Source organism: Streptomyces sp. NPDC051569 (assembly GCF_044454085.1).
Taxonomy (GTDB): Bacteria; Actinomycetota; Actinomycetes; order Streptomycetales; family Streptomycetaceae; genus Streptomyces.
The window spans coordinates 1-51,049 of record NZ_JBITDJ010000030.1; the positions used below are offsets into that span (position 1 = coordinate 1).

Consider the following 51,049-nt stretch of genomic DNA (forward strand, 5'->3'; position numbering starts at 1 on the left):
GCTGGACACCTCCGGGATGGACGCCGGTTACTGGTTCCGCAACCTGCGGCAGCGGGTGCTGTTCGCCGACGCCGTCCGCGACCTGCTGGCCGCCGAGCACCGCGCGTTCATCGAGATCAGCTCCCACCCGGTGCTGACCATGTCCGTACAGGACATGATCGACGAGGCAGGCGTGCCGGGCGTCGCGTCCGGCACCCTGCGCCGTGACACCGGGGGACTGGGGCGGTTCCTGCTGTCGGCCGCCGAGGTCTTCGTCCGGGGGGTCGAGGTCGACTGGACCGGTCTCTTCACCGACACCGGTGCCCGCCGGGTGGACCTGCCCACCTACGCCTTCCAGCACGAACACCTCTGGGCCATCGCGCCGGAGATCGTGCGAGCGCTCGCCGCCGACCCGGCCGACGAGGAGTTCTGGGCGGCGGTGGAGCAGGAGGACCTCGCCGCGCTCTCCGCCACACTCCGTACCGACGAGAACTCCGTGGCGGCCCTGCTGCCGGCGCTCTCCTCCTGGCGCCGGTCCCGCAAGGAACGCTCCACCGTGGACTCCTGGCGCTACCGCGTCTCCTGGTCGCCGGCCGGCAACGTCCCGCAGAAGTCGCCGACCGGTCAGTGGCTGGTCGTCTCCCCCGATGGCGTCGACGACAGCGACGTCGTCGACGCGCTCACCGCCTCGGGCGCCGAGGCGGGCCGTCTCGTACTCGACGGGACATGCGTCGACCGGACGGTGCTCGCCGCACGCCTCACCGAAGCCGGCGGCGAGTACGCCGGAATCGTCTCCGTCCTGGCCGGTGCCGAGCAGCCGGGGGAACAGTACCCGGGCCTCTCCCTCGGGCTGGCGCTCTCCGTCTCGCTCGTCCAGGCGCTCGGCGACACGGAGACCGACGCACCGCTCTGGTTCCTCACCCGGGGCGCGGTCTCCACCGGCCGCTCCGACGAGATCACCTCCCCCGTCCAGGCCCAGGTCGCCGGGGTCGGCTGGACCACGGCCCTGGAGCACCCCGGCCGCTGGGGCGGTGTCATCGACCTGCCGGAGACGCTGGACCAGCGCGCCGGTCAGCGCCTGGTATCCGCACTGGCGGGCGCGCTCGGCGAGGAGGACCAGCTCGCCGTCCGCGCCTCGGGCCTCTTCACCCGCCGTGTCGTCCGCGCCGCCGCGAGCCCCCAGGGCCCCTCCCGCGAGTGGACCCCGCGCGGCACCACCCTCGTCACCGGCGGTTCCGGCACCCTCGCCCCGCACCTCGCCCGCTGGCTGGCGGGACAGGGCGCCGAGCACCTCGTCCTGACCAGCCGCCGGGGCATGGACGCGCCCGGCGCGGCCGAACTCGTCGCCGAACTCGCCGCGCTGGGTACCGAAGCGACCATCGCCGCGTGCGACGTCACCGACCGGGACGCCGTGGCCGCACTCCTCGCGGAGCTCACGGCCCAGGGACGGACCGTGGGCACCGTCGTGCACACCGCCGCGCTCATCGAGCTGTACTCGCTCGCCGAGACCAGCATGGAAGCCTTCTCCCGTGTCATGGACGCGAAGGTGACCGGCGCCCAGGTCCTCGACGAACTCCTCGACACCGACGAGACCGACCTCATCCTCTACTCGTCCACGGCCGGCATGTGGGGCACCGGCCAGCACGCCGCGTACGTCGCGGGCAACGCGTACCTCGCGGCCCTCGCCGCCCACCGCCGGTCCCGGGGCCTGCGCGCCCTGTCCCTGTCCTGGGGCATCTGGGCCGACGACATGAAGCTCGGTCGCGTCGACCCGGGGATGATCCGGCGCAGCGGCCTGGAGTTCATGGACCCGCAGCTCGCGCTGAGCGGCCTGAAGCGGGCGCTCGACGACGACGAGACCGCCATCGCCGTCGCCGATGTCGACTGGGACACGTACTACCCCGTCTTCACCTCCAGCCGCCCCACCACCCTCTTCGAGGAGGTGCCCGAGGTACGGCGGATCACCGAGGCCACCGAGCAGAACACCGGCACCGTCACCGAGGGCGCGTTCGCGGCGCGGCTGCGGTCCCTGTCGTCCGCCGAGCAGGAGCGGACGCTCCTCGACGTGGTCCGCAGCGAAGCGGTGGCCGTGCTGGGGCTCTCGTCCCCCGACGACCTGCCCGACCAGCGGGCCTTCCGCGACGTCGGCTTCGACTCGCTCACCGCCGTCGCCCTGCGCAACCGCCTGGCCTCCGTCACCGGCCTCACCCTGCCGACGACCATGGTCTTCGACTACCCGAACCCGGCCGCGCTCGCCGGATTCCTGGGGTCCGAGCTGGCCGGGGCCCGGACCGCCGCAGGCACCCCCGCCGTCACCGCGTCCGTCTCCTCGGCCGACGACGACCTCATCGCGATCGTCGGCATGAGCTGCCGCTACCCCGGCGGGGTCACCTCCGCCGAGGACCTGTGGAAGCTCGTCCTGGAGGGCGGCGACGCCATCTCCGGCTTCCCCGCCGACCGAGGCTGGGACGCCGACGGGCTCTACGACCCCGACCCCGACCGGTCGGGCAGGACGTACTCCGTCCAGGGCGGATTCCTGCGGGACGTCGCCGACTTCGACCCCGGCTTCTTCGGCATCTCACCGCGTGAGGCCGTGTCGATGGACCCGCAGCAGCGCCTCCTGCTGGAGACCGCCTGGGAGACCTTCGAGAACGCCGGGATCGACCCGGTGTCCCAGCGCGGCAGCCTCACCGGCACCTTCGTCGGCGCCAGTTACCAGGACTACGGCTCGATGCCCAACGCCTCCGAGGGCTCCGAAGGCCACATGATCACCGGCACGCTCTCCAGCGTGCTGTCCGGCCGGGTCTCCTACCTCTTCGGCTTCGAGGGACCGGCCGTCACCCTCGACACCGCCTGCTCCTCCTCGCTGGTCGCGATGCACCTGGCCTGCCAGTCGCTGCGCAACGGGGAGAGCTCCCTCGCCCTCGCCGGCGGCGTCAGCATCATGTCCACCCCGATGTCCTTCATCGGCTTCAGCCGGCAGCGCGCCCTCGCCGTCGACGGCCGCTGCAAGGCGTACGCGGAGGCCGCCGACGGCATGACCCTCGCCGAGGGCGTCGGCCTGGTCCTGCTGGAGCGCCTCTCCGACGCCCGCCGCAACGGGCACCAGGTCCTCGCCGTCGTCCGTGGCTCCGCCGTCAACCAGGACGGCGCGTCCAACGGCCTCACCGCCCCCAACGGCCCCTCCCAGCAGCGCGTCATCCGCCAGGCCCTCGCCAACGCCGGTCTGGCCTCCGCCGACGTCGACGTCATCGAGGGCCACGGCACCGGCACCGCGCTGGGTGACCCCATCGAGGCGCAGGCCCTGCTCACCACGTACGGACAGGACCGCGAGCGCCCGCTGCTGCTCGGCTCGGTCAAGTCCAACATCGGCCACACCCAGATGGCCTCCGGCGCCGCCAGCGTCATCAAGATGGTCATGGCGCTGCAGAGCGGCATCGTGCCCAAGACGCTGCACATCGACACGCCGTCCTCGCACGTCAACTGGGACTCCGGCGCCATCGACCTGCTCACCGAGCAGACCGACTGGCCGCAGACCGGCCGGCCGCGCCGTGGCGCCATCTCCTCCTTCGGCATCAGCGGCACCAATGTGCACACCATCCTCGAAGCGGCGCCCCCGGTGGAGCCCGCCGAGGACCGGGCCCCCGCCCCGTCCGCCCGGCCGGCCCCGCTGCCCGTGCTGGTCTCCGGCCGCGGCGAGGCCGCGCTGCGCGCCCAGGCGGGCCGGCTGCTCTCCCTGGTGGAGGAGCACCCGGACACCGACCTCACCGACCTCGCCTTCTCCCTGGCGACCTCCCGGGCGAGCCTGGAGCGCCGCGCCGCCGTCGTGGTGGAGGAGCCCGACGACCTGCTGCGCGGCCTGCTCGCCCTGCGCGACGGACTGCCCGGACCCGGGGTGGTCCAGGGCAGCGCCGGCCGGGGCAGGACCGCGTTCCTGTTCAGCGGGCAGGGCAGCCAGCGGCCCGGCATGGGCCGTGAGCTGTACGGGCGGTTCCCCGCGTTCGCCGACGCCCTCGACGCCGTCCTGGCGCGGATCGACGGCGAGCTGGACCGGCCGCTGCGCGAGCTGATGTTCAGCGAGGCGGGCTCGGCCGAGGCCGAACTGCTGAACCGGACCGGGTACGCGCAGCCCGCCCTCTTCGCCATCGAGGTCGCGCTGTTCCGCCTCGCCGAGTCCTGGGGCATCACCCCCGACTACCTGGCCGGGCACTCCATCGGCGAACTCGCCGCCGCGCATGTCGCGGGCGTGCTCTCCCTGGAGGACGCGTGCGCCCTGGTGGCCGCGCGCGGCCGGCTGATGCAGGCGCTGCCCGAGGGCGGCGCGATGATCGCCCTGCAGGCGGCCGAGGACGAGGTGATCCCGCGCCTCGCGGGCCTGGAGGACCAGGTCTCCGTCGCCGCCGTCAACGGCCCGGCCTCGGTGGTCGTCGCGGGCGCCGAGGACGCCGTCCTCGACATCGCCGCGTCCTTCGGCGCCGAGGGGCGCAAGACCAAGCGGCTGCGCGTCTCGCACGCCTTCCACTCACCGCTCATGGACGCCATGCTCGACGACTTCGCCCGGGTCGCGAGCGGCATCACCTACCACCCGCCGGTGATCCCCTTCGTCTCCAACGTGACGGGTGAACTCGCCACCGACGAGCAGGTGTGCACCCCGGAGTACTGGGTCCAGCACGTCCGCCGCGCGGTCCGCTTCGCCGACGGCGTCAGCTGGCTCGCCGAGCGCGGCGGAGTCCGCACCTTCCTCGAACTCGGCCCCGACGGGGTGCTCTGCGGCATGGCCCGCGAGACCCTCACCGACGCCTCGCGCGCCGCGCTCCTTCCCCTGCTGCGCGGCGACCGCCCCGAGGAGCGGGCCGTCGTCACCGCCCTGGCCGGCGCGCACGCGCAGGGCGTCGACGTGGACTGGCCCGCGTTCTTCGCCCCGGCCGGCGGGCGCCGGGTCGCGCTGCCGACGTACGCCTTCCAGCGCGAGCGGTACTGGCCCGAGGCCCCCGCACAGGCGGCGGGACCGGAAGCGGCCACGAACTCCCTGGACGCCGAGTTCTGGTCGGCGGTGGAGCGGGACGACGTGACGTCGCTCGCCGCCTCCCTCGGCCTGGACGACGACACGGTCACCGCGATGGTCCCCGCGCTCTCCGCGTGGCGCCGCCGCCGCGGTGAGCAGTCCGCCGCCGACGCCTGGCGCTACCGCGTCACCTGGAAGCCGCAGACCGGCTCCACCGCGCCCACCACGCTGTCCGGCCGCTGGCTCGTGCTGGTCCCGGAGCGTACGGAGGACGCCGAGTGGTCCGACGCCGTGATCGGCGCCCTCGGCACCGCGACCGTACGGGTCGAGGTGGCCGGGACCGACCGGGCGGCGCTCGCCGCACGACTGACCGAACTCACCGAAGCGACCGAAGCGACCGAACCGGCCACGGAAGGCACCGGGTTCGAGGGCGTCCTCTCCCTCCTCGCCCTCGCCGAGGGGGACGGCGTCACCCACCCCGACGTGCCCGCCGCCCTCACCCTGACCACCACCGCCGCCCAGGCACTCGGCGACGCCGGGATCGGCGCCCCCCTGTGGAGCGTCACCCGTGGCGCCGTGTCCGTCGGGCGCTCCGAGCACGTCGTCAGCCTCGACCAGGCCGCCGTCTGGGGCCTCGGCCGGGCCATCGCGCTCGAACAGCCCGGCCGCTGGGGCGGCTGCGTCGATCTGCCCGAGCAGCTCGACACCCAGGCCGCCCGCCGGCTGCGGGGCGTCCTGGCCGGGACCGGCGAGGACGAGGTGGCCGTACGCGCCTCCGGCGTGTTCCTGCGCCGCCTCGCCCACACCCCCACCGGCCAGGCCCCGGCCCGGTACGCCTTCGACCCGGCCGGCACCACCCTGATCACCGGCGGTACCGGCGGCCTCGGCGGGCACGTCGCCCGCTGGCTGGCCGGCGCCGGCGCCGACCACCTGCTGCTCACCAGCAGGCGCGGCGAGGACGCCCCCGGCGCCGCCGCACTCCGCGCCGAACTGGAAGGACTCGGCGCCCGCGTCACCATCGCGGCCTGCGACGTCGCGGACCACGACGCGGTGGCCGCCCTCATCGGAGGCATCCCCGAAGACGTGCCGCTGAACGCCGTCATCCACACCGCCGGTGTCGTCGACGACCACGTCCTGGGCGCGCTGACCCCGGAGAGCTTCACCACCGTCCTGCGCTCCAAGGTCGCCTCCGCCCGTCACCTGCACCAGCTGACCGCCGATCTCGACCTGTCCGCCTTCGTGCTCTTCTCCTCCACGGCCGGCGTCATCGGCGCCGCCGGACAGGGCAACTACGCCGCCGCCAACGCCTACCTGGACGCCCTCGCCGAATACCGGCGGGCGCACGGCCTCACCGCGCTCTCGGTCGCCTGGGGCCCCTGGGCCGGATCCGGCATGGTCGCCGGAGCCGCGGAGATCGAGAGCCGGGTACGGCGCGGTGGCTTCGAACCCCTCGCCCCCGAACCGGCCGTCCGCGCCCTGCGCCAGGCCATCGAGCACGACGACACCACCCTCGCGGTCGCCGACATCGACTGGAGCCGCTTCCTCCACGCGTTCGCCGCGACGCGGCCCCTGCCGCTCGTCAGCGACCTGCCCGAGGTACGGCAGGCGGCCGCCGCCCCGGCCGCCGTCTCCGCCGGCGAACCGGAACTGCGCCGACGGCTCGCGGACCTCCCCGAGGCCGAGCGCGGCGCGTACGTCCTGGACCTGCTGCGCGCTCAGGTGGCCGCCGTACTGGGCCACTCCGACGCCCGCGCCATCGAGGACGACCGGGCCTTCCGCGACCTGGGCTTCGACTCGCTCACCACGCTCGAACTGCGCAACGGGCTCGCCGCCGTCACCGGGCTGAGCCTGCCCGTGTCCCTGGTCTACGACCTGCCGACGCCGCGCGAGATGGCGGAGTTCCTCCTCACCGAGCTGGTCGGTTCGATGCCCGAGGCGGCCGCCTCGGCGGCCGTCCCGGCAGCCGCCGGCCGGCCGGTCGACGACGACCCGATCGCCGTCGTCGGCATCAGCTGCCGCTTCCCCGGCGGGGTGACCTCGCCCGAGGAGCTGTGGCGGCTGCTCGCGGACGGCGGGGACGGCATCACCTCCTTCCCGGCCGACCGCGGCTGGGACATCGAGGCCCTCGGAGCGGGCGCCTCGGCCACCCTCGAAGGCGGATTCCTCACCGGCGTCGCCGACTTCGACGCCCGCTTCTTCGGCATCTCGCCGCGTGAGGCCCTCGCCATGGACCCGCAGCAGCGGCTCCTGCTGGAGGCCACCTGGGAGGCGCTGGAGCGGGCCGGGATCGACCCGTCCGCGCTGCGCGGCTCCAGCACCGGCGTCTTCGTCGGCACCAACGGCCAGGACTACCCGACCCTGCTCCGCAGGTCCGTCTCCGACGTCCAGGGCTACGTGGCCACCGGCAACACCGCCAGCGTGATGTCGGGACGCCTGTCCTACGCGCTCGGCCTGGAGGGCCCGGCGGTCACCATCGACACCGCCTGCTCGTCGTCGCTGGTCGCGATGGACTGGGCCGGCAAGGCACTGAGCGCGGGGGAGTGCTCACTGGTGATCGCGGGCGGCGTCTCCGTGATGTCCAGCCCGGACTCCTTCGTCGAATTCTCCACCCAGGGCGGACTGGCCCCCGACGGCCGGTGCAAGGCGTTCTCCGACAGCGCCGACGGCACCGCCTGGTCCGAGGGCGTCGGCATCCTGGTGCTGGAACGCCTCTCCGACGCCGTACGCAACGGGCACGAGGTCCACGGGATCATCCGGGGCACCGCCGTCAACCAGGACGGCGCGTCCAACGGCCTCACCGCCCCCAACGGCCCCTCCCAGCAGCGTGTCATCCGCCAGGCGCTCGCCGACGCGGGCCTGTCCGCCGCCGACATCGACGCCGTCGAGGCGCACGGCACCGGCACCACCCTGGGCGACCCGATCGAGGCCCAGGCGCTGCTCACCACGTACGGACAGAACCGCGAACGCCCGCTGCTGCTCGGCACGGTCAAGTCCAACATCGGGCACACCCAGGCCGCCGCCGGTGTCGCGGGCGTCATCAAGATGCTGATGGCGATGCGGTACGGCACCCTGCCGAAGACCCTCCACGTGGGCACCCCGTCGGCGCACGTCGACTGGTCCGCCGGGGCGGTGTCGCTGCTCACCGACGAGCAGGCCTGGCCCGAGACCGGCCGGCCGCGCCGCGCCGGGGTCTCGGCCTTCGGCGTCAGCGGCACCAACGCGCACGTCATCGTGGAACAGGCGCCCGCCCCCGAGCCGCGCCCCGCGCTGCCCTCGGACCCGCAGGGCGCGGAGGCACCGGCCGTCGTGCCGGCCGTCGTCCCGTGGATCGTCTCCGGCCGCACCCGCGAGGCGCTCCAGGCCCAGGTCGAGCGGCTCACCGCCTTCACCGACCGCCACCCCGGGCTGTCCCCCCTGGACATCGGCCACTCGCTCGCCTCGGACCGTACGGTCTTCCCGCACCGCGCGGTGCTGCTGGCCGGCGCCGACGGTGTCCGGGAAGCCGCGCGCGGCGTCGCGAGCCGCGCACCCGGCGCGACCGCCTTCCTCTTCTCCGGCCAGGGCAGCCAGCGGGCCGCGATGGGCCGGGAGCTGTACGGACGGTTCCCCGTCTTCGCCGAGGCGCTGGACGCGGTCCTCGCCCACCTGGACACGGAGCTGGAATTCCCGCTGCGCGCGGTGCTGTTCGCCGACGCGGGCACCTTCGAGGCGGAGCTGCTGGACGAGACGGGCTGGACCCAGCCGGCGCTGTTCGCCGTCGAGGTCGCGCTGTTCCGGCTGCTGGAGTCGTGGGGCATCACCCCCGACTTCGTCGCGGGCCACTCGATCGGTGAGATCGCCGCCGCCCACGTGGTGGGCGTGTTCCCGCTGGAGGACGCCTGCCGGCTGGTCGCGGCCCGCGCCTCGCTCATGCAGGCCCTGCCGCAGGGCGGCGCGATGGTCGCCGTCCAGGCCACCGAGGACGAAGTCACCCCGCTGCTCGACGCGCACGTCTCGCTCGCCGCCGTCAACGGGCCCGACGCGCTGGTCGTCGCCGGCGCCGAGGACGCCGTCCTGCGGCTCGCCGAGCGCTTCTCCGCCGACGGCCGCAGGACCAGGAGGCTGCGCGTGTCGCACGCCTTCCACTCACCGCTGATGGACCCGATGCTCGACGGCTTCGCACGCGTCGCCGCGGGTCTGGACCTCCAGGAACCGCGTATCCCGGTGGTGTCGAACCTGACCGGCGCCGTCGCCACCGCCGAGGAGCTGCGCTCGCCCGACTACTGGGTGCGGCACGTCCGCGAAGCCGTACGGTTCGCCGACGGGATCCGCACGCTGCGGGACGCCGGGGTGGCCACCTTCGTCGAACTCGGACCCGACGGAGTCCTCTCCGCGCTGGCCCAGCAGAGCCTCGACGGCACCGACCCCGCCCCGGCGGTGGTGCCCGTGCTCCGCAAGGACCAGGGCGAGGAGAGCGCCGTGGTCAGCGCGCTCGCCCGGCTGCACACACACGGCGCGGGACCCCGCTGGGCCGCGTTCTTCGCCGGCACCGGCGCGCACCGCGTCGAACTCCCCACGTACGCCTTCCAGCGTGAGCGGTACTGGCCCGAGCCCGCCGTCCTCACCGGGGCCGGTGCCCCTGACCCGGTGGACGCCGAGTTCTGGTCGGCGGTGGAGCGGGCCGACCTGGGGTCGCTGGCCGCCTCGCTGGACCTGGACGGCGACACCGTCACCGCGATGGTGCCCGCGCTCTCCGCGTGGCGCCGCCGCCGGGGCGAGCAGTCCGCCGGTGAGATGTGGACCTACCGCGAGAGCTGGACCTCGCTGACCGGCACGGCCACGGCCGCGCCCTCGGGCGACTGGCTGGTGCTCGTGCCGGCCGGCGCCGGGGACACCTGGACGACCGCCGCCGTCGAGGCGCTGGGCACCGGAGCCGTACGGGTCGAGACCGACCCGGCGGACCTCGCCGGCCTGCCCTCCCGGCTCGCCGGGGCACACCGCGACGGCACCACCTACGCCGGAGTCGTCTCGCTGCTCGCCACCGCGCGCCCGGCGACCGGAGCGCACCTGCCACCGGAGGCCGCCTGGCCCGACCCGCTGCTGCGGGCACTGGACGGGGCGGGCATCGACGCACCGCTGTGGTGCGTCACCCGGGGCGCCGTCTCCGTGAACGCCACCGAGCCGCTGGTGAACGCCGGCCAGGCCGCCGTCTGGGGCCAGGGCCGGGTCACCGCCCTGGAGCACCCGGACCGCTGGGGCGGGCTGATCGACCTGCCCGCCGCCCCGGCCGCCACCGATGCCCCCGATGCCACCGACGGCCCGGACGACACCCTGGCCGCCCCCGATGCCACCGACGGCCCGGACGACACCCTGGCCGCCCCGGTCGCGGCCGCCTTCGCCGGCGCCCTGGCGGGTCCGGCCGGTGAGGACCAGATCGCGGTCCGCTCCACCGGGGCCTTCGGGCGGCGACTGGTCCGTACGACCGCCGACCCGGCGGGCGCCTCGTGGCGGCCCACCGGCACGGTGCTCGTCGTCGGCGGTACGGGAACGACCGGCGGCCGGGCCGCCCGCTGGCTGGCCCGCGAGGGCGCCCAGCACCTGCTGCTGACCGCCCGTCACCAGCCGGACGCCACCGGGACGGCCGCGCTCGAAGCGGAACTGACCGCGCTCGGCGCCACCGTCACCACCGCCGTCTGCGACGTCTCCGACGCCACCACGCTGACCGCGCTGCTGGCCGCCGTCCCCGAGGACCGGCCGCTCACCGCGGTCGTCCACGCCGAGGAGGACACCGGCGACCTCGCCGCAGGACCTGCGGCGCTGGCCGGGGCGCTGGCCGGAGTGATCCAGCTCGACGCCGTCCTCGCCGACCGCCCCCTCGACGCGTTCGTCCTGTTCGGCTCGATCGCCGGTGTCTGGGGCGTGCGCGGCCAGCAGACCGAGGCCGCGCTCGGCGCCTACCTGGACGCCTTCGCCCGGCAGCGCCGCCACCGGGGCGCCACCGCCCTCTCCGTCGCCTGGGGCGCCTGGGCCGACCTCGTCGACCGCTCAATGGCCGCGCATCTGCGGATGAACGGACTGCCCGTCATGGACGCCGACGCGGCACTCACCGCGCTCGGCCGCGCCGTCACCGGCGGCGAGGCCGCCGTCACCGTGGCCGACGTCGACTGGGAGACCTTCGCACCCGCCTTCACCGCGCCCCGCCCCAGCACCCTGCTGGCGGGCCTGCCCGAGGCCCGCGCCGCCCTCGCCGCCGCCGACCGCGAGCGGCACGATGAGCGGTCCGCCGCCGGTACGTACCGTCAGCGCCTGCTGGACCTGCCCGAGGCGGAGCGCGCCGGTGAACTGCTGGCCCTCGTCACCGACAAGGTCGCCACCGTCCTCGGACACGCCGACGCCGGCGCCGTCGAGTCCGACCTGCCGTTCCGCGATCTCGGCTTCGACTCGCTGACCGCCGTCGACCTGCGCAACCAGCTGATGACCGCGACCGCGCTCAGCCTGCCCGCCACCCTGGTCTTCGACCACCCGACCCCGGCCGAACTCGCCGGGCACCTGCGGACCCTGCTGCTCGGCGAACGGCCGGACACCGGGGCCCCGGTGGTGGCCGCCGACCGGAGCGGCTCCCAGGCCGACGACCCCGTCGTGATCGTCGGCATGAGCTGCCGCTACCCGGGCGGTATCGGTTCGCCCGAGGACCTGTGGCAGCTCGTCATGGACGGCACCGACGCCGTCGGAGAATTCCCCACCGACCGGGGCTGGGACCTCGACACCCTGCTCGGCGCGGACAGCGGCCCCGGCCGCAGCGTCACCGGCAACGGCGGATTCCTCTACGACGCCGCCGACTTCGACCCCGGCCTGTTCGGCATCTCGCCCCGCGAGGCCATCGTGATGGACCCGCAGCAGCGCCTCGTCCTCGAAGCCGCCTGGGAGGCGCTGGAGCGGGCCGGAATCGACGCCGCCACCCTGCGCGGCAGCGCCACCGCCGGTGTCTTCGTCGGCGGCGGCAGCGGCGACTACCGGCCGCCGGAGGAGGCGGGCCAGTGGTCGACCGCCCAGTCCGCGAGCCTCCTGTCCGGCCGGCTGGCGTACTCGTTCGGCCTCCAGGGACCCACGGTCTCCGTGGACACCGCGTGCTCCTCGTCGCTGGTCGCCCTGCACCTGGCCGCCCAGGCGATCCGCTCGGGCGAATGCTCGATCGCCCTGGCCGGCGGGGTGACCGTCATGGCCACCCCGGCGGGCTTCGTCGAGTTCAGCGCCCAGGGCGCCCTCTCGACCGACGGCCGCTGCAAGGCGTTCTCCGAGGAGGCGGACGGCACCGGCTGGTCCGAGGGCGTCGGCATGCTCGTCGTCGAACGGCTCTCCACGGCACGGCGCGACGGACACCACGTCCTCGCCGTCCTGCGCGGCTCCGCCATCAACCAGGACGGCGCCTCCAACGGCCTGACCGCGCCGAGCGGCCCCGCCCAGCAGCGCGTCATCCGGCAGGCACTCGCCAACTCCGGCCTGACGTACGCCGACGTGGACGCGGTCGAGGCACACGGCACCGGCACCAAGCTCGGCGACCCGATCGAGGCCCAGGCGCTCCTCGCCACCTACGGCCAGGACCGCGACCCGCAGCGCCCGGTCCTGCTCGGCTCGCTGAAGTCCAACATCGGCCACACCCAGGCCGCCTCCGGCGTCGGCGGCGTCATCAAGATGGTGATGGCGATGCGCCACGGCACCCTGCCGAAGTCCCTCTACACCGACAATCCGACCTCACACGTCGACTGGACGGCGGGCGCCGCCCGGCTGCTCACCGACGCCGTCGCCTGGCCGGACACCGGCCGTGCGCGCCGCGCCGCGGTCTCCTCCTTCGGAGCCAGCGGTACGAACGCCCACCTCGTCCTGGAGCAGGCGCCGCAGGATCCGGCCCCCGTCGCACCGGCCGGGCCCGGGACGCCCGCCGAGGCCCCCGAGGCACTGCCCGTCCTGCTGTCGGGACGGACCGGGAACGCCCTGCGCGACCAGGCCCGCCGGCTGCTCGCCCACACCCGGCTCCACCCGGACACCTCCCTGACCGACCTGGCGTTCTCCCTCGCGACGACCCGCACGGTCTTCGAACACCGGGCCGCCCTGACCGTCACCGGACGCGACGACCTGCTCGACGGGCTCACGGCACTGGCCGAGGGAAGCACCGCCTCGCACGTCGTCGAGCACCAGCTGGAGCGGACCGGGAAGCTGGCCTTCCTCTTCTCCGGCCAGGGCTCGCAGCGACTCGGCATGGGCCGTGAGCTGTACGAGCGGTTCCCGGCGTTCGCCTCGGCCCTGGACGCCGTACTGACCGAGCTGGACGCCCGACTGGACCACCCGCTGCGGGAGGTCATCTGGGGCGACGACGCGGACCCGCTGAACGAGACCGGCCGCACCCAGCCCGCGCTGTTCGCCATCGAGGTGGCGCTCTTCCGCCTGGTCGAGTCGTGGGGCGTCACCCCGGACTTCCTCGCCGGACACTCCATCGGTGAGATCGCGGCGGCCCACGTGGCCGGAGTGTTCTCCCTGGCGGACGCGTCCCGCCTGGTGGCGGCGCGCGCCGGACTCATGCAGGCCCTGCCGCGCGGCGGCGCCATGGTCGCGGTGCAGGCCACCGAGGACGAGGTCAGCCCGCTGCTCACCGACCGCGTGTCGGTCGCGGCGGTCAACGGCCCGACGTCGATCGTGCTCTCCGGTGACGAGGACGTGGTCCTGGAGGTCGCGGCCCAGCTGGAGGAGCAGGGCCGCAAGACCAGTCTGCTGCGCGTCTCGCACGCCTTCCACTCACCCCTGATGGACCCGATGCTCGACGGCTTCCGGCGGGTCGCGGAGAGCCTGGACTTCCAGGCACCCCGTATCCCGGTGGTGTCCAACCTGACCGGTGAACTCGCGAAGACCGGGGAACTGGCCTCCGCCGACTACTGGGTACGCCACGTCCGTGAAGCCGTCCGCTTCGCCGACGGGGTACGGACCCTCGCCGACCGGGGCGTCACCACCTTCCTGGAGCTCGGCCCCGACGGCGTACTCTCCGCCCTCGCCCAGGAATCCGCACCGGGCGCCGTGGCCGTACCGGTCCTGCGCAAGGGCCGTGCCGAGGAAGCCACCCTGGTGACCGCGTTCGCCCGGCTGCACGTCCACGGGGCAGGACCCGACTGGTCCGCGTTCTTCGCCGGTACCGGCGCCGACTGGCTGGATCTGCCGACGTACGCCTTCCAGCACGGCCGGTTCTGGCCGGACGCCATGCCCGGCCTGACCACCACCGCCGACGCGGGGGAGCGGGACCCGGCGACCGACCGCGCGTTCTGGGACGCCGTGGAGCAGGAGGACTTCGCCTCCCTGGAGTCCGTCCTGGACGTCGAGGGCGACGCCCTGTCCAAGGTGCTTCCCGCGCTCATGGACTGGCGCAGGCAGCGGGGCGACGAAGCGGTCGTCGAGGGCTGGCGGCACCGGATCGTGTGGAAGCCGCTCGCCGGCGCCTCCGTCACCCACCGCAAGCCGCTGACCGGCACCTGGCTCGCCGTCCTCCCCGAGGAGCACACCGACGACGCCTGGGCCGCCGCCGCACTCGACGCGCTCGGCACCGACGTCGTACGGGTCACGGCCGACGCACCCGACCGCGACACCCTCGCCGCGGCGCTCCGCGCCCGCGCCGAGGACGGCAGGCCCTTCGCCGGAGTCGTCTCGCTCCTGGCGCTGCGGGACACCACCACGGGCAGCGTGCCCGAGGGGGTCGCCCTCACCACCGTGCTGCTGCAGGCACTCGGCGACGCCGGGATCGGCGCCCCGCTGTGGTGCGTCACCCGGGGCGCGGTCTCCGTGAACCGTACGGATGAGCCCCGCAACCCGCTGCAGGCCGCCGTCTGGGGCCTCGGCCGGGTCGCCGCACTGGAGTACCCGGACCGCTGGGGCGGTCTGATCGACCTCCCCGGCACGCTGGACGAGCGCACCGCCGCGGGCTTCGCCGGCGTACTCGCCGGACTGGACGGGGAGGACCAGGTCGCCGTACGGGCCTCCGCGCTCCTCGCCCGCCGCCTGGTCCAGGCACCCGGCACCCGGCCGGCCCGCGCCTGGGACCCGGCCGGCACGGTACTGATCACCGGTGGCACCGGCGCCCTCGGCGGGCATGTCGCCCGCCGGCTCGCCCGGGACGGTGTCCAGCACCTGCTGCTGCTCAGCCGCCGGGGTCCCGGGGCCCCGGGCGCCGAGGCCCTGCGGGCCGAACTCGACGCGCTCGGCACCCGCGTCACCGTCACCGCGTGCGACGTCGCCGACCGGGCACAACTGGCGTCCGCCATCGGCGGCATCCCCGCCGAGCATCCGCTCACCGGCGTCGTGCACACGGCCGGTGTCCTCGACGACGGTGTCCTCGACCGGCTCACCCCCGAGCGGTTCCAGGACGTCTTCCGCTCGAAGGTGACCTCGGCCCTCCTGCTCGACGAGCTCACCCGGGGCCTGGACCTGTCGGTCTTCGCCCTCTTCTCCTCCGCCTCGGCGGCCGTGGGCAACCTCGGCCAGGCCAACTACGCGGCGGCGAACGCCGTCCTGGACGCGGTCGCCGAACGCCGCCGGGCCCTCGGGCTCCCCGCCACCTCGATCGCCTGGGGCGCCTGGGGCGGCGGCGGAATGGCCGAAGGCGAGGCGGCCGACGAGGCCGCCCGGCGCGCCGGTATCGGCGCCATGGACCCGGAGCTGGCCTGCGAGGCCCTGCTGCGGCTGGTCATGGAGTCCGGACCCACCGCCCTGGTCGCCGAGGTGGCCCTGGACCGCTTCGCGGGCGCCTTCGGCGCGGGCCGGCCGAGCGCCCTCCTGCGGGAGTTCCCCGGATACCGCGAGATGGCGGTGGCGGCGGCCGCCACCCCCGAGACCGGCACGGCCGACGGCGGTCTGCGGGACAAGCTGACGGGCCTGCCGGCCCACCGGCGGCTCGATGTGGTCGTGGACCTGGTCCGTACCCGGGCCGCGCAGGTCCTCGGCTACCCCGACACCGAGGCGGTCGGCGCCGAACGCTCCTTCCGGGACCTCGGGGTGGACTCGCTGGGAGCCGTGGAGCTGCGCAACCAGCTCGGTGCGGCCACCGGCCTGAGCCTCTCCGCGACGCTCGTCTTCGACCACCCCACCCCCACCGCCCTCGCCGAGTACGTGCTGACGAAGCTCGTCCCCGACGACGGCACCGGGACCGACGGCGAGGAAGCGGAGATCCGGGCCCTGCTCGCCTCCGTACCGCTCGCCCAACTCCGCGACATCGGTGTACTGGAGCCGCTGCTCCAGCTGGCAGGACGGGGCGCGAGCGCCCCGGCGCAGGACGACGAATCCGACGAGTCCATCGACTCGATGGCAGTGGCAGACCTGGTGCGGGCCGCGCTCAACGGCCAGTCCGACCTGTAGCGCGAATTGATGGAGCAGCCAATGAATGCCCAGAACGCCCACACCGGGAACGACCGGAACCAGACCGTCGTGGACGCCCTGCGCGCCGCGATGAAGGAGGCCGAAAGGCTGCGCCGGCAGAACAGGATGTTCGTCGCCGCGGCCAAGGAACCCATCGCCATCGTCGGCATGGGCTGCCGGTTCCCCGGCGAGGTCCATTCCCCCGAAGCGCTCTGGGACCTCGTCGCCTCCGGCACCGACGCCATCGGCCCCTTCCCCACCGACCGCGGCTGGGACCTCGACGCACTGCGCGACAGCGGCCCTGACGCCCGCGACAAGTCGGTCAGCCAGCGCGGCGGCTTCCTCGACTGCGTCGCCGACTTCGACCCCGGCTTCTTCGGCATCTCGCCCCGCGAGGCCGTCACCATGGACCCCCAGCAGCGGCTGCTGCTGGAGACCACCTGGGAAGCCGTCGAACGCTCCGGTATCGACGCCACCACCCTGCGCGGCACCCGCACCGGGGCCTTCATCGGCACCAACGGCCAGGACTACGCGTACCTCCTGGTCAGGTCGCTGGACGACGCGACCGGCGACGTCGGCACCGGCATCGCCGCCAGCGCCGCGTCCGGCCGCCTCTCGTACACCCTCGGCCTCGAAGGCCCCGCGATCACCGTCGACACCGCGTGCTCGTCCTCGCTGGTCGCCCTCCACCTGGCCGTCCAGTCGCTGCGCAACGGCGAATGCGCGCTCGCCCTCGCCGGCGGCGTCAACGTGATGTCGACCCCCGGCTCACTCGTCGAGTTCAGCCGCCAGGGCGGACTCGCCCGGGACGGCCGCTGCAAGGCCTTCGCGGACACCGCCGACGGCACCGGCTGGGCGGAGGGCGCCGGCGTCCTCATGCTGGAGCGCCTCTCCGACGCACAGCGCAACGGCCACCCGGTCCTCGCGGTGGTACGCGGCTCCGCCGTCAACCAGGACGGCGCCTCCAACGGCTTCACCGCGCCCAACGGCCCCTCGCAGCAGCGCGTCATCCGGCAGGCCCTCGCCAACGCCGGACTCTCCCCGGCCGACATCGACGCCGTCGAGGCGCACGGCACCGGCACCCCGCTGGGCGACCCCATCGAGGCGCAGAGCCTGCTGGCCACCTACGGCCAGGACCGCGAACATCCGCTGCTGCTCGGCTCCATCAAGTCCAACTTCGGTCACACCCAGGCGGCTTCGGGTGTCGCGGGCGTCATCAAGATGGTCATGGCGATGCGGCACGGCATCCTGCCCGAGACCCTGCACGCCGACCAGCCGTCCTCGCACGTCGACTGGACGGCCGGCAAGGTCGAACTGCTCGACCGGGCCCGCCCCTGGCCCGGGGAGGCGGACCGCCCGCGCCGCAGCGGCGTCTCCTCCTTCGGCGTCAGCGGCACCAACGCGCACGTCATCATCGAGCAGGCCCCGGCCGCCGAGGCGCACGCCGAGCAGGACGTCACCGTCCCCGCCCGGCAGGCCGCGGCGGTGCCGTGGGTGGTGTCCGCCAGGACCGCCGCCGCGCTCCGCGACCAGGCGAAGGCCCTGCTCAGCCACCTGGAGCGGGAACCCGACCTGCGCCCCCTCGACACGGCACTCTCCCTGGCGACCTCCCGGGCGAATCTGGAACACCGCCTCGCCGTCGTCGCCGGGAACCCCGCCGCTGACACCGCCGGCGCAGGTGGCGCAGGTGGCGCAGGTGGCGCCGACGCGCTGGCCGCGTGGCTCGACAACGGAGCGGCGCCCGGCGTGGTCGAGGGCACCGCCCCGGGACGCACGAAGTGCGCGTTCCTCTTCTCGGGTCAGGGTTCGCAGCGGCTGGGGATGGGGCGTGAGCTGTACGGGCGCTTCCCGGTCTTCGCCGATGCGCTGGACGCTGTACTGGCGCGGTTGGACGGTGAGTTGGATCGTCCGCTGCGTGAGGTGATCTGGGGCGAGGACGCCGACGCGCTGAATGACACGGGGTACACGCAGCCGGCGTTGTTCGCCGTTGAGGTGGCGTTGTTCCGGTTGGTCGAGTCGTGGGGTGTGACGCCGGACTTCGTGGCCGGTCACTCCATCGGTGAGATCGCGGCGGCGCATGTGGCGGGGGTGTTCTCGCTGGAGGACGCGAGCCGTCTGGTCGTCGCGCGGGCGAAGCTGATGCGGGCGCTGCCTTCGGGCGGTGCCATGGTCGCGGTGCGGGCGGCCGAGGACGAGATCACCCCGCTGCTCACGGAGCGGGTCTCGATCGCGGCGGTCAACGGTCCCTCGTCGGTGGTGATCTCCGGTGACGAGGTGGCGGTGCTGGAGGTTGCCGCCCAGCTGGAGGGTCAGGGCCGTAAGACGACCCGGTTGCGGGTCTCGCACGCGTTCCACTCGCCGCTGATGGACCCGATGCTCGACGACTTCCGTACGGTCGCCGAGGGAATCTCCTTCGCGGAGCCGTCCGTTCCGGTCGTGTCGAACCTGACCGGCCGGCTCGCCTCCACGGAGGAGCTGTGCTCGGCGGAGTACTGGGTGCGGCACGTCCGCGAGGCCGTCCGCTTCGCCGACGGGGTACGGACCCTCACCGAGCGGGGCGTGTCCGCCTTCCTGGAACTGGGACCCGACGGCACGCTGTCGGGGATGGCGCAGGAGTCGGTGGAACCCGGCGCCGTGACCGTACCGCTGCTGCGCAAGGACCGGGCCGAGGAGACCACGGCCGTCACCGCCCTCGCCCAACTGCACGTCACCGGCGTCCGCGTGCGGTGGCCGGCGTTCTTCGAGGGAACCGGCGCCCGCCGGGTGGACCTGCCCACCTACGCCTTCCAGAACGAGCGGTTCTGGCCACAGGCCACCTACCGGCCCGCGGACGCCGCCGGACTCGGCCTCACCTCCGCGAACCACCCGCTGCTCGGCGCGGCCATGTCCGTCGCGGGCTCCGACGAACTGGTCCTGACCGGCACCCTGTCACTGGCCACCCACCCGTGGCTCGCCGACCACGTCGTCGGCGGCATGGTGTTCTTCCCCGGCACCGGCTTCCTGGAACTGGCGGTCCGCGCCGCCGACCAGGCGGGCTGCGACCGGGTCGAGGAACTGATGCTCGCCGCCCCGCTCATCCTGCCCCGTACCGGCGCCGTACAGGTCCAGATCGCCGTCGGCGGCGCCGACGACGACGGCCGGCGGGAGCTGCGCTTCTACACCCGCCCCGCCGACGCGCCCGACGACGAGTGGACCCTGCACGCCTCCGGCCGGATCGGCGACGGCGAGCGCGTCATCGGCTTCGACGCGAACGTCTGGCCGCCCAAGGGCGCCACCGTGGTCGACATCGAGGGCCTGTACGACCGCTACGCGGGCAACGGCCTGGAGTACGGGCCGGTGTTCCGGGGCCTGCGCGCGGTGTGGCGGCGCGGCGAGGAGCTCTTCGCCGAGGTCTCGCTGCCCCGCGACGTCTCCGACGCGGCCGCCTTCGGCGTCCACCCGGCGCTCTTCGACTCCGTCCTGCACAGCACCGTCTTCGCCAGCGCGGACGGTGACGACCGGAGCCTGCTGCCGTTCGCCTGGAAGGGCGTGTCCCTGCACGCCTCGGGCGCCTCGACCCTGCGCGTCCGGGTGACCAGCAGCGGCGAGGACACGGTCCAGCTCGCCGCCGTCGACCCCCAGGGCGAACCGGTCATCTCGGTCGACGCGCTGACCCTGCGCGCCGCCGCGCCCCCGTCGGACGGCACCGCGCGCCGCGACGAACTCAACTCACTCTTCCGGGTCGACTGGGTGCCCGGCACCCCCGCCGAGGTGGCCCCGGGAACGACGTGGGCCGTCCTCGGCCAGGACGGGCTGGGCCTGACGGCCGCGCTCGCCTCCACCGGCGCCGCCCGGCTCCTTCCGCCCGCCGCCACCCTCGCCGAACTGACCGGCCCCGACCGGGCGGAGGTGCCCGAGGTCGTCGTCGTACCGCTCCAGGGGGACACCGCCCGGGGCGCCGACTCCGCGCACGAACTCGCCCGCCGCGCACTGGAACTGACGCAGGAGTGGCTGACCGAGGAACGCTTCGCCGGCTCGCGGCTGGTGTTCGCCACCCGGGGCGCGGTCGAGGACGGCGACCGGGACGTCACCGATGTCGCCGCGGCCTCCGTGTGGGGCCTCGTACGCTCCGCCCAGGCCGAGAACCCCGGCCGCTTCCTGCTCGTGGACATCGACGGGACGGACGACGCGTCCGGCTCGGCGGCCGTCCTCCCCGGCCTGCCGGGGCTGACCGACGCCGACGAACCGCAGGCCGTGGTCCGCTCGGGCGCGCTGCGGGTCGGCCGGCTCGCCCGGCTGGAGTCCGGTACGGGCCTGGTGCCGCCGGCCGGAGAGCCCTGGCGCCTCGGCAGCCGCGCCAAGGGCAGCCTGGACGGGCTGACCCTCGCGCCCTTCCCCGAGGTGATGGAGCCGCTCACCGGACGCGACGTACGGATCGAGGTACGCGCGGCGGGCGTCAACTTCCGCGACGTCCTCAACGCCCTCGGCATGTACCCCGGCGACGCGGGCCTCTTCGGCTCCGAGGCCGCGGGTGTGGTCGTCGCGACCGGACCCGACGCGACCGACCTGCGGGTCGGCGACCGCGTCACCGGCATGCTCTTCGGCGGCTTCGGCACCCATGTCGTGGGCGACGAACGCCGCATGACCGCCGTACCGGAAGGCTGGTCCTGGGAGACGGCCGCCTCCATGCCGCTGGTGTTCCTGACCGCCTACCACGCCCTGGTGGAACTGGCCGGGCTGCGGCGCGGCGAGAAGGTACTCGTCCACGCCGGCGCCGGTGGTGTCGGTATGGCGGCCATCCAGCTGGCGAACCACCTCGGCGCCGAGGTGTTCGCGACCGCGAGCGAGGGCAAGTGGGACGTCCTGCGCTCCCTCGGGGTCGCCGACGACCACATCGCCTCCTCCCGTACGACCGACTTCGAGAACGCGTTCGCCGAGGTCGCCGGTGACGGCGGCATCGACGTGGTGCTGAACTCCCTGGCCGGTGAGTTCGTGGACGCGTCACTGCGGCTGATGGGAGCCGGCGGCCGCTTCCTGGAGATGGGCAAGACCGACATCCGCGACGCCGGGGACCTCCCCGAGGGCGTGGACTACCGGTCCTTCGACCTCGGCTGGGTCGACCCGGCGGGCATCCAGCACATGCTGCTCGCCCTCATGGAGCTGTTCGACCAGGGCGTCCTGACACCGCTGCCCGTGAAGTCCTGGGACGTACGCCGGGCCCGCGACGCGTTCCGCTTCATGTCCATGGCCAAGCACATCGGCAAGATCGTGCTGTCCATGCCGCCGGTGTGGGACCCCGAAGGCACCGTCCTGATCACCGGCGGTACGGGCGGTCTCGGCGGCGTCCTCGCGCGGCACCTCGTCGCCGGGCGCGGCGTCCGGCGGCTGCTGCTGACCAGCCGGCGCGGCATCGACGCGCCGGGCGCGGCCGAACTCGCCGCCGACCTGCGCACCCGGGGCGCCGAGGTCACGGTCACCGCGTGCGACGTGGCCGACCGGTCCGCGCTCGACGGCCTCCTGGCGTCGGTACCCCCGGAGCACCCGCTGACCGCCGTGGTGCACACGGCCGGGGTGCTGGACGACGGGATCCTCGGTTCGCTCACCCCCGAACGGCTCGCCACCGTCCTGCGGCCCAAGGTCGACGCCGCCTGGAACCTGCACGAGGCGACCCGCGGCCTCGACCTCGCCGCCTTCGTCGTCTACTCGTCGACATCCGGTGTCATGGGCGGCCCCGGGCAGGCCAACTACGCGGCGGGCAACGCCTTCCTGGACGCGCTGGCCGCCTACCGGCGCGCCCAGGGCCTGCCCGCGCACTCGCTGGCCTGGGGCGCCTGGGAACAGGGCGTCGGCATGACCAGCACCCTGGAGGACCACGACGTACGCCGGGTCAGCGGCAACGGCATGCCGCTGCTCTCGGTGGAACAGGGCCTCGCGCTCTTCGACGCGGCCACCGGCAGCGACGAGGCGCTGGTGGTCCCGCTCGGCCTCGGCAGCGGAACGATCCCCTCGGCGGCCGGTGTGCCGGCCATCCTCCGGGGACTCGTACGCACCGGCCGCCGCACCGCGAAGAGCGGCGCCGCCGGTGTCTCCCGCGCCGGGCTCGTCGAAAGGCTCGCCGCCCTGCGCGAGAGCGAACACCCCCGCCTGCTGACCGACCTGGTCCGCACCGAGGCGGCCGTCGTCCTCGCGCACTCGTCGGCCGACGCCATCGACGCGGAACGCGAATTCCGCCAGCTCGGCTTCGACTCGCTGACCGCCGTCGAACTGCGCAACCGGCTGGCCTCGGCCACCGGCCTCACCCTGCCCGCCACCCTCATCTTCGACTACCCCACGCCCGAGCGCCTCGCCCGCTACCTGCTCGACGAGCTGGTGGGCTCGGACGCCGCCACGGCCGTCGCCGCCCAGGAGACGGCCGACACCACCGACGACCCGATCGCCATCGTGGGCATGAGCTGCCGCTTCCCCGGCGGGGTCGAATCCCCCGAAGGACTCTGGGACCTGGTGGCCTCCGGCGGGGACGCCATCTCGGGCTTCCCCACCGACCGGGGCTGGGAGCGGCACATCAGCGGCGCGGAGCCGGGCGCCGTCGAGCCGCAGGGCGGATTCCTCCGGGACGCCGCCGACTTCGACGCCGAGTTCTTCGGCATCTCGCCGCGCGAGGCCCTGGCCATGGACCCGCAGCAGCGCGTCCTGCTGGAGGTCACCTGGGAAGCCGCGGAGCGCGCCGGAATCGACCCGGCGACCCTGCGCGGCAGCCGTACCGGCGTGTTCGTCGGTGTCAGCGGCCAGGACTACGTGGGCCTCGTCATGCGCTCGAAGGAGGACGTGGCGAGCCACGCCACCACCGGCCTCGCCGTCAGCGTCGCCTCCGGCCGGCTCGCCTACGCGCTCGGCCTGGAGGGCCCGGCGATGTCGGTCGACACCGCCTGCTCGTCCTCCCTGGTCTCCCTGCACCTTGCCGCCCAGGCCCTGCGCAGCGGCGAGTGCTCCCTCGCCCTGGCCGGCGGTGTCACCGTCATGAGCACGTCCGCGCACTTCGCCGGCTTCTCCCGGATGGGCGGACTGGCGGACGACGGCCGTTGCAAGGCGTTCTCCGACTCCGCCGACGGCACCGGCTGGTCCGAGGGCGCCGCCGTCCTGGTCGTGGAGCGCCTCTCCGACGCCCGCCGCAACGGGCACCAGGTCCTCGCCCTCGTCAAGGGCAGCGCCGTCAACCAGGACGGCGCGTCGAACGGTCTGACCGCGCCGAACGGCCCCGCGCAGCAGCGGGTGATCCGCCAGGCCCTCGCCAACGCCGGACTCTCCCCGGCCGACGTCGACGCGGTGGAGGCGCACGGCACCGGCACCCCGCTGGGCGACCCCATCGAGGCGCAGGCCCTGCTGGCCACCTACGGCCAGGACCGTGACGCCGAACACCCGCTGCTGCTCGGCTCGGTCAAGTCCAACATCGGCCACACCCAGGCCGCGGCGGGCGCCGCCGGCCTGGTCAAGATGGTGATGGCGCTGCGCCACGGCACGCTCCCGCGCACCCTGCACGTCACCGAGCCGTCGTCCCACGTCGAGTGGTCGGGCGGCGCGGTGGAGCTGCTGACCGACCACACGGCATGGCCCGAGACCGGGCGCGCCCGCCGCGCGGGTGTCTCCTCCTTCGGCATCAGCGGGACGAACGCGCACGTGGTGCTGGAGCAGGCCGCCCCGGCGCCGGCCCCCACGGTCCCGGCGCCGGGCGCCGAACCGCACGCCGTGCCGTGGCTCGTGTCGGCCAAGAGCGAAGCCGCGCTGGAAGGCCAGCTCGGCCGGATCCGGGCCTTCGCGGCGGCGCACCCCGAGTACTCCGCCTCGGACATCGGGCACGCGCTGGCGACGAGCCGGTCGCTGTTCGAGCACCGGGCGGCGCTGCTGGCCACCGACGAGGGCGTCACGGAGATCGCCCGGGGCCTGGCGGCCGGCCGGACATCCGCGGTGCTGTTCTCGGGTCAGGGGTCGCAGCGGCTGGGGATGGGGCGTGAGCTGTACGGCCGTTTCCCGGCCTTCGCCGATGCGCTGGACTCCGTACTGGCCCAGCTGGACGGTGAGTTGGACCGTCCGCTGCGTGAGGTGATCTGGGGCGAGGACGCCGAGCTGCTGAACGACACGGGTTACACGCAGCCCGCGTTGTTCGCGGTCGAGGTCGCTCTCTTCCGGCTGGTCGAGTCGTGGGGTGTGACGCCGGACTTCGTGGCGGGCCACTCGATCGGTGAGATCGCGGCGGCGCATGTGGCGGGGGTGTTCTCGCTGGAGGACGCGAGCCGTCTGGTCGTCGCGCGGGCGAAGCTGATGCGGGCGCTGCCTTCGGGCGGCGCCATGGTCGCCGTCCGGGCCACCGAGGACGAGATCACCCCGCTGCTCACGGATCAGGTCTCCGTCGCGGCGGTCAACGGTCCCTCGTCGGTGGTGATCTCCGGCCACGAGGACGCGGCCCTGGAGGTCGCCGCCCAGCTGGAGGGGCAGGGCCGCAAGACGACCCGGTTGCGGGTCTCGCACGCCTTCCACTCGCCGCTGATGGACCCGATGCTCGACGACTTCCACGCCGTCGTCTCCGGTCTCTCCTTCCACGAGCCGGTCATCCCCGTCGTGTCGAACCTGACCGGCCGGCTCGCCTCCACGGAGGAGCTGTGCTCGGCGGAGTACTGGGTGCGGCACGTCCGCGAGGCCGTCCGCTTCGCCGACGGGGTACGGACCCTCACCGAGCGCGGCGTGTCCGCCTTCCTGGAGCTGGGACCCGACGGGGTGCTCTCCGCCCTCGTCCGCGAGTCCGCCCCGGCGGACGCCGTGGTGATCCCGGCACTGCGCAAGGACCGCGACGAGGAGACGGCGCTGGTCACCGCGCTCGCCCGGCTCCAGGTGGCCGGTGTGTCCGTCGACCGGGCCGGGCTCTTCGCCGGGCCCGCCGCCCGCCGGGTGGATCTGCCGACGTACGCGTTCCAGCGCGAGCGGTTCTGGCCGGAACTGGTCACCAGCGCTACGGCGGAGGGCGCCGACCCGGTCGACGCGGAGTTCTGGGCCGCGGTCGAACGGGAGGACCTGGAATCCCTCGCGGCCGGACTGGACGTGGACGGCGACTCCCTCGGAGCCGTACTCCCCGCCCTGTCGTCCTGGCGGACCAGGCACCGCGCGCGCTCGGCCGTCAACGCCCTGCGCTACCGCCAGGCATGGCAGCCGCTGACCGTCGCCTCCTCGGCCGCCCTGGACGGGACCTGGCTGGTCCTCGCCCCGGCGACCGCCGGCGACGACCCGTGGGTGACCTCCCTGGTCTCGGCCCTCGGCCCCGCCGCGCACCGCGTGGACGTCGACGGACCCGACCACGACGCGCTCGCCGCACGGCTGTCCGCGGCGGCCGCCGGCGTCCCGGACCTCGCGGGCGTGCTGTCGCTGCTGGCCTTGGACGAATCGGCCGGCGCCACCGGTGTACCCGCCGGACTGCTCTCCACCGCCGCGCTGATCACGGCCCTCGGGGACGCGGGCATCGTGGCCCCGGTGTGGGCCGTGACGCGCGGCGCCGTGGCCGTGGGCCGCGCCGAGGCCCCGCGCAGTCCCGCCGGGGCCGCCGTATGGGGTCTCGGCCGGGTCGCCGCGCTCGAACTTCCCCGCCGGTGGGGCGGGTTGGCGGACCTCCCCGACGAGCTCGACGAACGCTCCGTACGCCGGTTCGCCGCCGTACTGACCCACGGCGGCGACGAGGACCAGATCGCCGTCCGCGCGTCCGGCGCCTTCGGCCGCAGGATGGTGCCCGCACCCGGCGCGGAGACCGCCGGACCGGGCGAGCGCTGGGAGCCGTCCGGCACGGTGCTCGTCACCGGCGGCACCGGCGCGCTCGGCGCCCGGGTGGCCCGCCGGCTGGCCGGCGAGGGAGCCCGGCACCTGGTGCTCCTGAGCCGCCGGGGCCCGGAAGCACCCGGCGCGTCCGAACTGCTCGCCGAACTCACGTCCCTCGGCGTCCAGGTGACGCTCACCGCCGCCGACGTCGCCGACCGCGAGCAGCTGACACGGGTCCTCGAAGCGATCCCCGAGGACCACCCCCTGACCGGCGTGGTCCACACGGCCGGTGTCCTGGACGACGGCGCGCTGGCCGCGCTGACCCCCGAGCGCTTCGACGAGGTCTTCCGCTCGAAGGTCGCCTCGGCCCTGCTGCTCGACGAGCTGACCCGCGACCACGACCTCTCGGTGTTCGCCCTGTTCTCCTCGGTCGCCGGTGCGGTCGGCAACCCCGGCCAGGCCAACTACGCGGCGGCGAACGCGATGCTCGACGCCCTCGCCGAGCGGCGCCGGTCGCAGGGCCTGCCCGCCACCTCCATCGCCTGGGGCGCCTGGGGCGGCGCCGGCATGGCCGGCCAGAGCGGCCTGGCGGACAGCCGGGCCGGTACGGGCCTGCTCGACCCCGAGCTGGCGCTCTCCGCGCTGGCCCGCGTGGTCGTCGAGCCGGAACCGACCGTCGTCTTCGCCGACCTCCAGCAGCCCCACCTGCTGCAAGCCCTGCTGAGCGTGCGGCCCAGCCCGCTGCTCGGCGACCTGCCGGAGGCGCGGCGCGCCCTCCAGGCGGTCCAGGAGGCCCGCCGCGAGAACGAGTCGGCCGCTTCCGGGCTGCGCGAGAAGCTGCGCGGCGCCACCCCCGGCGACCGCCTGGCGGAGCTGCTGGCCGTCGTCCGTACCCAGGCCGCCGCCGTCCTCGGCCACACCGGCGCCGGGGCGATCCGGGCCGACAAGGCCTTCCGCGACCTCGGCTTCGACTCGCTGACCGCCGTGGAACTGAGCAACCGGCTCACCGAGCTGACCGGCCTGACCCTCCCCGTCAGCCTGGTGTTCGACCACCCGACCCCGCAGGCGCTCGCCGGACAGCTGGACGCCGAACTCTTCGGCGGCCCGACCGGCACCGGCGCACCGCTCGTCCAACCCGGCGAGGCGGCGGCGGTCACCGACGACCCGATCGTGATCGTCTCCATGGCCTGCCGGTTCCCCGGCGGGGTGCGCTCGCCCGAGGACCTCTGGCAGCTGCTCTCCGAGGGCCGGGACGGCATCGCCGAATTCCCCACGGACCGGGGCTGGAACCTCGACGCCCTCGCGGGTGACGGACAGGGCCACAGCGCCACCGGAGTGGGCGGATTCCTCTACGACGCCGCCGACTTCGACCCGGGCTTCTTCGGCATCTCGCCCCGCGAGGCCCTCGCCATGGACCCGCAGCAGCGCCTGCTGCTGGAGACCGCCTGGGAGGCGTTCGAGCGGACCGGGACCGACCCGGTCTCGCTGCGCGGCAGCCGCACCGGCGTGTTCATCGGCACCAACGGCCAGGACTACGCCAACCTCATCCTCCGGGCGACCGAGGACGTGGAGGGCCACGCCGGCACCGGACTGGCGGCCAGTGTCATCTCGGGCCGGCTGTCCTACGCCTTCGGCTTCGAAGGCCCCGCCGTCACCGTGGACACCGCCTGCTCCTCCTCCCTGGTGGCCCTGCACTGGGCCGCCCAGGCGCTGCGCGGCGACGAGTGCTCCATGGCGCTGGTCGGCGGTGTCACCGTGATGACGACCTCGACGAGCTTCGCCGGCTTCACCCGCCAGGGCGGACTGGCCCCCGACGGCCGCTGCAAGGCGTTCTCCGACGCGGCCGACGGCACCGGCTGGTCGGAAGGCGTCGGCGTGATCGTCGTCGAGCGGCTCTCGGACGCCCGCCGCAACGGCCACGAGATCCTGGCCGTCCTGCGCGGCTCCGCCATCAACCAGGACGGCGCCTCCAACGGACTGACCGCCCCCAACGGCCCCTCCCAGCAGCGGGTGATCCGCCAGGCCCTCGCCAGCGGCGGACTCACCACCGCCGACGTGGACGCCGTCGAGGCGCACGGTACGGGCACCACCCTCGGCGACCCGATCGAGGCACAGGCGCTGCTCGCCACCTACGGACAGGACCGCGACCCCGCCAGGCCGCTGCTCCTCGGGTCCGTGAAGTCGAACCTCGGCCACACCCAGGCCGCGGCCGGCGTCGCGGGCGTGCTGAAGATGGTCCTGGCGCTGCGCCACGGCGAACTGCCGCGCACGCTCCACGTGAACGAGCCCTCGACCCGGGTGAACTGGGCGTCGGGCGCGGTGGAACTGCTGACCGAGCCGGTCGAGTGGCCCCGCACCGCCCGCCCGCGCCGCGCCGGTGTGTCGTCCTTCGGCATCAGCGGCACCAACGCGCACGTGGTCCTGGAGCAGGCCCCGGCGAGCGAGCCGGCCGCCGGGACGGCCGAGCGGCCGTCCGCGCCCGCCGTCGAGCCGGTGGCGGTGCCGTGGCCCGTGTCCGCCACGAGCGAGGCCGCACTGGACGCACAGCTCGACCGGCTGCGGACCTTCGCGGCCGCCCGTCCCGGACTCTCCCCGGTCGACATCGGGTTCTCGCTGGCCACCGGCCGCTCGGTCTTCGAGCACCGGGCCGTGCTGATGGTGGCGGGCGACGGCGGGTCCGAGGTCGCCAGGGGAGCGGAGACCGAGCGGCCCTCCGCCGTGCTCTTCTCCGGCCAGGGATCCCAGCGGCTGGGGATGGGCCGGGAGCTGTACGAGCGCTTCCCGGTCTTCGCGGACGCGCTGGACGCCGTACTCGCCCACCTGGACGGCACGTCGGAACGACCGCTGCGCGAGGTGATCTGGGGCGACGACGCCGCGACGCTGAACCGCACCGCCCACACCCAGCCCGCCCTGTTCGCCGTCGAGGTGGCGCTCTTCCGGCTGGTGGAATCCTGGGGCGTCACGCCGGACTTCGTCGCCGGGCACTCCATCGGTGAGATCGCCGCCGCCCATGTGGCGGGGGTCTTCTCGCTGGAGGACGCCTGCCGGCTGGTCGCGGCCCGCGCCCGGCTGATGGAGGCGCTGCCCTCCGGCGGGGCGATGGTCGCCGTGCAGGCCACCGAGGACGAGGTGCTGCCGCTGCTGACCGACCGCGTGTCGGTCGCCGCCGTCAACGGCCGTACCTCGACGGTGATCTCCGGCGACGAGGACGAGGTGCTGCGGATCGCGGCGGGGCTGGCGGACCGCAAGCGCAGGACGACGCGGCTCCCGGTGAGCCACGCCTTCCACTCGCCGCTGATGGACCCGATGCTCGCCGCGTTCCACGCCGTCGCGGAGAGCCTGACCTACCGGGCGCCCCGGATCCCCGTGGTGTCCAACCTGACCGGCGAGCCGGCCTCCCCGGAGCAACTGTGCTCGGCCGAGTACTGGGTACGGCACGTCCGCGAACCGGTCCGCTTCGCCGACGGTGTGCGGACCCTCGCGGACCAGGGCGTGGGGGTGTTCCTGGAGCTGGGCCCGGACGGCGTGCTCTCCGCCCTGGCCCGCGAGTCCGCCCCGGCGGACGCCGTCGTGGTGCCCGCCCTGCGCAAGGGCCGCTCCGAGGAGCTGACCGCCGTCACCGCGCTGGCCAAGGTGCACGCGGCCGGTGTCACGGCCGACTGGACCGGCGTCTTCGCCGGCACCGGCGCCCGGCGCGTGGACCTTCCCACCTACGCGTTCCAGCGCGAGCGGTACTGGCCGTCGGTGACGGTGGCCGCCGGTGACGCCTCCGGGCTCGGCCTGGTGGCCGCCGGACACCCGCTGCTCGGCGCGGCGATGACCGTCGCCGGGTCGGACGAGACGGTGCTCACCGGACGGCTTTCCGCCCCGGCACTGCCGTGGTTGGCCGGCCACGCCGGCCACGCCGACCCGTCCGACCACGCCGACCGGGGCCGGACCGTGCTGCCGGCGGCCGCCTTCGCCGAACTGGCCGTCCGCGCCGGTGACGAGGCCGGCTGCGACCGGATCGAGGAACTGACCGTCGCCGCCGCCCTCGCGGTGCCCGAGCGGGGCTCCGTCCAGCTGCAGGTGCGGGTCGCCGCCGCCGACGAGGCGGGCCGCCGCGCCCTCACCGTGCACGCCCGCCCCGAGACCGGCGCGGACCAGCCGTGGACCCTGCACGCCGCCGGTGTGCTCGCCCCCGGTGGCCACACCGCCGCCCCGTTCGACACGGCGGTATGGCCACCCGCCGGGGCCACCCCGGTGAACCTGGAGCCGTACGGCGCCGCCGGACAGCTCGGCATCACGGCCGCCTGGCACCAGGACGACACGGTCCTCGCCGAGGTCACCCTCGCCGACGAGGCCCGTACCGGCGGGGCGTTCACGCTCCACCCGGCCCTGCTGGACGCCGCCGTCCAGGCCGGCGCCCTGCTGGACCCCGACGGCGAACCCGGCGCCCTGACCCCCGCCGCCTGGCACGGAGTCACGCTGCACGCGGCCGCCGCCACGGCGCTGCGGGTACGGCTGACGACCACCGGCGACGACACCGTGTCGCTGGAGGCGGCCGACGAGGAGGGCGCCCCGGTGCTCTCCGTACGCTCCCTGACCCTGCGTCCCGTGGACCGGACGGAGCACGCCCCGGCCACCGGCCACGACGGCGCCGCGCTGTTCGGCGTCGAGTGGGTGCCCGCCCCGGCCGCCACCGCTTCCGCCGCCGCGCGGGCCACGGGCAGGTGGGCGGTCCTCGGCACCGAAGGCGCGCACCGCGTCCTGGCGGCCGCCGACGGTCCGTCCGTCGTACGGGCCGGGTCGCCGGCCGAACTCCTCGACGCCCCCGGACCGGTGCCGGACCTCGTCCTCGCCCCGGTCGGCGGTGACCTCACCGCCTCGGGCAGCTCGCTACCCGGCGCCGTCCGGGCCGTGACGACCGGTGTCCTGGACCTGCTGCGCGCATGGCTCGCCGACGAGCGGTGCGCGGCCTCCCGGCTGGTCTTCGTCACCCGGGGCGCCGTCGCCGCCGGTGACGAGAGCGTCCAGGATCTGGCGGCCGCCGCGGCCCGGGGGCTGGTCCGCTCCGCCCAGTCGGAGAACCCCGGCGCGTTCGGACTGCTGGACCTCGGTGCCACGGACACCGCCGACGCGGCGCTGCCCCTGCTGCCCGGACTGCTGGACGCCGGCGAGAGCCAGCTGATGCTGCGCGGCGACGACGTACGGGTGGCCCGCCTGGCGCGACTGCCCGAACAGGCCCCGGCCGGTGGCCCGTCCCTCGCCTGGGACCGCGACGGCACCGTGCTGATCACCGGCGGAACCGGCGGCCTCGGCGGCGAACTCGCCCGGCACCTGGTGACCGGACACGGCATGAAGCACCTCCTGCTCGCCTCCCGGCGCGGACCCGACGCCCCGGGCGCCGCCGGACTCCAGGCCGAACTGGCCGCGCTGGGAGCCGAAGTGACCGTGGCGGCCTGCGACATCGCCGACCGTCCGGCGCTGGACAAGCTCCTCGCCGAGGTCCCCGTCGAGCATCCGCTGACCGCCGTCGTGCACACCGCCGGTGTGATAGACGACGCCACGATCGGCTCGCTCACGCCCGAGCGGCTGGAGCGGGCCCTGCGGCCCAAGGCTGACGGCGCCTGGCAGTTGCACGAGGCCACCCGTGACCTCGGCCTCACCGGGTTCGTCCTGTACTCCTCGGTCGCCGGCATCATGGGCGGCCCCGGGCAGGGCAACTACGCCGCCGCCAACGCGTTCCTGGACGCGCTGGCCCGCCACCGCGCCGGACTCGGCCTGGCCGCCGTCTCGCTCGGCTGGGGCGCGTGGGAGCGCGGCACCGGCATGACCGGCCAGCTGAACGAAGCGGACCTGCGGCGGATGAACCGGTCCGTGACGCCCCCGATGTCGGTGGAGCAGGGCCTCGCCCTGTTCGACGCGGCGACCACGCGCGACGAGGCGCTGATCGTCCCGATCAGGATCGCCGCCGGGGCGGCCGACACCGCGTCGCGCGCCGCGACGGAACTCCCGCCGCTGCTGCGGGGACTCCTGCGGACCCGGCGTCCCACCGCCGCCGCGCAGGGCCGCACCGCCGGCCTCGCCGAGCGCCTCGCCGCGCTCGGCGAGGAGGAGCGCCGGACGCTGCTGGTGGATCTCGTACGCACCGAGACGGCGGCCGTCCTCGGACACGCCACCCCGGACGCGATCCCCGCCGACCGGGACTTCAGCCGGCACGGCTTCGACTCCCTCATGGCGGTGGAGCTGCGGACCCGGCTGACCTCGGCCACCGGGGTGCGGCTGTCCGCCACCCTGGTGTTCGACCACCCCACCCCGGCCGCCGTCGCCGGACACCTCGCGGCGCACCTGCTGGGCGACGCCGCGCCGGGCGCCGGGTCGTCGCCGCTCGCCGAACTCGACCGGCTGGAGGCGGCGCTCGCCGGCGGCGTACCCGACGAGACCACCCGGGCCGGAGTCACCGGCCGGCTGCGGCAGCTGCTCGCGAAGTGGGACGCCGCCGCCCCCGAGAGCGGCGGAGCCGCGCTCACGGAACGGATCGAGGCCGCGAGCGCCGACGAGGTTCTCGCCTTCATCGACAACGAGCTCGGCCGCTCGACGGACTCCTGACGGGCCCGACGGTCGACTCCCTTCGCATGGAAAATTCTGAGGAAGGTTCACGGACGATGCCGGACGAAAAGAAACTCGTCGAATACCTGAAGTGGGTCACCACGGACCTGCACCAGACCCGCCAACGCCTCCAGGAAGCCGAATCCGGGCGCCACGAACCGGTGGCGATCGTCGGGATGGCGTGCAGGTTCCCCGGCGGTGTCCGGTCCCCCGAGGACCTGTGGGAGCTGCTCGCCACGGGCGGCGACGCGATCGCTCCGTTCCCCACGGACCGGGGCTGGGACCTCGACGCCCTCGCGGGCGACGCGGAGGGACGCAGCGCCACCCAGGAAGGCGGCTTCGTCTACGAGGCCCCCGACTTCGACCCCGCCTTCTTCGGGATCTCGCCGCGCGAGGCCCTGGCGATGGACCCGCAGCAGCGGCTCCTCCTGGAGGTGTCCTGGGAGGCCATCGAGCGGACCGGCATCGACCCGGCGACCCTGCGCGGCAGCAGGACCGGGGTGTTCGTCGGCACGAACTCCCAGGACTACGCGCACCTCGTCCTCGCCGCGCAGGAGGACATGGGCGGCTACGCGGGCAACGGCCTCGCCGCGAGTGTCCTGTCCGGCCGGCTGTCCTTCGCGCTCGGCCTCGAAGGCCCCGCCGTCACCCTCGACACGGCGTGCTCGTCGTCGCTGGTGACCCTGCACCTCGCCGCGCAGGCCGTACGCAACGGCGAGTGCGCGCTCGCCCTGGCCGGCGGTGCCACCCTGATGACCACGTCGTCGAGTTTCGCCGGATTCAGCGTCCAGGGCGGACTCGCCTCCGACGGGCGCTGCAAGACGTTCTCCGACGCGGCGGACGGCACCGGCTGGTCCGAGGGCGTCGGCATGCTGATGGTCGAGCGGCTGTCGGACGCCCAGCGCAACGGACACCCCGTCCTCGCGGTACTGCGCGGCAGCGCGGTCAACCAGGACGGCGCGTCGAACGGACTCAGCGCCCCCAACGGCCCCTCCCAGCAGCGCGTCATCCGGCAGGCCCTGGCCGGCGCCGGGCTCTCCCCGGCCGACGTCGACGCCGTGGAGGCGCACGGTACGGGCACCACCCTGGGCGACCCGATCGAGGCACAGGCGCTGCTGGCGACCTACGGCCAGGACCGCGACCCGGGGCGCCCGCTGTGGCTGGGCTCCGTCAAGTCGAACATCGGCCACACCCAGGCGGCGGCCGGCGTCGCGGGCGTGATGAAGATGGTCCTAGCGCTGCGCAACGGCCTGCTGCCGCAGACCCTCCATGTGGACGCGCCGTCCTCGCACGTGGACTGGTCGGCCGGTGACGTACGGCTGCTGACCAAGCCCGTCGAGTGGTCGCCGGGTGAGCGGGTGCGCCGCGCCGGCGTCTCGTCGTTCGGCATCAGCGGCACCAACGCGCACGTCCTCATCGAGCAGGCCCCGCCCCTCGACGCGCAGGACCCCGTCGCGGACGGCCCGGCGGCGCGGGCCCTGGCGGAGGCGCGGACCCCGAAAGCGGCTCCCGCCGTTCCCGACCTCGTGCCGGACCTCGTGCCGTGGCCCGTGTCGGGCCGGAGCGCGGCCGCGCTCGACGCACAGCTGGAGCGCGTCCGCTCCCTCGCCGGCGCCCCCGGCCGGAGCCCCGTCGACGTCGGCTTCTCCCTCGCCACCACCCGCTCCGCCTTCGAGCACCGGTCGGTACTGCTCGCCTCCGCCGGCGGACTCGACGAGGCCGCGCGCGCGGTGGCCGCGACGGGCCCGCTCGCCGTGCTGTTCTCCGGCCAGGGCTCGCAGCGGCTCGGCATGGGCCGCGAGCTGTACGCGCGCTTCCCGGTCTTCGCCGAGGCCCTGGACGCCGTCATCGCCGGACTCGACGGGGAACTCGACCGTCCGCTGCGGGACGTGATCTGGGGCGACGACGCGGACCTCCTGGGCGACACCGGCTACACCCAGCCCGCGCTGTTCGCCGTCGAGGTCGCGCTGTACCGGCTGGTCACCTCCTGGGGTGTCAAGGCGGACTTCCTCGCCGGCCACTCCATCGGCGAGATCACCGCCGCGCACGTCGCCGGGGTGTTCTCCCTCGCCGACGCCTGCCGGCTGGTGGCCGCCCGGGCGCGGCTGATGCGGGCCCTGCCCGCCGGCGGGGCGATGGTCGCCGTACGGGCCACCGAGGACGAGGTGATCCCGCTCCTCACCGACCGGGTCTCGCTCGCCGCCGTCAACGGCCCGGACGCGGTGGTCGTCTCCGGCCATGAGGACGCCGTACAGGAGATCGCGGAGCGACTGGCGGCCGATGGGCGCAGGACGACCCGGCTGTCCGTCAGCCACGCCTTCCACTCGCCGCTCATGGAGCCCATGCTCGACGAGTTCCGCGCCGTCGTGGCGGGGCTGTCCTTCGAGCGGCCCGCCGTCCCGGTCGTCTCCAACCTCACCGGGGAGCCGGCCGGCGCCGACGAGCTCGGCTCCGCCGCGTACTGGGTCCGGCACGTCCGCGAAGCGGTGCGGTTCGGCGACGGGGTGCGGACGCTCGCCGGGCGCGGCGTGAAGACCTTCCTGGAACTGGGCCCGGACAGCGTGCTCTCCGCCCTGGTCCGGGAATCCGTCCAGGACTCCTCCGTCACCGCGCTGCCGGTCCTGCGCAAGGACCGTCCCGAGGAGAGCAGCGCCGTCACCGCGCTCGCCGGACTGTACGCGCGCGGTGTGCCGGTCGACTGGGCCGGCTTCTTCGCCGGCACCGGCGCCCGCGTCGTGGACCTCCCGACCTACGCGTTCCGGAACGAGCGGTTCTGGCCCACCGTCCGCCGGACCACCGGCGACGCCTCCGGCCTCGGCCTGACCGCCGCCGGCCACCCGCTGCTCGGCGCGGCGGTCCCCGTCGCCGGGGCCGACGAGACCGTCCTGACCGGCCGGCTCTCCGCGACGTCCCACCCCTGGCTCGCCGACCACCGGATCGCGGACCGGACCGTCCTGCCCGCCACCGCCTTCGCCGAACTCGCCATCCGGGCCGGCGACCAGTGCGGCCTCGACCGGGTCGGCGAACTGACCGTGCTCACCCCCCTCGTGCTGACCGGCAAGGACGCGGTCACCACCCAGGTGCACATCGGCGCGGCCGACGACGCGGGACGGCGCGCGCTGACCGTCCACTCCCGGCCCGACGGCCGGGACGAGGCACCCTGGACCCAGCACGCCCGCGGAGTCCTGACGGACGCCGAACCGGACCCCGGCGGCGCCGCGTTCGACACCTCCGTCTGGCCGCCGCGCGACGCCGTGGCCGTGGACCTGGACGGCCTGTACGAGCGGCTCGACCGGGCCGGCATCGGCTACGGCCCCGTCTTCCAGGGCCTGTCGGGCGCCTGGCGGCGCGGGGACGAGGTGTACGCCGAGGTCTCCCTGCCCGCCGTCACCGACGACGCCGGAACGTACGGAATCCACCCGGCGCTGCTGGACGCCGCGCTGCGCCCCTCGGCCGCGCTCGACGCCGAAGGCGCGCAGGCCGCCCCCGTGCCCGTCTCGTGGAGCGGACTCACGCTGCACGCCGCGGCGGCCTCCGCCCTGCGCGTACGGCTCACCGCGACCGGACCCGACACGGTGGCGCTCACCGCCGTCGACATCGAAGGCGCCCCGGTGCTCTCGGTGGACTCGGTGGAGTTCGGAGCGGCCTCCGGCGAGCAGCGGCAGGCGCCCTCGGCCGGCGGCGCCGACCAGGGAGCCCTGTTCACACTCGGGTGGGCGCCCCTGGCGGCCGAACCCGTGCCCGCCACCGGCACCCGGTGGGCGGTCATCGGCGCGGACGAACTCGACCTGGGCTACGCGATGCACCGCGCCGACGAGACCGTCAGCGCGTACGCCGACTCCCTGACCGGCGCGGTCGGCGACAGCGGGGTGGCCCCCGACATCTTCCTGGTGCCCGTCGTCGGTGACCTGGCGCAGGACGGACCCGCGTCGGTCCGCGCCCTGACCACCCGGGTACTGGGCCTGCTCCAGGAGTGGCTGAACGAGCCCCGGCTCGCGGGCTCACGGATGATGTTCGTCACCCGTGGCGCGGTCGCCGTCGACGGCGAGGACATCCTCGACCCGGCCGCCGCCGCCGTATGGGGCCTGGTGCGCACCGCCCAGACCGAGAACCCCGGCAGCTTCCTCCTGGTGGACCTGGACGACTCCTTCCTGTCCGCCGGCGCCCTGCCGGGGCTCCTCTCCCTCGACGAGCAGCAGCTGGTGGTGCGCTCCAACGCCGTCCGGGCCGGACGGCTGACCCGGCTGCCGGAACAGGCGGCCACAGCCGACGCCACGGCAGCCGACGGCACGGAGCGCGCCTGGGACCCGGCGGGCACCGTCCTGATCACCGGCGGTACCGGCGGTCTCGGCGCGGTGCTGGCCCGGCACCTGGTGGCCGAGCACGGCGTACGCCACCTGCTGCTGGCCAGCCGGCGCGGACCGGACGCGCCGGGCGCGGCCGAACTGCTCGACGAACTGGCCCGGCTGGGCGCCGAGGCGTCGGTCGCCGCCTGCGACGTCGGCGACCGGGACGCGGTGGCCGCGCTGGTGGCCACCGTGGACCCCGGCCACCCGCTGACCGCCGTCGTCCACACCGCCGGCGTGCTCGACGACGCGCTCCTCGGCACCCTCACCCCCGGACACCTGGAGCGTGTGCTGGGGCCGAAGGCCGACGCCGCCTGGTACCTGCACGAGGCGACGCGCGACCTCGGCCTGGCCGCGTTCGTGCTCTACTCGTCCGTCTCCGGTGTGCTCGGCAGCCCCGGACAGGGCAACTACGCCGCCGCCAACGCGTTCCTGGACGCCCTCGCCCAGCACCGCCGGGGCCTCGGGCTGCCCGCCGTCGCCCTCGCCTGGGGCCCCTGGGGCCGGGGCAGCGGCATGACGAGCCACGTCAGCGAGGCCGACCTGGAAAGGATGGCGCGCGGCGGTATGCCGGCCCTGTCGATGGACCAGGGCCTGGCCCTCTTCGACGCCGCCGTCAGCCGCCCCGAGGCCACGGTCGTCCCGGCCCGCGTCCATGTCGCCGGGCTCCAGGTGCAGCAGGCCCTGCCCGCCCTGTGGCGCGAACTCGTCCCCCGTACCCGGCGTACGGCCGCGGCGGCGGACCGGTCACCGGTCACCCTGCGGGAGCGGCTGCGCCACCTCGGAGCACCCGAGCAGGAGAGCCTGCTCACCGACCTGGTGGCCGGCTACTCCGCCGGACTGCTCGGCCACGCCGACCCGAGCGGTGTGGACCCCGAACGCAGCTTCCTGGAACTGGGCTTCGACTCGCTGGTCTCGGTGGGGCTGCGCAACCAGCTCGCCGACGCGCTCGGCCTGCGGCTGCCCAGCTCGGTGGTCTTCGACCACGGATCCCCCGTCAAGCTCGCCCGCTGGCTGCACGGGGAGCTCGCCGGCCAGCTCGACGCCGCGTCCCCGGCGGGCGGCCCGGCCACCGCCACCGCCCGCACCACGGTCGACCCGGACGACACCCTGGAAGGTCTCTTCTACAACGCGGTCGAGACGGGCAAGCTCGTCGAGGGCATGCGGATGCTGAAGGCCGTCGCCAACACCAGGCCGACCTTCGAGACCCCCGCCGACCTGGAGGAACTGTCGGCGCCCGTCACCCTGGCCGAGGGGCCGACCAGCCCCCGTCTGGTCTTCGTCAGCGCGCCCGGCGCCACCGGGGGGGTGCACCAGTACGCGCGGATCGCCGCGCACTTCCGGGGCAAGCGGCACGTCTCGGCGCTCCCGCTCATGGGCTTCGCGCCGGGTGAGCCGCTGCCCGCCACGAGTGAGGCCGCGGCCCGTATCGTCGCGGAGAGCGCCCTGCACGCCAGCGACGGCGAGCCGTTCGTGATGGTCGGCCACTCCACGGGCGGTTCACTCGCCTACCTGGCGGCCGGTGTCCTGGAGGACACCTGGGGGATCAAGCCCGAGGCCGTCATCCTGCTGGACACCGGGAGCATCCGCTACCGGGTCGGGGAGGGCAACGACCTCGACGCGACCACCCGCTTCTACCTGGCCGACATCGACTCCCCTTCGGTGACGCTCAACAGCGCCCGGATGTCGGCCATGGCGCACTGGTTCATGGCGATGACCGACATCGAGGCCCCGGCCCCCACCGCCCCCGTGATGCTGGTCCGGGCCACACAAGCCCTGGGCGGCTTCCAGCTCGACACCTCCTCGGTCCCCGCCGACGAGGTCCTCGACATCGACGCGGACCATCTGTCGCTCGCCAAGGAGCACTCGGCGCTCACGGCGGACGCCATGGAGAAGTGGCTCGGCGGCCTCCCGGCCACCGGCGCCTAGCGCTCACACCGGCGCCTAGCGCTCACACCGGCGCCCGGCGCATCTCACCGGCGCCTGGCGCATCACACCGGGGCCTGGCGGCAGCGCCGCCGCCAGGCCCCGGTCCCCACCACCCCCAGGGGGCGGCACCGCCCGGCCTTCCGGTGCGGGTCGCCCCCTTGGGTCCCGGCCCCGCGGGCAGCGATACGAGAGCACACCAGCACCACCGTCCTGAGGAGATATCCATGACCACCTTCCACGAGCTGCCCTCGCTCTCGTCCGACAAGCCGCCGTCCCCGCTCCGGCTGAGCCCGCTGCTGCGCGACCTCCAGACCCGGGCCCCCATCTGCAAGGTGCGTACACCGGCCGGCGACGAGGGATGGCTGGTGACCCGGCACGCCGAGCTGAAGGAGCTGCTGCGCGACGAGCGGCTGGGGCGCGCCCACCGGACCCCGGCGACCGCGCCGCGCTATGTCCAGAACCCCTTCCTCGACATGCTCATCACCGACGACCCCGAGCAGGCGCGCGCGGTGCACGCCGAGATGCGGTCGCTGCTCACCCCGAACTTCTCGGCCCGGCGCGTCCTCGACCTGATGCCCAAGGTCGAGGCGATCGCCGAGGGCGTCTTCCGGAGCTTCGTCGCCCAGGGACCGCCCGCCGATCTGCACGGCCAGTTCTCCCTGCCGTTCTCCCTCTCCGTCCTGTGCGAACTCATCGGTGTCCCCGCCGAGGAGCAGGGCCGGCTCGTCGCGGCGCTCTCCCGGATGGGCGGACTCGACGACCCGGAGAGCGTGCAGGCGGGACAGCGGGAACTCTTCGGTCTCCTCGTGGAGCTGGCACGCCGCAAGCGGGCCGAGCCCGAGGACGACGTGATCTCACGGCTGTGCCTGAAGGAGCCCTCGGACGAGCGCATCGGACCGATCGCCGCCGGGCTGCTCTTCGCCGGGCTGGAGAGTGTCGCCAGCCATATCGACCTCGGTGTGGTGCTCTTCTCGCTCCACCCGGAGCAGCGGGACGCCGCGCTGGGCGACGAGAAGCTGATGGCGGGCGCCGTCGAGGAGATCCTGCGGTCGGCCAAGGCCGGCGGCTCGGTCCTGCCGCGCTACGCCACCGAGGACGTCGAGATCGGCGGCGTCACCATGCGCTCCGGTGACCTCGTGCTGCTGGACTTCACCCTCTCCAACTTCGACGAGCGGGTCATCAGCGACCCCGAGGTGTTCGACATCACCCGCTCGCCCAACACCCACCTGACCTTCGGCCACGGCATGTGGCACTGCATCGGGGCGCCGCTGGCCCGGATGCAGCTGAGGACGGCGTACACGCTGCTCTTCACCCGCCTGCCGGGCCTGCGTCCGACCCGCCCGGTCGAGGAGCTCCAGACGCTCGGCGGCCAGCTCTCCGGCGGTCTCACCGAACTGCCCGTCACCTGGTAGCCGCCGGCGGCGGGCCGGCGCCCCGCGGCGCCACGGGCTCGGCCCCCACCTCCGGGACGCTGTCGATCGCGTCCTCCGGGTGGGGGCCGAGCCCGTTCCTCGTGTCTGTGTCCGTGTCCGTGTGCCGGTCCTTCTCCGTGCCCTCCCGGTGTCCGGCCGCGAACGGCCGGACACCGGACTCATCCCTCGGTCACGCTGATCGCCTGGGACGGGCAGATCAGGCCCGCCTGCCGCGCCGCGTCCCGCGCGCTCTCGTCGGCCGGCTCGCCGAGGACGGTGACGATTCCGTCGTCGTCCTGGTCGAAGACGTCCGGGGCGGACAGTACGCACTGCCCCGCCCCGACGCAGCGCTCGGTGTCCACGCTGATGTGCACCATCGTTCCTCCGTCAATCGGTCGCGGTCCCGCTCGTCCCGGCCGCCGGCTCCTGTCCGCCGGCCGCCGGTCACCCTCACTGCCAGCGGACGGGCAGCTCGTGCAGCCCGTAGAGCACTCCGTCGTACTTCAGCGGCAGTTCCTCGACGGGCACCGCCAGTTCCAGGGTGGGGATCCGCTCGAACAGGGCCCGGTAGGCGATGTCCATCTCGACCCGGACCAGGTTCTGGCCGAGGCACTGGTGCACGCCGTACCCGAACGCCACGTGCGAGCGGGCGGACCGCCCGGGGTCGAACTCGTCGGGACGGTCGAAGACGGTCCCGTCGTGGTTGGCCGCCGCGACCAGCGGAATGATCCCCTCGCCCGCCTTGATGAGCTGCCCGCCGATCTCCACGTCCTCGACGGCCACCCGGAAGCACACCAGGTCGGCGACCGAGTAGTAGCGCAGCAGCTCCTCCACGGCCCGCTCGTCACCGATCCACCGCGGATTGCTCAGCAGCGTCACGACGCCGAGACCGATGTTGTTGGCCGTCGTCTCGTGTCCCGCGATCAGCAGCAGCATCGATACGCCGGACACCTCCTGCTTGGAGAGTGTTCCGCCGGCCATCAGCCGGCTGATCAGGTCGTCGCCCGGCCGCTTCTCCTTCACGGTGATCAGCCGGTTGAGGTAGCGCAGCAGGGCCTTGGAGGCGGCCGTCCGCTCCTCGTCCGTCGAGGTGAGGGTGACCAGCACGCGGGTCTTCGTCTCGAAGAAGTCCCGGTCCGCGTTGGGCACTCCGAGCAGGCTGGAGATGACCAGGGACGGGACGGAGAGCGCGAAGTCCGCGATCAGGTCCGCGGTGTTCCCGGCGGCGAGCATCGCGTCGATCCGCTCGTGGACGATCTGCTCGATGGCCGGCCGCATCTCCCGGACCCGGCGCACCGTGAACTCGGGGATGAGCGTCTTGCGGAACCGGCCGTGCTCCGGCGGGTCCAGCGCGACGAACCAGCCCGGCACCTCGTCCTGGGAGGGAACCCCACCGGTCTTCGCCGCCTTCGGGAAACCCGGGTGCGAGGGGTTGGAGCTGATCCGGGCGTCGGTGAGGACGGCGCGTACGTCGTCGTGCCGCGTCACCAGCCAGACCGGAACGCCGTTGGGCAGGGCCGACCGGACGAGACCGCCCTGCGCCCGGAAGTCCGTGTACTCCGGAGGCGGGAAGGGACGGCCGGGCGCGCGCAGCGGAAAGGCGACCGGGCAGGTCTGAGCTGTTGTCATATCGATTTCCCTGGGGGTCGGAAGGTCGGGCGCGATAGCGGGAGCGGGTGCCGCGGGACCGCGCGGGTCAGCCGGCGGCGTAGAACGCCCGGACCTTCTCCGTGATGAATTCCTGGTCGTCCTTGGTCAGTCCGGTATGGGTCGGCAGATAGAAGCCGTCCTCGGCGAAGCGATTCGCGTTCAGTGAGGGCCAGTCGGCGTCGAGATAGCCGGGCTGCCGGCTCATCGGCTTGAAGAACAGCCGCGTCTCGATGCCCTCGGCCGCCAGGAACGCGCGCAGCTCCTCCCGGCGTTCGGCGCGCACGTCGTACATCCACAGCACGTCGCGCGGCGGCATCAGGGTGATCCCGTCGATCCCGCGCAGACCCTCGTCGTAGCGCTGCTCGATCTCCCGGCGGGTCTCCAGGATCGCGTCCAGCTGCTCGGTCTGCGCCAGCGCGACGGCCGCCTGCATGCTCGTCATACGGAAGTTGTAGGCCAGCTTCTTGTGCAGGAAGCTGTGGTCCTTGGTGAACGCCATCGCGCGCAGATGGGCCATCTGCTCGGCGAGATGCCGGTCGTCGGTGACACAGATGCCGCCCTCGCCGGCGGTGATGATCTTGTTGGCGAAGAGTGAGAAGCAGGCGATGTCGGCGACCGGCTTCACGCCGTGCGCCTCGGCGGAGTCCTCCACGACCCGGAGGTTGTACTCGTAGGCGATGTCCATGATCTTGTCCATGTCGCACCGGCGCCCGTAGATGTGCACCGGCATGATCACCTTGGTCCTGGCGGTGATCTTCTCCTCGATGAGGGAGACATCGATGTTGAGATCGTCCCCGCAGTCCACGAAGACGGGGGTCGCGCCGGTGTACGTCACCGCCCAGGCGCTCGCGATCATCGTGAACTCGGGAACGATGACCTCGTCACCGGGGCCGACCCCGAGCGCGCGCAGGGCCAGGGTGAGCGCGGTCGTACCGGACGAACAGGCCACGCCGTGGGCGCTGCCGTTGTACCGGGCGAACTCCTCCTCGAAGCGGCGGACGTACGGCCCCTGCGAGGAGATCCAGCCGTCGCTGACGGCCTCGGTCACGTATTCCAGCTCGCGCCCGCCGAGCCAGGGCTTGGAGACGGGATGGGTGAATGACATGTGCGATGCCCCGATCGGTAAGGGAAAGCTCTCAGTTGACGAGGTGACGAGGTGACGAGGGTGCTGCTGGGTGACGAGGGTGCTGAGGGTTGACGGGGGTGCCGGCGGGCACTCAGCTGGTGGCGGCGAGTACCGGAAGGCCCTGGATCAGGTCGGCCGCCGAACTCCGGCCGCCCGCCGCGCGCAGCAGCTCCCCGAAATGCTCGGCGCGCTCGCGGAACGCGTCGTCGTCGAGGACCCGGGTGAGCTTGTCGTACACGTCGTCCGGGTCGACGGTCTCCGGACGGTCCAGGGTCAGACTGACCCCGAAGTCCTGGCCGCGGATCGCCTGGTCGTCGCAGTCCACCCAGAGCGGCCGCACCACCAGCGGCTTACCGAAGTACAGCCCCTCGTGGTAGCCGTTGCCGCCGGCGTGCGTGAAGAAGACCTTGACGTTCGGGTGGGCCAGCACGTCGAGCTGCGAGGGGACCCAGCTCTCGATCCGCAGATTGTCCGGCAGCTCCTCCGCCGGCGGCAGCAGCTCCTGCTGCTCCTTGGGCAGCTTCCACAGCACCTGGTGCTCGTCCGACAGCCGCCGCGTGACGTCCACCAGCGCGCCGACCTGCTCCCGGGTCAGCCGGGTGATCGTGCCGAACCCCATGTAGACGACGGACTTCTGGGCGGAGAGCCAGTCGGAGAGACCGTCGTCGTCCGGCGCCTGCGGCAGCGGCGGCACCATCGCGCCGACCAGGCGCAGCTTGTCCGGGACGGGGAACGGGTAGTCCAGCTCGGGCACCGAGTAGCACAGCACCATCTCGGCGTGGTCGATCCGGGCCATCATCGCGCGCGCCTCGGGCGCGATCCCCAGCTCGCCGCGGATCCGGTTGTCCACCTCGACCACCTTGCGCATCGAGGAGTTCATGAACATCCCCAGCGTCCGCAGCCGGAACAGGTGGTTCTCCACCCGCTGCGCGAAGGTCATCTCCCCCGGCAGGCCGGAGTGCGGGACCGGGAAGCCGGCCGGCGTGTACGACTTGGCGAACGGCACGTGCGAGGTGAGCACGTTGCTGGGCACGAACGGCACCCCCAGCACGAAGGGGATCTTCTTGGTGATCGCCAGTTCATAACCGAACTGGCACATCGACTCGATCACCATCAGCGCCGGTCGGACCTCGTCGACAATGGCCTCCAGCCGCCGGTATTTCTCGACCCGCGACTCGGGCGCGAACGAATGCTTGATCACCGCGCGGTGCGCCTTGAAACGTGACCGCTGGGTCACTTCGCGATACGTCTCGTCGTCCCAGGTGACGGCCGACATCTCGGACACGACATCGCCGAGTGAGGCGAACGTGACAGGCGTCTCCACCTTCGTCGCCTCGATATCGGAGCGGCCCTTTTCATCGGCCGCGAACCACAGATCTTCCACACCGCGCCGGGACAATTCCTCCGCCAGGACGAGCAGCGGGTTGAGCAGACCGCTTTCGGCATAACTGACGAACAGGATCGGCCGCCGATTCGAGTCCATGGACAACACCCTTCGGAAGTGGCAGTCCGATGGCTCGGTGCCACGAGTACACACACGGCCGGTCGCCGGGTGGCCGCGTTCATCGCCGTCTGGGCCTGTCTGCGCCTGTCCGTGCCGTACCGGATGCCGTCCGGGAGGGGACCGGCGCCGGCCGGCGCCGACGGGCACGCGGGCGATGAAGCGGGACAGTAACTTGGTCTCACGCCAGGCTCCGGAGAATCCCTAGTCTTCGCGCCCTCAGGGGCGTCGCGGAGCCGCGTTCACGCCGTGTACACACCGGCCGCGCAATGGCCATCGGGGCGGCCGGCGAATTCCTTAGGGAAAAGTACAGCCTTGCCGCCCATACGATCCGGCACGGAGAGGTGTCCTCGGTCCGACTTTCCCTAGGGGTGTGCAACGTCATGACGATGGGAGCCGACGAAGACCCGGTAGTGGTCGTCGGGATGGCATGCCGGTACCCGGGAGGCGTGCGTTCCCCGGAAGAGCTGTGGGATCTGGTCCGTGAGGGCCGCGACGCGATCGCCGGCTTCCCGGCGGACCGCGGCTGGGACCTGGACGCGCTCGCCGGCGACGGGCCGGGGCGCAGCGTCACCCGCGACGGCGGATTCCTTTACGAGGCACCCGACTTCGACGCCGGATTCTTCGGGATGTCGCCGCGCGAGGCCGTCTCCACCGACCCGCAGCAGCGCCTGGTGCTGGAGACCTCCTGGGAGGCGGTCGAACGGGCCGGCATCGACCCCCGGTCGCTGCACGGCAGCCGTACCGGAGTCTTCGTCGGCACCAACGGCCAGGACTACGCCACCGTCACCCAGCGCTCCCGCGAAGATCTGGCCGGCCACGCCATGACCGGGCTCTCGCCCAGCGTCGCGTCCGGCCGGCTCGCCTACACCCTCGGACTGGAGGGACCGGCGGTCACCGTCGACACCGCTTCCTCCTCCTCACTGGTGGCCCTGCACTGGGCCGCGCGCTCCCTGCGCGCGGGGGAGTGCTCGATGGCCCTGGCCGGCGGTGTCACGGTGATGTCCACCCCGGTCGGGTTCGTCGGCTACTCCCGGCAGGGCGGCCTCGCCCCCGACGGGCGCTGCAAGGTGTTCTCCGACGACGCGGACGGCACCGCCTGGGCGGAGGGCGTCGGCGTCGTGGTGCTGGAACGCCTCTCCGACGCGCGGGCCAACGGGCACACCGTCCTCGCCGTCATCCGGGGCAGCGCCACCAACCAGGACGGCGCGTCGAACGGGCTGACCTCACCGAGCGGCCCCGCCCAGGAACGCGTGATCCGCGCGGCGCTGGCCGACGCGGGACTCGCCCCGGCCGACGTCGACGCGGTCGAGGCGCACGGCACCGGCACCCGGCTCGGCGACCCGATCGAGGCGCAGGCGCTGCTCGCCACGTACGGGCAGGACCGCGACCCGGAGCGCCCGCTCCGGCTGGGCTCCCTCAAGTCGAACATCGGCCACGCGCAGGCGGCGGCCGGCGTCGGCGGCGTCATCAAGATGGTGATGGCCCTGCGCCACGAGCTGCTGCCCCGCACGCTGCACGTCGGCGAGCCCACCTCGCATGTGGACTGGCCCGCCGGCTCGGTGGAACTGCTGACGGAGCCGGCCCCCTGGCACGCCGACGGGCGCCCCCGCCGCGCCGGTATCTCGTCCTTCGGCATCAGCGGCACCAACGCGCATCTGATCATCGAGCAGGCGCCGCCCACCGACACTCCCGCGCGGGAGTTCGCCGGGGCGCCCGCCGTCGTGCCCTGGCTCGTCTCCGCCGCGACCGCGACGGCGCTCGACGCGCAGATCGCCCGCCTCACCTCCTTCGCGGCGGGCCACCCCGGCCTCAGCCCGGTGGACGTCGGCTTCTCCCTGGCGACCGGCCGCGCGGCGCTGCGGCACCGGGCGGTCCTGCTGCCCGACGGCCCGGACGGCGCGGAGTTCACCGAAGCGGTCCGCGGCGTGGCCGGTGACGCCACCACGGCCGTCCTCTTCCCGGGCCAGGGCAGCCAGCGGCTCGGTATGGGACGTGAACTGTACGAGCGCTTCCCGGCGTTCGCCGCCGCGCTGGACGCCGTGGGGTCCGCACTCGACCCGCACCTCGACCGCCCGCTGCGCGAGATCATGTGGGGCGACGAGCCGGACGAGCTGAACCGCACCGGCTGGACCCAGCCCGCGCTGTTCGCCGTCGAGGTGGCGCTGTTCCGCCTCGTGGAGTCACTGGGCGTCAAGCCGGACTTCGTGGGCGGCCACTCGGTCGGTGAGATCGCGGCCGCGCATGTGGCCGGGGTGTTCTCGCTGGCCGACGCCTGCCGTCTGGTCGCGGCGCGGGCGCGGCTGATGCAGGCGCTGCCGTCCGGCGGCGCGATGGTCGCCGTGCGGGCCGCCGAGGACGAGGTCCTCCCGCTGCTCGCCGGGCGCGAGGACCAGGTATCGGTCGCCGCCGTCAACGGCCCCACCTCCGTCGTCATCGCCGGCGAGGAGAACGCGGTCCAGGAGATCGCCGGGCACTTCACCGGCCAGGGCCGCAAGACGAACCGGCTGTCGGTCTCGCACGCCTTCCACTCCCCGCTGATGGACCCGATGCTCGACGACTTCCGGCGCGTCGTGGAGGACCTCACCTTCCACGAACCGGCCGTCCCCGTGGTGTCGAACCTGACCGGGCGGCTGGCCACCGGAGAACCGTCCGCCCCCCGGCCGACCACCCCCGAGTACTGGGTACGGCACGTACGGGAGACCGTCCGCTTCGCCGACGGGATCTCGGCACTCCTCGACGAGCACGTCGACATCCTGCTGGAACTCGGCCCGGGCAGCGTGCTCTCCGCGATGGCCAGGGAGAGCCTCGGCGACACGGAGCGGCCGGTCACCGTCGTACCCGCCCTGCGCAAGGACCGTACCGAGGAAACCGCCCTGGTCACCACGGTGGGCCGGCTGCACACCGCCGGAGTCCCGGTCGACTGGCGGGCCTTCTACGCGGACATCGCCGCCCGGCGCGTCGACCTGCCGACCTACGCCTTCCAGCACGAGCGCTACTGGCCGGCCCCGCCGCAGGACGGCACGGAAGGGCCCGGCGCGGGCGCCACCGGACACCCGCTGCTCGGCGCCACCCTGGAACTCGCCGACGGCGAGGGCCTGGTGTTCACCGGCAGGCTCTCGGCGCTCTCCCACCCCTGGCTCGCCGACCACGCGATCGCCGGACGGATCATGCTGCCCGGCGCCGCCTTCGTCGAACTGGCCATCCGGGCCGGCGACGAGGCCGGCTGCGACCGGGTCCAGGAACTGGTCCTCACCGAACCCCTCGTCCTGCCCGAGCGGGGCGCGGTACGGCTGCAACTGCGTCTCGGCGCGGCGGACGGTATCGGCTGGCGCACGGTCACGGTCCACTCCCGCCCCGAGGGCGCGGTGACCGAACCCTGGACCCAGCACGCGAGCGGTGTGCTGACCCCCGGCACGGCCGGCACCGACCCGGACACGGCGTTCGCCGCCGCCTGGCCACCGGCCGGCGCGGAGCCGGTGGACCTGGACGACCACTACGAGCGCCTCGCCGACCACGGCTTCGACTACGGCCCGCACTTCCAGGGCCTGCGCGCGGTGTGGCGGCGCGGCGAGGAGATCTTCGCCGAGGCCGCCCTGCCCGCCGGGGTCGCGGACGCGGAGACGTACGGCCTGCACCCCGCCCTGCTCGACGCGGCCAGGCACGCGGCCATGACCGGGGACGGGGGCCTTCCCGGCCTCCCGGCCAGCTGGCGCGGCGTGTCCCTGCACGCCTTCGGCGCCTCCGCCCTGCGCGTCCGGCTCGTCCCGGACCCCGACGGCGGGCTGTCGCTGACCGCCGCCGACGTGCACGGTGCGCCGGTGCTCTCCGCCGAGGGGCTGCGCGTACGGCCCCTGTCGGCCGAGGAGAAGGCCCCCGCCCCGCGCGAGCCGCGCCCCGACGACGGGGCACATCCGGCGGCCGCCGGAGCGCGCACCGTCCGGCCCCCGGCGGCCAGGCCGGACGTACCGGACGGTGCGGTGCCCACGCTGGTCAAGCGGCTGGAGACCATGCCGGAGAGCAAGCGGTCACGCTTCCTGCTCGACCTCGTACGGACCGAAGCCGCGGCGGTGCTCGGCCACGGTGGCCCGGACGCCGTCGGCGCCCGCCAGGTCTTCAAGGAAATGGGCTTCGACTCCCTCGCGGGCGTCGAACTCTGCGACCGCCTCAATGCCCTGACCGGCCGCCGGCTCCCCAGCACACTCGTCTTCAACTTCCCGACCCCGGTTCTCGTCGCCGAATACCTGGCGGCGGGTCTCACCGAACCGGTCACCGCCGCGACCGGCTCGGCGGGCGATGAACTCGCCAGGTTCGAAGCCCTCATGCAATCCGTATCGGCAGACGGTTTCGAACGCCAGGAGATCGCCGATCGCCTGGAGAAAATCGTCTCCACGCTCCGCCAGTCAACACCCCACGCAATGCACTCTTCTGACGAAGACATCGAAACGGTGTCGGTCGACAGGCTGCTCGACATCATTGATGAAGAGTTCGAAACCACATAAAGCATTGTTGCTTTCGTTCGCGACCCGATGATGATGAGGACGGACCGGTGCCAGAAGACCAGCAGGAAAAAGTCGTCGACTACTTGAGGCGGGTCACCTCGGACCTCCGCCGCGCGCGCCAGCGCATCGGCGAACTGGAACTCAAGAACAACGAGCCCATCGCCATCGTGGGAATGAGCTGCCGGCTGCCCGGCGGAGTCCGCTCCCCGGAGGCCCTGTGGGAGCTGGTGGAATCCGGTGGCGACGCCATATCGGGATTCCCGGCCGACCGCGGCTGGAACCTCGAAGCCCTCACCGGAGAAGGCGAGGGAAGCAGCGCGACGCACGACGGCGGATTCCTTTACGAGGCAGCCGAATTCGACGCCGATTTCTTCGGAATCTCCCCGCGCGAGGCCATTGCCATGGACCCCCAGCAGCGACTGCTGCTGGAGGTGTCCTGGGAGGCCCTGGAAAGGTCCGGGATCGCCCCGCACTCGCTGCGCGGCAGCCAGGCCGGTGTGTTCGTCGGCGCCTACCACTGGGGACAGCCGTCGGCCGCCGCCGCGGGAGAACTCCAGGGCCACGCCCTGACCGGAACCGCCGCCAGCGTGCTGTCGGGCCGGCTCGCCTACACCCTCGGGCTCGAAGGCCCCGCCATCACGGTGGACACGGCCTGTTCCTCCTCGCTGGTCGCGCTGCACGTGGCGGCGCAGTCGCTGCGCAACGGCGAGTCCTCGCTCGCCGTCATCGGCGGCGTCACGATCCTGAGCGAGCCCTCGGTCTTCGTCGAATTCAGCAAGCAGGGCGGACTCGCCCCCGACGGCCGCTGCAAGGCCTTCTCCGACGACGCGGACGGCACCGGCTGGTCCGAAGGCGTCGGCGTACTCGTCGCGGAGCGCCTGTCCGACGCGCGGCGCAACGGGCACCCGGTCCTCGCCGTGCTGCGCGGCTCCGCCGTCAACCAGGACGGCGCGTCCAACGGCCTCACCGCCCCCAACGGCCCCTCCCAGGAGCGCGTGGTCCGGCAGGTCCTCGCGCAGGCCGGGCTGACCACCGCCGATGTGGACGCGGTGGAGGCGCACGGCACCGGTACGAAGCTCGGTGACCCGATCGAGGCGCAGGCGCTGCTGGCGACGTACGGGCAGGACCGTGACCCGGAGCGCCCGCTGTGGCTGGGCTCCCTCAAGTCGAACATCGGCCACACCCAGGCCGCCGCCGGCGTCGCCGGTGTCATCAAGATGGTGATGGCGCTGCGCCACGGCGTGCTGCCCCGGACGCTGCACGCGGACACTCCGTCGTCGCACGTCGACTGGGCCTCGGGCGCGGTGCGTCTGCTGTCCGAGGCGGTGGAGTGGCCGGAGACGGGCCGGCCGCGCCGGGCCGCCGTGTCGTCGTTCGGCATCAGCGGCACCAACGCGCACGCCCTGCTGGAGCAGGCGCCGGTCGCCGGGGAACCGGAGGAGGCCGAGCAGACCGCCCCGGAACCGGGCACGCTGAGCGCGGTGCCGTGGGTCGTGTCGGGCCGGAGCGGCCCCGCCGTACGCGATCAGGCCGCGGCGCTCGTATCGCGGGTGGAGAGCGGCGATCCGGAGACCGGCTCCGCGCCGCGCCCGCTCGACGTCGGGTTCTCGCTGGTCTCGTCGCGCTCGGTCTTCGAGCAGCGGTCCGTCGTGATCGGCGCCGACCAGGACGAACTCCTCACCGGAGCACGTGCGCTGGCAGCGGGGGAGTCCTCGGCCGGCCTCGTCGAAGGGGTGGCCGATGTGGACGGGAAGACGGTGTTCGTCTTTCCGGGTCAGGGTTCGCAGTGGGTCGGGATGGGTGCGCGGCTGCTGGACGAGTCGCCGGTGTTCGCGGAGCGGGTCGGTGAGTGTGCGGCCGCGTT

10 protein-coding genes and 1 pseudogene are annotated in these 51,049 nt (G+C 74.0%); 7 read left to right on the forward strand and 4 right to left on the reverse strand.

The features are described 5' to 3' along the window. Positions 1-16 precede the first annotated feature (16 nt). The 5 genes and pseudogenes from ACIBAE_RS27875 to ACIBAE_RS27895 all read left to right on the forward strand — a co-directional run. Positions 17-1,714, forward strand: a pseudogene (locus ACIBAE_RS27875) (SDR family NAD(P)-dependent oxidoreductase); the annotation flags it as partial. A 69-nt stretch (positions 1,715-1,783) separates the two neighbouring features. Beyond that, positions 1,784-16,354, forward strand: coding sequence for a type I polyketide synthase (locus tag ACIBAE_RS27880; protein ID WP_399290619.1), 14,571 nt, complete (start codon positions 1,784-1,786; stop codon positions 16,352-16,354). Between the two features lie 21 nt (positions 16,355-16,375). Next, positions 16,376-32,719, forward strand: a complete 16,344-nt coding sequence (locus ACIBAE_RS27885; RefSeq protein WP_399290596.1) for a type I polyketide synthase — start codon at positions 16,376-16,378, stop codon at positions 32,717-32,719. Between the two features lie 26 nt (positions 32,720-32,745). Next, a complete protein-coding gene (locus tag ACIBAE_RS27890; protein WP_399290599.1) occupies positions 32,746-38,994 on the forward strand; it encodes a type I polyketide synthase in 6,249 nt (2,082 codons plus the stop codon). 224 nt (positions 38,995-39,218) lie between these two features. Beyond that, positions 39,219-40,406, forward strand: a complete 1,188-nt coding sequence (locus ACIBAE_RS27895) for a cytochrome P450 (RefSeq protein WP_399290602.1) — start codon at positions 39,219-39,221, stop codon at positions 40,404-40,406. Between the two features lie 179 nt (positions 40,407-40,585). Here ACIBAE_RS27895 and ACIBAE_RS27900 read toward each other — a convergent pair whose 3' ends face one another. From ACIBAE_RS27900 to ACIBAE_RS27915, 4 genes are all read right to left on the reverse strand, one after another. Continuing rightward, positions 40,586-40,780 carry a ferredoxin gene (locus ACIBAE_RS27900; RefSeq protein ID WP_399290622.1) on the reverse strand — a complete coding sequence of 65 codons (195 nt, stop codon included), beginning with the start codon at positions 40,778-40,780 and terminating at the stop codon, positions 40,586-40,588. Between the two features lie 76 nt (positions 40,781-40,856). Next, positions 40,857-42,035: a cytochrome P450 gene (locus ACIBAE_RS27905; protein WP_399290604.1), complete on the reverse strand. Its 1,179-nt coding sequence runs from the start codon at positions 42,033-42,035 to the stop codon at positions 40,857-40,859. 67 nt (positions 42,036-42,102) lie between these two features. After that, positions 42,103-43,161, reverse strand: coding sequence for a DegT/DnrJ/EryC1/StrS family aminotransferase (locus ACIBAE_RS27910; RefSeq protein WP_399290607.1), 1,059 nt, complete (start codon positions 43,159-43,161; stop codon positions 42,103-42,105). 112 nt (positions 43,162-43,273) lie between these two features. Next, complete coding sequence (locus ACIBAE_RS27915; RefSeq protein ID WP_399290610.1) at positions 43,274-44,665, reverse strand: glycosyltransferase; 1,392 nt, start codon at positions 44,663-44,665, stop codon at positions 43,274-43,276. 389 nt (positions 44,666-45,054) lie between these two features. On the opposite strand from ACIBAE_RS27915, the gene ACIBAE_RS27920 reads away from it, so the two are divergent. Continuing rightward, the gene (locus tag ACIBAE_RS27920; RefSeq protein ID WP_399290613.1) at positions 45,055-49,185 is read left to right on the forward strand and encodes a type I polyketide synthase; all 4,131 of its coding nucleotides are present in this window, start codon (positions 45,055-45,057) and stop codon (positions 49,183-49,185) included. A gap of 47 nt (positions 49,186-49,232) precedes the next feature. Then, on the forward strand, positions 49,233-51,049 hold a 1,817-nt coding region (locus tag ACIBAE_RS27925; RefSeq protein ID WP_399290616.1), incomplete at its 3' end, for a type I polyketide synthase.

Bases quoted from the DNA above. Each gene is read 5' to 3' on its own strand.
- ACIBAE_RS27880 (WP_399290619.1), top strand. From the start codon at position 1,784: ATGGACCCGCAGCTCGCGCTGAGCGGCCTGAAGCGGGCGCTCGACGAC.
- ACIBAE_RS27885 (WP_399290596.1), top strand. From the start codon at position 16,376: ATGAATGCCCAGAACGCCCACACCGGGAACGACCGGAACCAGACCGTC.
- ACIBAE_RS27890 (WP_399290599.1), top strand. From the start codon at position 32,746: ATGGAAAATTCTGAGGAAGGTTCACGGACGATGCCGGACGAAAAGAAA.
- ACIBAE_RS27895 (WP_399290602.1), top strand. From the start codon at position 39,219: ATGACCACCTTCCACGAGCTGCCCTCGCTCTCGTCCGACAAGCCGCCG.
- ACIBAE_RS27905 (WP_399290604.1), bottom strand. From the start codon at position 42,035: ATGACAACAGCTCAGACCTGCCCGGTCGCCTTTCCGCTGCGCGCGCCC.
- ACIBAE_RS27910 (WP_399290607.1), bottom strand. From the start codon at position 43,161: ATGTCATTCACCCATCCCGTCTCCAAGCCCTGGCTCGGCGGGCGCGAG.
- ACIBAE_RS27915 (WP_399290610.1), bottom strand. From the start codon at position 44,665: ATGGACTCGAATCGGCGGCCGATCCTGTTCGTCAGTTATGCCGAAAGC.